At 55.5% G+C, this 55,546-nt stretch carries 62 protein-coding genes, 1 tRNA gene and 1 pseudogene (2 of these 64 only partly in view); 11 read left to right on the forward strand and 53 right to left on the reverse strand.

The features are described 5' to 3' along the window. Positions 1-537, forward strand: the 3' portion of a protein-coding gene (locus tag H7846_RS14645; RefSeq protein ID WP_186693081.1) for an HdeD family acid-resistance protein. It extends 24 nt beyond the left edge of the window; the window shows 537 of its 561 coding nt (coding positions 25-561); its start codon lies off the left edge, out of view; its stop codon occupies positions 535-537. On the opposite strand, the gene H7846_RS14650 is transcribed toward H7846_RS14645, so the two are convergent. The 11 genes from H7846_RS14650 to H7846_RS14700 form a co-directional block, all read right to left on the reverse strand. Then, positions 534-1,199: a DUF2959 family protein gene (locus H7846_RS14650; RefSeq protein WP_186693083.1), complete on the reverse strand. Its 666-nt coding sequence runs from the start codon at positions 1,197-1,199 to the stop codon at positions 534-536. The genes H7846_RS14645 and H7846_RS14650 overlap by 4 nt on opposite strands. A gap of 52 nt (positions 1,200-1,251) precedes the next feature. After that, positions 1,252-2,454 (reverse strand): type II secretion system F family protein, encoded by a 1,203-nt coding sequence (locus tag H7846_RS14655; protein ID WP_186693085.1) that lies wholly within the window; start codon positions 2,452-2,454, stop codon positions 1,252-1,254. Between the two features lie 101 nt (positions 2,455-2,555). Further along, positions 2,556-2,942 (reverse strand): HesB/IscA family protein, encoded by a 387-nt coding sequence (locus H7846_RS14660; protein ID WP_186693087.1) that lies wholly within the window; start codon positions 2,940-2,942, stop codon positions 2,556-2,558. Between the two features lie 369 nt (positions 2,943-3,311). After that, entirely contained in the window at positions 3,312-4,301 is a 990-nt protein-coding gene (locus tag H7846_RS14665; RefSeq protein ID WP_255460660.1) for a GNAT family N-acetyltransferase, read from the reverse strand. A gap of 80 nt (positions 4,302-4,381) precedes the next feature. Then, positions 4,382-6,217: an ArnT family glycosyltransferase gene (locus H7846_RS14670; RefSeq protein WP_370561287.1), complete on the reverse strand. Its 1,836-nt coding sequence runs from the start codon at positions 6,215-6,217 to the stop codon at positions 4,382-4,384. 2 nt (positions 6,218-6,219) lie between these two features. After that, the gene (locus tag H7846_RS14675; protein ID WP_255460661.1) at positions 6,220-7,185 is read right to left on the reverse strand and encodes a DHH family phosphoesterase; all 966 of its coding nucleotides are present in this window, start codon (positions 7,183-7,185) and stop codon (positions 6,220-6,222) included. 2 nt (positions 7,186-7,187) lie between these two features. Then, the gene (gene rbfA / locus H7846_RS14680) at positions 7,188-7,598 is read right to left on the reverse strand and encodes a 30S ribosome-binding factor RbfA (RefSeq protein ID WP_186693090.1); all 411 of its coding nucleotides are present in this window, start codon (positions 7,596-7,598) and stop codon (positions 7,188-7,190) included. Positions 7,599-7,698: 100 nt separating this feature from the next. Then, on the reverse strand, positions 7,699-7,995 hold the full coding sequence (locus tag H7846_RS14685; protein WP_186693092.1) for a DUF503 domain-containing protein: 297 nt from the start codon (positions 7,993-7,995) through the stop codon (positions 7,699-7,701). 30 nt (positions 7,996-8,025) lie between these two features. Continuing rightward, on the reverse strand, positions 8,026-8,703 hold the full coding sequence (locus H7846_RS14690; protein ID WP_186693094.1) for an outer membrane beta-barrel protein: 678 nt from the start codon (positions 8,701-8,703) through the stop codon (positions 8,026-8,028). A 79-nt stretch (positions 8,704-8,782) separates the two neighbouring features. Further along, positions 8,783-10,111 carry an NfeD family protein gene (locus H7846_RS14695; RefSeq protein ID WP_186693096.1) on the reverse strand — a complete coding sequence of 443 codons (1,329 nt, stop codon included), beginning with the start codon at positions 10,109-10,111 and terminating at the stop codon, positions 8,783-8,785. A 10-nt stretch (positions 10,112-10,121) separates the two neighbouring features. Next, positions 10,122-11,636, reverse strand: coding sequence for a tetratricopeptide repeat protein (locus H7846_RS14700; RefSeq protein ID WP_255460662.1), 1,515 nt, complete (start codon positions 11,634-11,636; stop codon positions 10,122-10,124). Between the two features lie 242 nt (positions 11,637-11,878). Here H7846_RS14700 and H7846_RS14705 point away from each other — a divergent pair, with 242 nt between their 5' ends. Continuing rightward, complete coding sequence (locus H7846_RS14705; RefSeq protein ID WP_186693098.1) at positions 11,879-13,219, forward strand: alkaline phosphatase family protein; 1,341 nt, start codon at positions 11,879-11,881, stop codon at positions 13,217-13,219. A gap of 10 nt (positions 13,220-13,229) precedes the next feature. On the opposite strand, the gene H7846_RS14710 is transcribed toward H7846_RS14705, so the two are convergent. The 3 genes from H7846_RS14710 to H7846_RS14720 all read right to left on the reverse strand — a co-directional run bounded on the left by H7846_RS14710 (position 13,230) and on the right by H7846_RS14720 (position 15,244). Next, the gene (locus tag H7846_RS14710; protein WP_255460663.1) at positions 13,230-14,822 is read right to left on the reverse strand and encodes an ArnT family glycosyltransferase; all 1,593 of its coding nucleotides are present in this window, start codon (positions 14,820-14,822) and stop codon (positions 13,230-13,232) included. Positions 14,823-14,829: 7 nt separating this feature from the next. Continuing rightward, positions 14,830-15,138 carry a DUF3467 domain-containing protein gene (locus H7846_RS14715; protein ID WP_186693102.1) on the reverse strand — a complete coding sequence of 103 codons (309 nt, stop codon included), beginning with the start codon at positions 15,136-15,138 and terminating at the stop codon, positions 14,830-14,832. 21 nt (positions 15,139-15,159) lie between these two features. Beyond that, positions 15,160-15,244, reverse strand: a tRNA-Leu gene (locus H7846_RS14720). Between the two features lie 636 nt (positions 15,245-15,880). Here H7846_RS14720 and H7846_RS14725 point away from each other — a divergent pair. Beyond that, complete coding sequence (locus tag H7846_RS14725) at positions 15,881-17,467, forward strand: flavin monoamine oxidase family protein (RefSeq protein WP_186693104.1); 1,587 nt, start codon at positions 15,881-15,883, stop codon at positions 17,465-17,467. 6 nt (positions 17,468-17,473) lie between these two features. Here H7846_RS14725 and H7846_RS14730 read toward each other — a convergent pair whose 3' ends face one another. Beyond that, a complete protein-coding gene (locus H7846_RS14730; RefSeq protein WP_255460664.1) occupies positions 17,474-18,712 on the reverse strand; it encodes a dipeptidase in 1,239 nt (412 codons plus the stop codon). Positions 18,713-19,016: 304 nt separating this feature from the next. On the opposite strand from H7846_RS14730, the gene gnd reads away from it, so the two are divergent. Further along, positions 19,017-20,477 (forward strand): decarboxylating NADP(+)-dependent phosphogluconate dehydrogenase, encoded by a 1,461-nt coding sequence (gene gnd / locus H7846_RS14735; RefSeq protein ID WP_186693108.1) that lies wholly within the window; start codon positions 19,017-19,019, stop codon positions 20,475-20,477. Positions 20,478-20,568: 91 nt separating this feature from the next. On the opposite strand, the gene H7846_RS14740 is transcribed toward gnd, so the two are convergent. The 3 genes from H7846_RS14740 to H7846_RS14750 form a co-directional block, all read right to left on the reverse strand. Further along, complete coding sequence (locus H7846_RS14740; protein ID WP_186693110.1) at positions 20,569-20,841, reverse strand: hypothetical protein; 273 nt, start codon at positions 20,839-20,841, stop codon at positions 20,569-20,571. Positions 20,842-21,321: 480 nt separating this feature from the next. Beyond that, positions 21,322-22,845 (reverse strand): IMP dehydrogenase, encoded by a 1,524-nt coding sequence (guaB, locus tag H7846_RS14745; protein WP_186693112.1) that lies wholly within the window; start codon positions 22,843-22,845, stop codon positions 21,322-21,324. Between the two features lie 176 nt (positions 22,846-23,021). Next, entirely contained in the window at positions 23,022-23,324 is a 303-nt protein-coding gene (locus H7846_RS14750) for a hypothetical protein (RefSeq protein ID WP_186693114.1), read from the reverse strand. Between the two features lie 267 nt (positions 23,325-23,591). On the opposite strand from H7846_RS14750, the gene H7846_RS14755 reads away from it, so the two are divergent. From H7846_RS14755 to infB, 3 genes are all read left to right on the forward strand, one after another. Then, complete coding sequence (locus tag H7846_RS14755) at positions 23,592-24,182, forward strand: ribosome maturation factor RimP (protein WP_186693115.1); 591 nt, start codon at positions 23,592-23,594, stop codon at positions 24,180-24,182. Positions 24,183-24,262: 80 nt separating this feature from the next. Further along, positions 24,263-25,852, forward strand: a complete 1,590-nt coding sequence (nusA, locus tag H7846_RS14760; protein WP_186693117.1) for a transcription termination factor NusA — start codon at positions 24,263-24,265, stop codon at positions 25,850-25,852. A gap of 127 nt (positions 25,853-25,979) precedes the next feature. Continuing rightward, positions 25,980-29,096, forward strand: a complete 3,117-nt coding sequence (infB, locus tag H7846_RS14765) for a translation initiation factor IF-2 (protein ID WP_186693119.1) — start codon at positions 25,980-25,982, stop codon at positions 29,094-29,096. Between the two features lie 71 nt (positions 29,097-29,167). Here the strand turns inward: infB and H7846_RS14770 are convergent, their stop codons facing one another. Continuing rightward, the gene (locus H7846_RS14770; protein WP_255460665.1) at positions 29,168-32,359 is read right to left on the reverse strand and encodes a TonB-dependent receptor; all 3,192 of its coding nucleotides are present in this window, start codon (positions 32,357-32,359) and stop codon (positions 29,168-29,170) included. Positions 32,360-32,698: 339 nt separating this feature from the next. Between H7846_RS14770 and H7846_RS14775 the strand changes: the two genes are divergently transcribed. From H7846_RS14775 to H7846_RS14790, 4 genes are all read left to right on the forward strand, one after another. After that, positions 32,699-33,616 carry a bifunctional helix-turn-helix transcriptional regulator/GNAT family N-acetyltransferase gene (locus tag H7846_RS14775; RefSeq protein WP_186693123.1) on the forward strand — a complete coding sequence of 306 codons (918 nt, stop codon included), beginning with the start codon at positions 32,699-32,701 and terminating at the stop codon, positions 33,614-33,616. A 233-nt stretch (positions 33,617-33,849) separates the two neighbouring features. Beyond that, on the forward strand, positions 33,850-35,067 hold the full coding sequence (locus tag H7846_RS14780; protein ID WP_255460666.1) for a M24 family metallopeptidase: 1,218 nt from the start codon (positions 33,850-33,852) through the stop codon (positions 35,065-35,067). Positions 35,068-35,111: 44 nt separating this feature from the next. Then, positions 35,112-35,528 (forward strand): DUF6677 family protein, encoded by a 417-nt coding sequence (locus H7846_RS14785; RefSeq protein WP_186693124.1) that lies wholly within the window; start codon positions 35,112-35,114, stop codon positions 35,526-35,528. Beyond that, entirely contained in the window at positions 35,525-35,701 is a 177-nt protein-coding gene (locus tag H7846_RS14790) for a hypothetical protein (RefSeq protein WP_186693126.1), read from the forward strand. The genes H7846_RS14785 and H7846_RS14790 overlap by 4 nt, the downstream gene beginning before the upstream one ends. On the opposite strand, the gene H7846_RS14795 is transcribed toward H7846_RS14790, so the two are convergent. The 34 genes and pseudogenes from H7846_RS14795 to fusA form a co-directional block, all read right to left on the reverse strand. After that, positions 35,698-35,991: an ArsR/SmtB family transcription factor gene (locus tag H7846_RS14795; protein ID WP_186693127.1), complete on the reverse strand. Its 294-nt coding sequence runs from the start codon at positions 35,989-35,991 to the stop codon at positions 35,698-35,700. The two genes, H7846_RS14790 and H7846_RS14795, sit on opposite strands and share 4 nt — an antisense overlap. 86 nt (positions 35,992-36,077) lie before the next feature. Continuing rightward, complete coding sequence (rplQ, locus tag H7846_RS14800; protein ID WP_186693129.1) at positions 36,078-36,554, reverse strand: 50S ribosomal protein L17; 477 nt, start codon at positions 36,552-36,554, stop codon at positions 36,078-36,080. 93 nt (positions 36,555-36,647) lie between these two features. Then, positions 36,648-37,739, reverse strand: a complete 1,092-nt coding sequence (locus H7846_RS14805) for a DNA-directed RNA polymerase subunit alpha (protein WP_186693131.1) — start codon at positions 37,737-37,739, stop codon at positions 36,648-36,650. A 147-nt stretch (positions 37,740-37,886) separates the two neighbouring features. Further along, entirely contained in the window at positions 37,887-38,519 is a 633-nt protein-coding gene (gene rpsD, locus H7846_RS14810; protein WP_186693133.1) for a 30S ribosomal protein S4, read from the reverse strand. 123 nt (positions 38,520-38,642) lie between these two features. Further along, the gene (gene rpsK, locus H7846_RS14815) at positions 38,643-39,065 is read right to left on the reverse strand and encodes a 30S ribosomal protein S11 (RefSeq protein WP_186693135.1); all 423 of its coding nucleotides are present in this window, start codon (positions 39,063-39,065) and stop codon (positions 38,643-38,645) included. Positions 39,066-39,068: 3 nt separating this feature from the next. Further along, positions 39,069-39,449, reverse strand: coding sequence for a 30S ribosomal protein S13 (rpsM, locus tag H7846_RS14820; RefSeq protein WP_186693137.1), 381 nt, complete (start codon positions 39,447-39,449; stop codon positions 39,069-39,071). Between the two features lie 159 nt (positions 39,450-39,608). Beyond that, positions 39,609-39,722: a 50S ribosomal protein L36 gene (rpmJ, locus tag H7846_RS14825; RefSeq protein WP_013581269.1), complete on the reverse strand. Its 114-nt coding sequence runs from the start codon at positions 39,720-39,722 to the stop codon at positions 39,609-39,611. A 129-nt stretch (positions 39,723-39,851) separates the two neighbouring features. Beyond that, entirely contained in the window at positions 39,852-40,070 is a 219-nt protein-coding gene (gene infA, locus H7846_RS14830) for a translation initiation factor IF-1 (protein WP_022841827.1), read from the reverse strand. 191 nt (positions 40,071-40,261) lie between these two features. Continuing rightward, positions 40,262-41,011 (reverse strand): type I methionyl aminopeptidase, encoded by a 750-nt coding sequence (gene map / locus H7846_RS14835; RefSeq protein ID WP_186693139.1) that lies wholly within the window; start codon positions 41,009-41,011, stop codon positions 40,262-40,264. Between the two features lie 6 nt (positions 41,012-41,017). Further along, entirely contained in the window at positions 41,018-41,749 is a 732-nt protein-coding gene (locus tag H7846_RS14840; RefSeq protein WP_186693141.1) for an adenylate kinase, read from the reverse strand. Positions 41,750-41,762: 13 nt separating this feature from the next. Further along, positions 41,763-43,175, reverse strand: a complete 1,413-nt coding sequence (gene secY / locus H7846_RS14845; protein WP_186693143.1) for a preprotein translocase subunit SecY — start codon at positions 43,173-43,175, stop codon at positions 41,763-41,765. Positions 43,176-43,279: 104 nt separating this feature from the next. After that, positions 43,280-43,741, reverse strand: a complete 462-nt coding sequence (rplO, locus tag H7846_RS14850) for a 50S ribosomal protein L15 (RefSeq protein ID WP_186693145.1) — start codon at positions 43,739-43,741, stop codon at positions 43,280-43,282. Positions 43,742-43,830: 89 nt separating this feature from the next. After that, entirely contained in the window at positions 43,831-44,019 is a 189-nt protein-coding gene (gene rpmD, locus H7846_RS14855; RefSeq protein WP_186693147.1) for a 50S ribosomal protein L30, read from the reverse strand. Between the two features lie 28 nt (positions 44,020-44,047). Continuing rightward, a complete protein-coding gene (gene rpsE / locus H7846_RS14860; RefSeq protein WP_186693149.1) occupies positions 44,048-44,554 on the reverse strand; it encodes a 30S ribosomal protein S5 in 507 nt (168 codons plus the stop codon). A 57-nt stretch (positions 44,555-44,611) separates the two neighbouring features. Further along, positions 44,612-44,977: a 50S ribosomal protein L18 gene (gene rplR, locus H7846_RS14865; protein ID WP_186693151.1), complete on the reverse strand. Its 366-nt coding sequence runs from the start codon at positions 44,975-44,977 to the stop codon at positions 44,612-44,614. Between the two features lie 198 nt (positions 44,978-45,175). Then, positions 45,176-45,715, reverse strand: coding sequence for a 50S ribosomal protein L6 (gene rplF / locus H7846_RS14870; RefSeq protein WP_186693153.1), 540 nt, complete (start codon positions 45,713-45,715; stop codon positions 45,176-45,178). A gap of 137 nt (positions 45,716-45,852) precedes the next feature. Beyond that, on the reverse strand, positions 45,853-46,251 hold the full coding sequence (gene rpsH / locus H7846_RS14875) for a 30S ribosomal protein S8 (RefSeq protein WP_186693155.1): 399 nt from the start codon (positions 46,249-46,251) through the stop codon (positions 45,853-45,855). 186 nt (positions 46,252-46,437) lie between these two features. After that, positions 46,438-46,623 carry a type Z 30S ribosomal protein S14 gene (locus tag H7846_RS14880; RefSeq protein WP_186693156.1) on the reverse strand — a complete coding sequence of 62 codons (186 nt, stop codon included), beginning with the start codon at positions 46,621-46,623 and terminating at the stop codon, positions 46,438-46,440. Between the two features lie 46 nt (positions 46,624-46,669). Further along, the gene (gene rplE / locus H7846_RS14885; protein WP_186693158.1) at positions 46,670-47,218 is read right to left on the reverse strand and encodes a 50S ribosomal protein L5; all 549 of its coding nucleotides are present in this window, start codon (positions 47,216-47,218) and stop codon (positions 46,670-46,672) included. Positions 47,219-47,328: 110 nt separating this feature from the next. After that, positions 47,329-47,658: a 50S ribosomal protein L24 gene (gene rplX, locus H7846_RS14890; protein ID WP_370561289.1), complete on the reverse strand. Its 330-nt coding sequence runs from the start codon at positions 47,656-47,658 to the stop codon at positions 47,329-47,331. Between the two features lie 73 nt (positions 47,659-47,731). After that, the gene (gene rplN, locus H7846_RS14895; protein WP_186693160.1) at positions 47,732-48,103 is read right to left on the reverse strand and encodes a 50S ribosomal protein L14; all 372 of its coding nucleotides are present in this window, start codon (positions 48,101-48,103) and stop codon (positions 47,732-47,734) included. 83 nt (positions 48,104-48,186) lie between these two features. Then, the gene (gene rpsQ / locus H7846_RS14900; protein WP_186693162.1) at positions 48,187-48,525 is read right to left on the reverse strand and encodes a 30S ribosomal protein S17; all 339 of its coding nucleotides are present in this window, start codon (positions 48,523-48,525) and stop codon (positions 48,187-48,189) included. A 3-nt stretch (positions 48,526-48,528) separates the two neighbouring features. Beyond that, positions 48,529-48,789: a 50S ribosomal protein L29 gene (gene rpmC, locus H7846_RS14905; protein ID WP_186693164.1), complete on the reverse strand. Its 261-nt coding sequence runs from the start codon at positions 48,787-48,789 to the stop codon at positions 48,529-48,531. A 20-nt stretch (positions 48,790-48,809) separates the two neighbouring features. Next, positions 48,810-49,244, reverse strand: coding sequence for a 50S ribosomal protein L16 (rplP, locus tag H7846_RS14910; protein ID WP_186693165.1), 435 nt, complete (start codon positions 49,242-49,244; stop codon positions 48,810-48,812). A 115-nt stretch (positions 49,245-49,359) separates the two neighbouring features. After that, positions 49,360-50,034 carry a 30S ribosomal protein S3 gene (gene rpsC, locus H7846_RS14915; RefSeq protein WP_186693167.1) on the reverse strand — a complete coding sequence of 225 codons (675 nt, stop codon included), beginning with the start codon at positions 50,032-50,034 and terminating at the stop codon, positions 49,360-49,362. 91 nt (positions 50,035-50,125) lie between these two features. Beyond that, the gene (rplV, locus tag H7846_RS14920) at positions 50,126-50,644 is read right to left on the reverse strand and encodes a 50S ribosomal protein L22 (RefSeq protein ID WP_186693169.1); all 519 of its coding nucleotides are present in this window, start codon (positions 50,642-50,644) and stop codon (positions 50,126-50,128) included. A gap of 42 nt (positions 50,645-50,686) precedes the next feature. Next, complete coding sequence (rpsS, locus tag H7846_RS14925) at positions 50,687-50,971, reverse strand: 30S ribosomal protein S19 (RefSeq protein ID WP_186693171.1); 285 nt, start codon at positions 50,969-50,971, stop codon at positions 50,687-50,689. Positions 50,972-50,990: 19 nt separating this feature from the next. Continuing rightward, a complete protein-coding gene (rplB, locus tag H7846_RS14930; RefSeq protein WP_186693173.1) occupies positions 50,991-51,815 on the reverse strand; it encodes a 50S ribosomal protein L2 in 825 nt (274 codons plus the stop codon). 100 nt (positions 51,816-51,915) lie between these two features. After that, a complete protein-coding gene (locus tag H7846_RS14935) occupies positions 51,916-52,209 on the reverse strand; it encodes a 50S ribosomal protein L23 (protein ID WP_186693174.1) in 294 nt (97 codons plus the stop codon). Beyond that, positions 52,209-52,883, reverse strand: a complete 675-nt coding sequence (rplD, locus tag H7846_RS14940) for a 50S ribosomal protein L4 (protein WP_186693176.1) — start codon at positions 52,881-52,883, stop codon at positions 52,209-52,211. Before rplD ends, H7846_RS14935 begins: the two co-directional genes overlap by 1 nt. Before the next feature lie 163 nt (positions 52,884-53,046). Beyond that, the gene (rplC, locus tag H7846_RS14945; protein WP_186693178.1) at positions 53,047-53,787 is read right to left on the reverse strand and encodes a 50S ribosomal protein L3; all 741 of its coding nucleotides are present in this window, start codon (positions 53,785-53,787) and stop codon (positions 53,047-53,049) included. An 87-nt stretch (positions 53,788-53,874) separates the two neighbouring features. After that, entirely contained in the window at positions 53,875-54,192 is a 318-nt protein-coding gene (gene rpsJ / locus H7846_RS14950) for a 30S ribosomal protein S10 (protein WP_186693180.1), read from the reverse strand. A gap of 70 nt (positions 54,193-54,262) precedes the next feature. After that, positions 54,263-55,449 (reverse strand): annotated as a pseudogene (gene tuf / locus H7846_RS14955) (elongation factor Tu). A 49-nt stretch (positions 55,450-55,498) separates the two neighbouring features. Beyond that, positions 55,499-55,546, reverse strand: the end of a protein-coding gene (fusA, locus tag H7846_RS14960) for an elongation factor G (RefSeq protein WP_186693182.1). The gene runs 2,049 nt beyond the window's last position; only the last 48 of its 2,097 coding nucleotides appear in the window; its start codon lies beyond the right edge, outside the window — the gene reads right to left on this strand; it ends in the stop codon at positions 55,499-55,501.

Genomic DNA, 55,546 nt, shown 5'->3' on the forward strand with positions numbered 1-55,546 from the left:
ACCGATTTCGCGCACCGCACGGTCAATTGGTCAATCTTTCTCAGTATCCTGCTCATTCTGGCAGGTTTCTTCACACTCCTGCTCCCATTCATTGGGGGAATCGGCCTGACGATCTTCGTTGGGTGGGCCCTGATTATCAGTGGCGTAGCGCACCTTGTCTTCGCCTGGAAAAGCCATACCACCGGCGGCAAGGTCTGGGAGTTCTTGGTTGGTCTGGCCTACCTCTTCGCCGGGATCTACCTCATCCTGCATCCAGTTGCCGGCCTGGCTTCCCTGACTCTACTGCTAGCCTTTTATCTCTTCTTTGAAGGGATCTTCGAGGTGATCGGCTATTTCCAGGTACGTCCCCGTCATGGGGCTGGATGGCTACTCGTGGATGGACTCATTACCCTTCTGCTCGCCTGGATGATCTGGCGTCACTGGCCCTCAAGCTCTGTCTGGGCCATTGGCACCCTGGTCGGCATCAGTATGCTCTTCAGTGGCTTCTCGCGCCTCATGCTCTCGATGAGCGCAAAGCGCGTCCTGAAAGCATTTTAGGAGCCAGAGGAGTTCAACGACTGAATCAGGGCATCCGCCTGCGCCATGGAACCATCGAGGCTGGTCAGAAGAACTTCCACATCAGTGGAGATCTTGGCGGATGTCCCCTTCAGTGATCCGATCGCACGCGCATTCAGGTTGTGCTTTAGAAAGACCACCTGATCATGGAAAGCGGTAAGCACGGGTGTCATACGCGCCTCGGTCTGGCGCATCGACTTGATGTAGTTCGCCTCCTGTAACCGCGACTGACGTAGCATCTGCGCTGACTGCTGCTTCAGCTTGCGGTTTTCCATACCGTCAATCTCTTTTTGCCACTCTCTGAAAAGATCGTTGGAAACCTGATCGATCGAGTCAATCCGGTCGTGCAGCTTCTTCGCTGAATCGGCAGCTTTCTCGTATTCTCCGTTTAATTTTTTATAGTTCTTTTCCAGCTGTCCTCCCTGGAAACCCGTAAGAACCTGGAACGACTCCATCGTGGTCTTGATCTGTTCTTTGACCTGCTGCTGATCCTTTTTAGAGTCCTTTACACGAGAAACCAAGATGTCGCGCTTTTCTTTGCCAAACGTCGCCATCGCCTTGTAGTACGTTCTGGTGCAGCCTGTGCCGAACAGAAGAGACAACGAGAGGCAGCCCGTCAGACAGACTTTTGCAACAGAGTTCATAAGAAACGCCCTCACAGAAGTTAAGACAAATTATGTGTTCGGGGCCTAGCTGCTAGTGACCGCTCATCCCGCTTGCGCCGAGGCTGAAGATCGGAAGATAAAGCGCGATAAGAATAGTAACAACGACAACGCCCATCACCACCAGGATGAGAGGCTCAATCAGGCTCATCGCTGCAGTCAGGTTGGTCTGCACGTCTTCCTCAAAGAACTCTGCGACGGAGTTCAGCATCTGCGGAAGCGCTCCGGTAGATTCACCAACTTCGATCATCTCCACCGCAAGCTCCGGAAATGATTTCGTTTGTTCAAGGCTACGAGCCAGCCCCTTTCCTTCCCGAACGGTTTCGACGGATTTGAGGATTGCGCTCGCAACCTGACGCGAATCGATGGAACGCGCCGCCGTCTCAAGCGAGGGAACTAGGGGGAGCCCACCCGTCAGCAGAGTCGATAATGTTCTCGAAAATAGACCGACCTGGTACTTGAGCCATACATCACCAAAGACAGGGGTGCCAATACGGATGCGGTCGATCAGCATCGCGCCGGAGTCCGTTTTGGTCCAGCGATAAAGCAGATAGATCAAGACCGCGAACACCGACGCGAAGTAGATGCCATAATGTTGCGCGTTCTGACCAAGATTCATCAGAAAGACGGTCAGCGCAGGCAGCTGAGTATCCAGTTGTTCGTAGAGTTGCGCAAACCGCGGGACCACAAAGGTAATCAGAAAGATGAATAAGCCAATCACCATCGCGACGAGCAGTGCCGGATAAATCAGACTAGCCTTGAGCTTCTTGCGAAAGGTCAGCGAGACGCGTTGGAAATCGAGGTAACGTTGCAAGACCTCTTCAAGGTTTCCAGAACGTTCCCCGGCCAGCAGCGTTGTCGTATAGACCAGAGGAAATCCGCCCTGCGCTTCAAATGCCTGCGAGATCGATTCTCCCGTCTTGACCCGGGCCGCGACATCCTCAAGCTGCGCCCGGAAGTGCGGCAGCTTTTGACGCCGCCCCAGAAGCTCCAGCGAGCCAAGGATCGGCAGTCCAGCACGAATTAATGTAAGAAACTGCTGGTTGAAGATCAGAAAGTTCTCGAGCTTGACCTTCTTGCGGCTGCTACCGACAAGCGCTCCTCGCGTCTTGACCGAATAGACATAGTAGCCAGCCTGGGTAAAGCGGGCGCGCAACTCCTCCGCCGAAGCTGCCATATGGGTCTGCTCCAGTACCCGGCCCCGTTCATCCGCCAGTCTGACTACAAATTCGTTCATACCGATTCAATGTTAGACGTTTTCTACGGATGTTCACTCGCTTCGACCAGCAAAAAGCCCGGCTCTAAGCCGGGCTTTCGAGAGAAACTTCAAACTTTTCGTTACACGCTAAAGCTGGAACCGCAACCGCAGGTTGATTTCACAGCGGCGTTCTCGAACTTGAAACCAGCAGCCTCAAGGGTCTCCACATAGTCCACAGTGCAATTGACCAGGTACATCGCTGAGGTGGCGTCCACAAAAACCTTCAGGTCATCAAATTTGTAGACCTTGTCCATCATGCCAGCCTGATTCTCAAACGACATCGAGTACTGGAACCCCGAACAGCCGCCACCCACCACACCAATTCGCAGACCAGCCGGAACCGGGTTCTGGCTTCCCATAATCTCCTTAACCTTCGCGATTGCGTTCGGGGTCAGGTTTACAGGCTGCGTAGAAGCGGGAGCACCAGTAACAACCTCAGCGGTAGGGGTGACAGTGGCAGTGGACATTGAATCTCCTTGTCTCCTTCAGGACTGATTAGGTCCTGATTAAGTGTATGCTTCCTGAAGTTCAGCGGCAAGCCTCATTCGCCATCCGACTTTCAGTATCATTCTGTTAGATGATTTCTCCTCTAACCGGGATTCAGCTTCAAAAAAATGTGGCATTTCAAATAAGCTGAATAGTGATGAAACCTCTTCTTTATCTCGCGAATCTTTTTTTTAACACCTTTGGAATCACGCATCCCTCAGAGAAGGAAGCTAATCGCGCAGCCCAGTTTCTTGGCGTGTTGATCGGATTCGTTTTACTGATCTTTTTAACCGTGGCAGCCGTAGGAATTTACTTTATTCGCTCGCATTAATCCACTCTAAATCTGCAACTTACAGCCATGTCGAAGCTCGTGCCAGAACCATGGCATTAAATCGATGACGGATATAAAAACCAGTCTTTTCGTAGAGTTTTACTGCTTGCTGGTTGGCTTCGGTGACCGTCAGTGTGATGGCGGCTGTCCCCGATTTCCGTAGAGATTGCACGGCATGATTCAGCAAGACGCGCCCCAGGCCGCGTCCTCTCCATGCTGGATGAATGCAAAGCTGTGTGATATGAGCGACATCCGGCGCCACTCGCGAGCAAAGCAACATCCCTGCTAATCTTCCATTCTCATGTTCCCGTAGGAACCAGGACTGTTGTTCCTCAAAGACGCCGCATCCCGGAAACCGGACGATATTATGCAGAAAACGTAAGGACCCGTGCAAAGAACAGTACTGATCGTTGATCTTTGCATCGATGTGTCCGAGGTATGCGGCATGAATCAATTCTGCAGCCGCTTGATAGTAGATCGAGGACCATGGAAGCAGCTCCAACTCCGCTATCCGTTCTGGCTGTGGTGTGGGATCGATGAGCCCGGTTAGGTCCAACTCCATAAAGAGCCGGGGATACCTTGAAAACCCCGCTTCCCGAAAACAGCCTTCGATCTGACCTGCTTCATACAGAAGCAACTGAGACTCAATTCTGCCGATATTTGGGGACTGGAGAAGTAACTCCAGCAGGCGGCGTAAAAGAGCCTCTACTATCGTAAGGTCTCCGGAAAGCGTCGCGAAGGCATCTCCTACAACCGCCTTATGCCCCTCATACACGCAGAAGGTATATCCGCTGATCTTTCCCCGATCGAGAGCGACAAAGCCAGGAAGAATGCGCGAGTCAAGATATTGCAACAGGAGCTCGGTTGAGCTCCGGTAGTCCCAGCGCAGCCTCTCCTGCCACACCTGAGCCTCTGCCTCCAACAGTGGACGGAGCTGGCGCGCCGAAAATTCTCTCAGGTCCAGCAACTCGAGTTGGGTTGCGACAGGCATCTCCTCATAACTACCCATCCTGACAGGGAAAGTCTCCGTAGAGCTTACCTAATTTACTGCTTTTCAGGTGCAAGATTCTTCCGGGAGACTCATCTCTGTCAGGGCTGCGCTGCAACCCTATAGACCTCAAGCCCCTGCGAATCGTAAAGGAAGAGCGGCGTGTAAACACGACCCGCAAGATAGTGTTCCAGTGCCGCGGTATCGCTGGTCCGTATGACCAGCAGATGCTCCTCTTTCGGAACACCTCCCTGAGAGTAGTGGATCGTTGGCTCATTGCGATAAAACGCGATTCCGTAATCGATATCGCGTCGCACCGATTCCACAGCAACGAGCTTTACATCTGGCGCTCGTTGCGCCATCTCGCGGGCCAGAGGGCGCGCAGAGTAATTGATGTCCAGATCTTTCCCATGGAACCCAAGCAGGAAGACCAGGGTTGCGACAGCAGGCAGCAGAGTGGCGTTCGATACCTGGGAGACTCCCCCTCGCCGGATCAAGAAGAAGACGAGCAGAGCAAACCCGAGAGCTGCTGCTCCTGCTGCGAACAGCCAGCTCGACGAGGGGACCAGCGTCTCATACTTCATATGCTGCGGCGCAAGGACCAGGACAAAGACCAGTACCGCACAGGTTGCCGCATGGGCCCAGAGAAGCCAGCGCGGAAGGCCATTTGGGCGGATCCTGTTCAAGTAATCCGCCGTCAGGATGGTGAGCGGAGGAATGGAAGGCAAAATATAGCCCGGCAGCTTCGACCCCGAAAAGGAGAAGAAGACGATGGGGAACAGCGCCCACAGAACCAGAAATTCGGGAAAGGCGTCTCCAGCACGCGTGTGTCCCAGGTAGCGCTTCGGATTGTGCCGTACTTTCCACTCTGCGATCGAAACCTCAATGGAATCCATCAGCGCACGAAACGCGATCACGGTCCAGGGCATCAGCCCAATAATCAAAACAGCAATGTAGTACCAGAAGGGCTGATGGTGCTGGTAGCGGTTGGTCGTAAACCGCTCCAGGTTGTGCTCTGTAATAAAAACGCGGAAGAAGGTCGGGTTATGGTGCTGCACCGCAATAAACCAGGGAAGCACCATCGCAAAATAGAGAGCCAGGCCGGGAATCCAGATGGTGCGGCGCAGCAAAGACCATTCGCGACGAAGCCCGGCAAAGAGCACGATGATGGCCAGGGCGAGAAACGGCGCCACAGGGCCCTTGGCCAGCGTGGCAGCGGCCCCGAAGAAGTACAGGTCGAAGAGCCAAAACTTTTTCCCGGTCTCATACCAGGCGTACCAACCCAACATTCCGATGCAGAAGGGCGCAGCCAGCTGCATATCGGTCGAGGCGCCCCTGGCAAAGCTGACAATGGCGACGCAGGAGGTCGTGATGAGCGCTGCATCGAGGTGCCCACCGGGGCGGAACCGACGCATATGCAGAAAGATCAGCAGGATCAGCGCAAAGGCTCCAGTCGCGGAAGGCAATCGGGCTGCCCAGTCCGAGACTCCGAATTCCTTGAAGAATCCCATGGCCCGCCAATAATAGAGCGCTGGTTTTTCGAGCCAGGGCTGACCGTAAAGAATAGGGGTAATCGTTCCGCCTGCGAGGCAATGGTAAGAGGCTTCAAGGTCAGCTGGCCGCAGGCTGCGAGGAAAGATCTTGGCATGAACTGCGTGACAGGCCTCCGAGTGGGCCTCCAGCATCTCCCGCGCGACCTGAGCGTAACGCGGCTCATCAGCGCCGACCAGGCCAAGCTGGTCTCCACCAAGGGCTGGGACCAGGCCATAGAGCATAAAAAAGCCACTGACCAGAATCAGCAGAATCAGCTCACGCGGAGCGATCGCTTCAGGATGATTCCAGAGACGCGAGTACCAACGTTGGCGCGTACGCTCCGTCCCTGCGCTCTCCCCGGCGGGCTGTTGAAGATCAGTCATTGCAGAAGTGAAACGAGACAAGGCTAACAAAGCCCCATTCTAAGTTGATTCAAGATCCGTTCGGTAGCTACCGTCAGAGGCCCATCCAGAGTACATCCGCTGGCGCTTCGATGCCCTCCCCCTCCAAAGCTCTCGGCAATCTGGGCAACGTCGACCTTTCCCTTGCTGCGAATGCTCAGACGGTATCGGTCCACCAATGGCAACTCGCGAAGGAATACGGCCGACTCCACCCCCGCGATGCTGATCAGGTAGTTCACTACTCCTTCACAATCCTCTGCCTGAGCTCCAGCGCGGTCCATATCGCTGGTTGTGACCCAGCTCCATGCCAAGGGGCCATCGGTCTGAAGATTCGACAGAGCAGCTCCTAGCAAGCGAATTTTGCTTTCTGGATTAGAAAAGTAAAGATCTTGGGCAATTTGACTGGGATTTGCACCGTGCGCGGCAAGGTTGTGCGCCAGAGACAAGGTTTCGGTATTCGTGCTGGGATAAGTAAAAGAGCCTGTATCGGAAAGAATCGCCGCATAGAGACAGGTCGCCATTGACGGCGTGATTTTGATCCCGGCCTCCAACGCGAGCCTATAAACCATGGCGGCAACGGCACATGCATGTTCATCAATCCAGTTCATCGCCCCGAACAGGCGTCCGCTGGCATGATGGTCAATATTGATCAGCCTTCTTCCATCCAGGCCAGCCAACCCAGTCCTGGGAATCCCATCGCACTCCAGCACGATTGCAGGAACGTTGAGATCGGGTTCGACGGTGCGTGCGTCCTTAGTTACATGAATCCGCTCTATATCAGGAATGGTTCGATAGGTATGCGGAACGTCATCCGCAAAAACGAGGATGGGCTCACGACCGAGCTGATGGAGTATTTCTGCCATCGCCAGCGTTGATCCGATGGCATCGCCATCAGGCCGCGCATGAGAGGTCACGATAAAACGAGGATGCGAACGAAACTCATTCAGTAAAGCAGAAATGGAGGCTTCCATCTTCATTGAGCCGATGCCTGCCCAGACTCTACTTCTCCAGAGGCCTGCTTTCTTTCCCGCTTGCGAATCCGGCCCAACAGTTCCTCCATGCGGCCTGTCATCTTCTCCGACCGGTCAATCGCAAAGGTGAGATCCGGAACATGCCGGACTCCCATGCGTTCCCGAAGCTGCGATCGTATATAGGACCGAGCTGTCATCAGGCCAACGAGCGTGGATTCCTCCTCCTGCTCATTTCCATGGACCGCGATATAAATCCGCGCAGACTTTCCGCCTGGAGCAAGGACAACATCGGTCACATAGCTCGGGGCAATCCGCGGATCGGAAAGCTCTCCTTCAAGCATGGCGCCAATCTCCTCCGAAAAGGTGTTGGCAACGCGACTACGGTGATGAGCTCGGGCTCGTTGTTCTGGCATATTCCTGCCTCAGTAAACTCGTTAGGGTATCAAAAATACGACATTCCGCCTAATCTTTTTCCGCGCGGATTTCAGGACATAAGGGCGAACCCCTGAAAAGCTATTCAGAGAGGAATTCGGCATAAGAATCAATAACTTGCCCTCCCAAAGATTGTGTAATGCGGTGGATTGCCTGATCGATCTCCTGCAGCTGCCCGGTCAGGTAGCTTCTTGACCCAGAGATGACAGCGATTCCGAGCGTTGCGCGATTCCATATCTCTCCGGAATCCAGCTCGGCGATCGTAAGGTTGAAAGCATGACGAAGCCTGTCTTTAAGTGCGCGAACCAGCTGCCTGCGGTCTTTGAGTGAGTGCGCATGCGGGATTTCAATCTCGACGGTGAGTTTGGCAACAGGCACTTTTCTTGGGATCTCGAAGACCGCCGGTGACTAGAAATGGATCACAAAGCCAAATCCCGGCTCAACGGTCCAGGTCTGCTTTTGGAGAGTTATAAGATTCACTCCAAAGTCAGGAGCTTTATAGAAGGTCTGCCGGATCTGTGCACGAAGCCCAAAGTGAGGCGTCAGCTCTTTCTCGAGACCAGCAGAGTAGTAGTAAGTCATCCGGGCGCGGGAAAAAAGTCCCTGACCACCATAGGTTGTTGGACGGAACGCAGTGGTACCAAGGCCAGCTGAAACAAACGGCTTCGCTGATAGAAGAAGGTGCGGGGGATGGACGACGTAACCGAACGAATATTCGCTGGCGTTTGCCTGCACACCGCCTGGGAAATAAATATCATTCCCGTTTTGTGTAAATCGCTGCGTAAAGCGAGCGTAGGTGTAATTGAACTCTGCGCCAAGATAAGGAGATTTTGTGTATCGAGCCGTAACCAACACCCCCACGGTCGAACCGGCTTTCTGATTGATGTTCTCGCCTCGATCATTTGTTCCTGAAACGCTCTTTGTAAAAGAACCAAAGCCATTCACCGCAACATCAAGTCGGGAAAGCTGTTTATCCAGAGCGGGGTTTCCGCTGGTGGCCTGAGCTCGGGCCGTGTGGGTTGCAACAGTTGCAAAGAGGCAAAAAACAAGGCTTGCCACACGCAGGGGACGAGACACGATCGACATCAACGAAAAACTCCCTTGAAACGGAAAAGTGCTGTTTTTCAGTCTACTATCCTGACCCGCCCAATGGCCGATCCGGTGGTTAAAGAACTTCGGGCTCTACCAGGAGAATCAACCCCTCAACCGACCGAATCCGAACCGGTGATCCAGGGGCTGGAAATTCTGTCTTTGTGGTAAAAAGCCGGGCCTCCCACAGTTCTCCGCGAACTTCCACCTGGAACTTCCCTGCGACATCAGGAGAGGTACGTACAAGCGCAATTCCCCCAATCATCGCTTCCGGGCCGGTCATGACTTTACTACGACGGGCGCGAAGGGCAATCCAGGCAAGCCCAAACGTGATAATGGCAAATGCAAGACCAACGGCGATTGCTGTCGACAGATGCACCCTCTGTTCGGGGATAGGACCATCTACCAGGGTGGCAAGACCAACAATAAGGCACAAAGTTCCCAACAAAGCGAGCACTCCATGACTGGGAAACTTTGCCTCGAGAACAAAGAGGCACACCGCCGCAATCAGTAGAAAAACTGCCGTGTGGTGAATGGGAAGTAGATTCAGCCCGAAGAGCGCCAGCAGCACCATCAGGCTACCTAAGGCACCAGGAACAACCGTTCCGGGGACATTGAACTCCAGGTAGATCAGCAAAGCTCCCAGAACCAGCACAAGAATCGCAAGATCAGGATTCGCCAGACGACTGAGAATGCGTTCCCGGAGAGATGGTTCCAGAATGACGATCGGAGCGCCAGCAAGATGCAGCGTCTGCAACGTGCCATCGAAACGACGAACCTGGCGCCCATCGAGCATCCGTAGCAGAGCAGTATCATCCGGAGCCGTCAGGTCGATCAGGTTTAGCTTCAGAGCCTCCTCATCGCTATAAGACTTCGAGCTCCGGACCGCATCTTCCGCAGCCTGGACATTCCGGTTCCTGCGCAGGACATAGGACCGTAAAAAAGCCGAAGTATCGTTCTCAATCTTCTCTTTGAGAATGGGATCGAGTTTCCCACCTTCAAGGACAGGATGAGCAGCTCCAGCATTGGTTCCTGGAGCCATCGCGGCAACATCCGCCGCTTCGAGAAGAAAGAATCCCGCGGAACCTGCCCGGCTGCCCGAAGGAGAGATATAGACGATGACCGGCACTGGCGATCTCTCGATGGCCTGCACCATGACACGCGTTGAACTGAGCAGGCCTCCTGGCGTACCTAAGGAGATGAGGACCGCCGGGGCATGACGACGTTCTGCCTCGGCAAGTCCGCGCTCCAGGTAACCGGCGGATACTGGCTGGATCGTATCGTGAAGCGTGAGCTTCAGAACGGGAGCCGTCTGGGCATATGCAGCAGTAAGACATAGGACGAGGAGAGCAAGCCAGCGGGTTCGCCTGATCGTCTTCCGAACGCATTGGCGGCAACGCTTCATAGAAGAATCATCATGGCAGAGTTTGGCCCCGTGCGGCGAGTGCCTGTTTCATTCCAAGAGCGGCGGTGTTTTTGGGCTCAAGCTTAAGGGCTCGAGCGACATCTGCAGCCGAAGCACCCATTTGATTGCTATTGAGTTCGAGACGCGCCAGCACAAGGTATGCCGCAGCATTAGGGCTGAGCTTGAGTGAAGCCTGTGCTTCTTCTCTAGCGGCAGCGGCATCACCGCTCTGTTCACGCACCTGGGCTAAGCCAGCATGTGCCTGTGCGCTGGAAGGGCTGGCCGTCAACGCGGACTGAAACTCGCGTTCCGCTTCAGGGATGAGCCCCTGGGCCAGATAGTCGCTGCCCATTTGGACATACTGCGCCGCTTGTTCAGCCGGTGGAAGCATGGCTACGCGAGCCGCTCGCATCTGATCAATCTGAAATGCTGCCTGTCGGAACGACACCTCGGAGTAGGTGCGGCGAATCCGCTCGAGGGGTTCAAAACCAGATGCTGAAGAAGATGTCCCGGGCTTCCCTGCCCCCGATTGCGGAGAAGATGGCTGACGACCGCCAGCGATGAGAGCTTTTAATTGCGGGGCCTCCGGATCGTTGGGCCGAAGTTTTAGCACAGTATCAACCTCTCGTCCTGCGCCGGAGAAATCGCCGGAATGGAACAACGACACAGCAAGATTGTAATGATAGTCAACGTCTTTAGGATCCGCTGCAACGACCCTCTGGAAGAGGGCGCTGGCATTGTGTCCCTGGCGACTTGAAGCAACGGCCTGGTTATTGATGACTTCGGGAAGAGGAAGGCGACTGGCCACAAAAGCAAAGGCCTTTTCTGCGTCTGCGTAACGAGCACTGTTAAACCGTGCCAGGCCCAGGTAAAAATTCGCCTCCAGCGCCCGTCGATCCGTCTGGGAGATCCGGGCCAGCGTAGCCGCTGCACGATCATAATCGCGTTCACTATATTGCGTTTTGCCCAATGCCAGCAAAGCAGCTGTATAACCTGGAGATTCCTGCACTGCCAGTTGCAGACGCTTAATACGCTCCTGAGGAGTTGCCGCGCTTATTCCTCGGATATAGTTTTCAAACGCGCTCAGCTTCACCTGTCCCGAGGCAGCAAGAAATGTCTGTTGGGCAACGTTGAAGCGCGGATCGATCTTTTTGGCGATCTTCCAGGCAAGCGCATTCTGAACATCGAACAGTCGTTGAAGTTCATTCGATTCTTCGATGGGTGGGGACATCCGCAGATTGTTGATCTCCAACACCTGGGCCTGAGCGGAGATGCGGCCATTGGCAACGTTGTAGCTGCCGATGATCACGTAATTGGCATCAAGGGTCTGTGCAATCCGAATGGTAGTCGCTCGGGTCGGCCGAAAATCAGCAGGAAAACCGAGATGATCGAGCGCATACTGGCGGTCATCTCGTGAGATCGTGAGGAACCCCGCAGAGCTCAATCTCAGATTGAGAGTGTCAGGAAAGGACTCCCCGATCCAGCCAAGATCTGATTGACCGGAGCGATTCTCAAACGGAAGCACGAGAACGATTTTTCCAATCGGTGCTGAATCTTCGGGATTCTGCGCAAATAACACCGCAGCAGAGAAAGCGAAAAGAAGAGCAGAAACGATACAGCAGACCCGAAATGCCGAACGAAATGACAAAATCCTGAGCACAGGTTGAGTATAGAGCGTTCTCTGAAGTTCGCCTTACGCTTTATCGGCTGATACTCTTTCGTGCGAAGACTCAATGAACACCTTTGCGTATTGAACAAGGAGAGAAGATGTTTCGTCAGATCTGCGCGGCCAGCCTCGTTTTCATTTTGGCCAATAGCTGTACCGGACGATCAGCGGCTCAGACGCCGAATCACAGACAAAAAGTCGTCGTTATCAGCCTCGATGCATTTGGAGCCGAGAGCCTGCACGATCCCCACCTGCCCACACCGACACTGCACAAATTAATGCAGAAGGGCACATACGCTGTTGCGATGCATCCAATCAACCCGACCGTCACCTGGCCCAATCACACCTCCATGGTGACCGGCGTCAATGCCAGTAAACATCATGTCATCGCAAATGGTCTGATCGTCGATCAGAGGTCGGACAAACAGCCGCGAATCGATCCGGATGCGCCAAAATCAAGGCTCGTCGCTGTCCCTACGGTCTACGATGCAGCCCATAAAGCTGGCCTGACAACTGCCGAAGTAGATTGGGTCGCCATCAATGACGCCGATGGCATTACCTGGAAGTTCCCTGAACGTCCCAACCCTGACGGTCCCATCGAAAAAGATCTGGTTACGCAAGGTGTGGTGAGTCGTGACGATCTCATGCACTTCGGAAAGCCTTCGCAAGCGTGGAGAGACCGCATATATACCGACGCAGCCATCGACATCATCAAAAAGCATCATCCCGATCTTCTCCTTTTCCATCTTCTTGCTCTCGATGGAATTGAACATCAGACGGGGTTCGGAAACGATGCGGGAAGAGATGCCATCGCCTTTCTCGATGATCGCGTCAAGGACATCATTGAAGGAGTAAAAGAGGCTGGCGATCTAGACAACACAGCCTTCCTTATCGTCTCCGATCATGGACAGCAGAGCGTCTTCAAGCACATTGATGGCAACGTCATGTTGCGACAGGCTGGGCTGCAAGGACCTTCGATCAGCAATCCGGCCTACTGCATTCCAGAAGGAGGCTTTGCACTCATCTACCAGAAGCGCGCCACACCGCAATCAACACAACGGTTGAAGGCTGCCTTCTCAGGCAAGCCGGGAATCCGGGCAGCTCTCACTCCAGAGGAAGCCGCAAAGGAGGGCTGGCCCATTCCCTCCACAACCGATCAGGGGCCGGACCTCCTGGTCTATGCCGCCAACGGATTCGCCTTTGCGAATGGCAAATCTGAAGAAGCGGTCACCAACACAAAAGAGGTGGGTGCGCATGGCTACCCCAACACAGAGCCACTCATGCAGGCAATTTTCATCGCCTCCGGCGCAGGCATTGCCAAACGAGGAGAGATTCCGGCCTTCGATAATGTTGATATCGCGCCAACGATCGCGCGTCTGCTGAATCTTAAGTTGGAGAACATCGATGGCAAGGAGTTGAAAGACGTACTTCTCCATCCGTAGATGGCGTTGATTACTGAGCAAAGGTCGGTGGAGTCAACAAGGCGTTTACAGCACGCGGAAAACGCAGAACCGCTGCCCACTCTCCCTTACGTCGCCCCTGCCATACGATCTCTCCATGCAGGAGCGCCGCAGCCTCGACAGGAGACAGGTCGTGGTGGAAGTCAAAATATTTCGCATCAGCGCCCCGATTGATCTTCCCAATGTTGAGTTGATTTACTGATGGCTCCCACTTCGTCGAAAAGAGCAGCGCCGTATCGTATGCTCCTGGATCCTGGGCAGCCTTTTCCATCTGCGCCATGGAAAAGTTCTGGAGTGAGACAACCTTCACCGGGCGGCGAATATAACCGAGTTCCGGACGGGTAAGCTCCGCGCTTGCAGGCCATGCGGTCAAGACCGTAGCTTGCGGATATTGATGCGCAATGATCGAGATCGCTTGCTGGTGCAGCACGATCATATCGCGATAGGTAAGATTGTCCTCTGGAGCAAACGCATACGGCGGATTGATCCAGAGACCAGCGAGAAATGCCGCAGCACTCAACAACCCAAGCGCCCACCATCTTTGCAGGTGTCTCTGCCATGTAGTGACGCACAGCAAAAGGATCAGTGGGTACATCGGCAGAAGATAACGAGTGAGCAGCGCTCCGCCAAGAACCGAAAAAGCGATCCAGTTTGCCAACAAAACAACACCAATCCCTGCCAGTATGCGCCGCGGAATCTGCGATGGCGCAGAGGCTCGTAACGGGATAAAAAACGCCGCGATCGTGCATACCACTGGGACGTACATATTCATGTGCGTCGTCAGATGTAGCAACCGGTGCCATAAAGAGAGCACAACGCGAGCAAGATCAAAATTCGCCGTGGCGTTATAGCGCAGGAACTCCGGATTACCGAAGATGAAGCCGGTCTGATGCTTGTGGTAGGCGTACCAGGCAATCAGAGGAATCAACGGAGAGAAGAGAGATACGATCCAGAGAGCATGTGATCGCCGCTCTGCGGCGATACGCGATCGGATAAGCAGGAACGCCTCAAACAAGCCAAGAGCCAACGGTGTGATAATCGCCGTCTCTTTCGAGAGCGCAGCAAAAGAGAAAAGCCCCGAGGCAAGAATCTGGTTTTCGTTGGAGGGTACGAAATAAAGAGCCAGGGCCCATAATGTAAATGCCGCAGCGAAGATATCCGCATGCGCCAGCGTGCTCTGAGCGAACCAGATGGGATAAATCGCGGTCAGCACCACTGTGGTAATGGCCACCTGAGTATTTCGCAGCGACTTTGCCAGATAAAAGACCGCAACCAGTGCAGTCGCAGCTACCATAACCACCAGGGTGCGAGTTCCGCTGATCACGAATCCGGAGATATGCCACCACGCTGCAAGCAAAATGGAGGGCAGTGGAGGATGCGCGTTCGTGAGGGTAGTCTGCGGAATCAGCGAGCCGGTACGGAAGAAGTCCCACGCTGCAGGAATGTAGTAACCTGCCTCATCCCAGAAGTAAGGCAGACGCAAAAGTGTGATGTGAGACAGATAGACTGCCGCAAAAAATAAGGGAAAGAGCAGCCACGTGGGAACCTCAGCGGGAACGCGGCGGTCTTTGGGTGAGGGTCGCACGAGCCTCTTAGTGGACAGGACCACCCGCCGTAGGAAGTTGCTGATCGAGCGCGATCGTCCCAAAGGTCTGCTCATACTGTGACAGATTGTGACTCAACACATTGAGCAGAGCCTTGGCCTGTTGAGGACTGAGATAAACCCCTTGAAAGTTCTTGATCGTGAGCTCATCCGGGGCTTCCTGGTTCATCGTTCCGAAGACCAGCATGAAATCCCACACAGACATACGAACCTGAACGCTGTTCGCATATCCCTCTCGATAATCCGGAGTGGAAGAAAGGTTCAGCTTCGGCTCAGCGTTCGTTTTCTGCTGACTCATAACCATTGACTTTCTAGAGATTGGTGCGAAAGGGGGGACTTGAACCCCCACGGGTTACCCCGCCAGATCCTAAGTCTGGTGCGTCTGCCAATTTCGCCACTTTCGCAATTCTTACGGCGACTTCGATTACAGGGTGAAGACTCCATAACTCCAGCAGACAATCTCTTCCCTGCCGATGGAACCAGTTTGAATTGTACCGTGTTCCCAGACTAACCCAACGGTTCAAGCAAAAACGAGCCGGGCAGTCGAGAAACTCGAATATCCCGTATTCCTCACATGATTACGGGATATTCCTTACAAACGCATCTGGAAACGCGAGCCGTTTCCAGACCGCGGGTTTACCACGTCGGATTAAACGACGTAATCCAGAGGACGAAAAGCACTCCAAAAAGTATCACCAGCAGCGGCCACCACCGATCGATCCATGCTGATTCATGCGACGCACTCATTGCCAACCCTCTCTTTCCATTCAAATCCTACCTGAGAACAAAAGGACCTCTCAACTCTGGCATCCAATGAGTCAATCCAATCTCCCTGGTCTGTTTTGTGATTAATCGCCAGGGGATATGGAATAGCCCGGGACTTTTGCGTTAAAGTGAAATCACATTTGATCTCTATCTACCTTCGCGATGAGCCACGATGCTCTTGAGGCGAAGCTCTACCTCTCACAGATCAGGACTTCAATCTTCTCTGACGGCAAGAGAAGTCGATCTTTAATTTTCCAGAGCGAGGTGACTTTTTCATGGGAATTACCAGGCGCGATTTTTTAATGCGGGTAGGACAGGCAGGCGGATACAGCGCTGCGTTTACCACCATGCAGTCCCTGGGTTTGCTGCCGATGAAGGCTCTCGCAGCTGAACCCATCACAGCTGCTGCCGGCATCGGAAAGGGTGTGAAGATCGTCGTCCTCGGAGGTGGTGTCTCAGGATTGGTTACCGCCTATGAGGCCAAAAAGCTGGGATATGAGGTCAAACTGCTGGAAGCCCGCCACCGCCCCGGTGGACGGGCTTGGAGCGCGCGCAAAGGCGACGTGGTTGAGTTTATCGACGGCACAGAACAGCACATCACCTGGAGTGACGGCCTCTATCAGAACATGGGGCCAGCGCGTCTTCCCTCCGTTCACGGAACCATGCTCGGTTATTGTAGGGAGCTCAAGGTCCCACTCGAAGTCGAGGTCAACACCTCTCGCTCTGCCCTCCTCCAAAACGATAAGGTTCGCGATGGCAAAGCGATCCAACAACGTAAGGCAATCAACGATACCCGAGGACAGGTCAGCGAACTCCTCTCTAAAGCGCTCGCCGGAGGAGCGCTCGATCAGGAACTGAGTACAGAAGATCGCCAGCGGATGTTGGAAGCTTTGAAGATCTATGGCCCTCTCAATACGGATGGAAAATATATCGGTTCAGACCGCTCAGAGATCAAACAGTATCCCGGTGCTGGGCCTCAGAAGCTGATCTTCGATGATCATCCGCTCAAAATGCAGGAGCTGCTCGACGCGAACTTCTGGAACGCCGAACTGTACGAAGAAGCCTGGGACTGGCAGGCGACGATGTTCCAACCGATCAATGGAATGCAGCAGATCTCCAACGCCTTCGCGAAGGCTCTTGGCTCCACCGTGGTCTATAACGCGCCCGTCACTGAGATCGCAAAGACCGCAAAGGGCGTGCGTGTAGGTTACGGCAACAGCTCGACGAAGTACATCGAAGCCGACTATGCCGTATGCGCCATGCCGCTGAGCATCCTGATGAAGATCAAGGCCGATCTCGATCCGGCACATCGTGGCGCGGTCGATCGTGGCGGAGCATCCTATCGTGGCGCATTCAAGATTCCCTGGGAATCTCGCCGCTTTTGGGAACAGGACTACAACATCTACGGCGGACTCTCTTTTCTGGCAGAAGGACCGAGTCCAGTCTGGTACCCCAGCTGCAAACTCTTCTCTGATCGGGGCATCGTCGTCTCGGGATATATGGACGAAACGATGATGAACGGCTTTGACAAGCTCTCCCTCGAACAGAAGTTCGAGGCCTCCCGCACCTCGATCGAAAAACTCCATCCCGGCCACGGCAAGGAGCTGGAGAAACCCATCTTCTGCGGCTGGAAACACATCAAGTGGAACGAAGGATCATGGATTGGCAGGATCGACGATGCCGATTATGACACCATCACCCAACCGGATGGCCCCATCTACTTTACCGGCGACCACACCAGCCACATCGTAGGCTGGCAGGAAGGCGCCGCGCTCAGCGGCAAGCGTGCTGTTCAGATGATCAGCGATCGAGTCAAAGCAGCGCGGCTTGAAGGCAAACACAGCGAAACATACTCAGCATAGAAACTTCTACTGCTTCGCAATCTCCGAATGAATCGCAGGCATCGACCGCAGCTCGCGTGCGCGCTGTTCTACAGCGCGCATCACGCGCAGAAGGTTTCCGCCATAAATCTTCTTGATGCCTTCTGCCGTATACCCCTTCTCCAGCAGAGCGCGGGTCAGCGCAGGAAACTTGTTATACGAGCTCAACTCCGGCGGAACACAGCCAACGCCATCAAAGTCCGTACCGATGCCAACATGATCAATGCCTCCCACCTTCACTGCATGGTCAATCTGAGCCACAACATCGGCAAGCGTTGCAGGAGGAACCTTGTTCGTGAATTCTTCGCGGAGCTTCTCGATGGCTGCCTGTCTTGCCGTCGGATCTTCGATCTTCATCGCAGCTCTGTACTGCTCGCGCAACGCGGCCTGCAGCGGCTTGGAATCCGTAAAGTAGCGTTGCGAGAGGAACTCACAACCAAAATTAATCTGCACGACTCCGCCCTTCGCGGCCAGAGCCTTGATCATCTCGTCGGTCATATTGCGGGTGTAGCTTGAGACCGCGCGGCACCCGGAGTGCGAAGCAATAATTGGAGCTGAAGACGTCTCCAACGCATCCCAGAAGGTCTTATCGGCGGTGTGAGAGATATCAACCATCATCCCCAGACGATTCATCTCCCGCACAACATCTTTTCCAAAGGGAGTGAGGCCGTTGTGATGTGTCACCTTGGGATTGTCTACATCTCCCTGCGAATCGGCCCAGTTGTTCGTGTTGAAGTGAGTGAGCGTCATGTAGCGAACGCCAAGCGTGTAGTAATCCCGCAATAATCGCAGCGAGTCTTCAATCGCATGTCCGCCCTCGATGCCCATCAACGCTGCGATCTTGTGCTCGTTGTGAGCGCGGACGATATCCTCGGCGGTCGTTGCCAGAACAAAATCATTGGGATGTGCAGCCACAATATCAGTGCGGACGGTATCGATCATCTGTAGCGCCCGATTCGCAGAGCGATTGCCATTGACATACTCCGCGCCAACATAGACCGCGAAAAACTCGGCTCCGAGAAAGCCCTTCATTCGAGCAAGGTCTGTCTGTCCCCGCTTGTTCGGCGTGGCGATGTCGTATCCCTCCACCGTGAGCGAGGTCACATCGTTATGCGTATCGATCAGAATGGCATCGCGAGTAATGCGATCCACCTCCGCCTGAGTCACCTTATGTTGCTGGGCAGTTAGCGGAAGAGCGATCAAGGCGAGAGCAGCGATTTGGGACACACGAGCTGAAAACAATGGGTTGACCTTTCCACAAACAGATTTCGGAATAGGGCTTGCTGAACACCATAAAGCCATGCCTACTCGCAAATCCAGCGCAAAGACTGCCTTGCGGGAGCCAGTCGAGCAGCACAACTTAAGCGATTACCTTAATTTTTGTGGAAGAACCTCTGTGTCAGCTCTGCTCTTCTACCCCTATGATAGAAAGACCCCGTGGACGGACCACTGAATTCGAGGTCTCAGACGTTTGCGGCATTTTGCTTTATTTCGCGAGATCCCACAGGGATGACGCCTTAGGAGAATGAGCATGGCTGATGGAAGTTGCGATATCGGGTTAATTGGCCTGGCAGTAATGGGCCAGAACCTTGTACTGAACATGAACGATCACGGCTATAAGGTCGCCGTGTTTAACCGCACGACCTCGAAGGTCGATGAGTTCATCAACAACGAAGCAAAGGGAACCCAGGTCGTCGGAGCTCACTCTGCCGAAGAGCTTTGCAAACTGCTCAAGCGCCCGCGCCGCGTCATGCTGATGGTGAAAGCCGGTGATGTCGTCGACCAGACCATCGAACATGTGCTTCCATACCTTGAAAAAGGCGACATCATCATCGATGGCGGCAACTCGCTGTTTACCGACTCCAACCGCCGCCGCAAGCAGCTTGCGGAAAAGGGCATCCTGTTTGTCGGCACCGGCGTCTCGGGTGGAGAAGAAGGTGCGCGTTTCGGTCCTTCGATCATGCCCGGTGGCGATCCCGCTGCGTGGCCGCATGTGAAAGAGATCTTCCAGGCCATCTCCGCCAAAGTCGAGGATGGCTCTCCCTGCTGCGACTGGGTAGGACCCGATGGCGCCGGTCATTACGTCAAGATGGTCCACAACGGCATCGAGTATGGCGATATCCAGCTGATCTGCGAAGCCTATCAACTTCTGCAGGATGCGCTCGGACTCACTCCAGATGAACTGAGCGAGATCTTCGCCGAATGGAACAAGGGCGAGCTCGATAGCTACCTCATCGAGATTACGACCAAGATTTTTGCCAAGAAAGACGACGACGGCAAGCCGATGATCGACAAGATTCTCGACACCGCCGGACAGAAGGGCACCGGCAAGTGGACGGCAATCTCGGCGCTCGATCTTGGCCAGCCTGTCACTCTGATCGGTGAGAGCGTCTTCGCACGTTGCCTGTCTGCCCTGAAGAACGAGCGTGTTGCTGCTTCGAAGATCCTTCAGGGACCGAAGAAGGTCCTGACCATCTCGGAGAAGAAGGCCTTCATCGAAGATGTTCGCCGTGCGCTGTACTGCTCAAAAATGGTCAGCTACGCGCAGGGCTACATGCTGCTCCGCGCCATTGAGGCCGACCAGAAATGGGAGCTGAACATGGGCGGCATCGCGCTGATGTGGCGAGGCGGCTGCATCATTCGCAGCGTCTTCCTGGGCAACATCAAGGCCGCATTCGATAAGAACCCCAAGCTGCAGAACCTGCTGCTCGACGAGTTCTTCTCCAGCGCGCTGAATAAATATGGCCCATCGTGGCGCAAAGCGATTATTCACGCGATCGAGATCGGCGTTCCGACTCCGGCGTTTTCGACTGCTCTGGCGTTCTACGATGGCTACCGCACCGAGCGGTTGCCGGCGAATCTGTTGCAGGCGCAACGCGACTTCTTCGGCGCTCACACCTACGAACGTACCGACAAGCCTCGCGGCGAGTACTTCCACACCAACTGGACCGGCCAGGGCGGACGCGTCTCTTCGACCACCTACAACGCCTGATCACGACCAAGCGCAAACAAAAAGGGCAAGCTCAATGCTTGCCTTTTTTGTTTGCCTGGGGAGTTAATCCTTCTTTAGAAAGTCATGCAGCTTACCGCAGACGCTGCCACGCATCGTAGGTAAAGATGCCAACAATTCCAATTGTCATCGCAGCCGTAGCAAAGCCAAGGACGCGAATTGCCGGACCGATCTTATTCACTTTGCGAATGATTTCGCTCTGTTCTTGCTGTTCGTGGGTCTCTCGTTCGTTGAGGAAGAGCTGGTCTTCTTCGTAGCGGGTCAATTGCCCGCGATAGGCAAGCAGCGCCAGAAAACAGGCTGCCACCACTCCCCACATGATGAGCATGACAGGTATCGCACTCATAACAGGTTCCCTCCTCCCTTTGCAGGGCCAGCAGATTGGGCGTCCGGGCTGTACAGGCGGGCCGGCAGCAGGCTCGGATGGCAGCGGGGGCCGTCCGACGGCATCATACGCCTGTCTTGCAGAGAAGATATAGCGCGAACCGACTTTGATACGGCGAAACGACTCGCGGGAGTTGCAGGACGCACAAAGTTTCGGCCCCCTCCCCCCAGAGATCTTTCTATGAAGTCCAATGTTTTGTATAGCTTGCGCAATTCTTACTTCGCAAAATATTCTAAACAAAAGGCTTAGACATCAAAATATAGAAAATAAACGATTTAGAGGGCACAAAATGATGAGGGAGCAAACCGAATGGATCGCTCCCTCATCATTTTTGCTCTTACAGAACCAGTATAGCGAATGCATCCAGGCAATTCCGCAATCCGGATCTTTATTATTTTCTGTCACTTACGCCTAATCAGCTCTTGACAAGCTTTTTCACGCCTACTCGACGTGATAGTTCGGCGCCTCACGGGTAATGATGACATCGTGAACGTGGCTTTCGCGCAAGCCTGAACCGGAGATACGCACGAAACGAGCGTTCTGTTGAAGCTCTTCGATCGAGGAACATCCGAGATATCCCATGCCGGAACGCAAACCGCCTACAAGCTGATAGACCATTCCTTCCAGTGGACCGCGGTGTGGGACACGGCCTTCGATTCCTTCAGGAACGAATTTGGCCAGCCGATTGGAGCTTGAAGACTCACGCGCCGTAAGGTCGGTGCGCTCAGTGCTGGCGTCAGAGATATCGTCGCGTCCCTGGAAGTAACGCTCGCCGGAGCCTTGCGCCATGGCCGAAAGAGAACCCATGCCGCGATAGGCCTTGAAGCTGCGGCCCTGATAGAGAATCGTCTCACCCGGGGACTCGTCGACACCGGCAAAGAGCGACCCCATCATCACGACCGACGCACCTGCGGCGATGGCCTTGGTGACATCCCCCGAATACTTGATACCGCCATCGGCAATGATCGAAATGCCTGTCTCGCGGCCTGCGCGATATGCCTCGGAGATCGCCGTGATCTGCGGCATTCCAGCGCCGGTGACCATGCGGGTGGTGCAGATGGAACCCGGTCCGATACCGACCTTGACCGCATCCGCTCCTGCCTTGATCAGAGCGAGAGCGCCCTCATAAGTCGCGACATTGCCCGCCAGGACATCGATCTCCGGAAATTTGCGCTTGGTCTCACGAACTGCATCGAGTACGCGAGACGAGTGCCCATGTGCGGAGTCGATGGCGAGCGCGTCCACACGTGCTCGAACCAGCTCCGCGGCACGCTCCAGGAAGTCTCCTGTGGCACCGATCGCTCCAGCTACACGTAGACGACCTTGATCGTCCTTCGATGCATTGGGATACTTGAGCTTCTTCTGAATGTCCTTAACGGTGATCAGCCCTTTGAGCTCGTATTCGTCGTTGACGACGAGCAGTTTTTCTACGCGGTGCTGATGCAGGATCTGCTCGGCCTGTTCAAGAGTCGTTCCTACCGCAACGGTGATGAGGTTGTTCTTGGTCATCACATCGGCGATGGGAATGTCCGTGCGCGAGACGAACCGAAGATCGCGATTGGTCAGGATTCCGACCAGCTTCTTGTTCTTTGTCACGGGAACACCCGAGATCTTGTAGCGGCGCATAACTTCAAGCGCGGCTGCAATCGGCTGCTCCGGCTCAATCGTGACCGGATCGACGATCATACCGGACTCGGAACGCTTGACCTTGTCGATCTCTCCAGCCTGCTGCTCAACCGTGAGGTTGCGATGAACCACGCCCATCCCCCCCTGCTGGGCCATAGCGATGGCCAAGCGGGATTCGGTCACAGTGTCCATCGCCGCAGAGAGTAGTGGCGTATTAAGCGTAATGCGTTGTGTCAGGCGGGTCTGGGTCGAAACCTGGGTGGGAATTACTTCGCTGTATGCGGGTACGAGAAGGACGTCGTCGAAGGTCAGAGCTTCGGGGATCGGGAGATTGATCATGTTGTATTGGGTCCGCCGGCGGGCTTCCCATAGAAGCGCTTAGGGCCATTGGATTTAATGTTTGATTGTACGGTGTGGGCCGAGGATGCAGCAAGGCGAACCAAGTCTTCCCGGAGGAATTCTCTACATATTGATGGAAGTCAAGACAACAAACGTCTTCCACCTTAGAGAGAACATCAAGAGCGACTACAAAGCGGCAGAGGATCATCCTGTCTCCGCTGACGAGCGATACGCTCTAACGCGAAGAAATAAGCCCAGAGATACGGCAGCATGACGAGGATGCCTTTGATGAGTTCGCTCAGCAATTGATGAAGATCGAGCCGCTGATTGGAAAGCGCCATGAGCTGTGCGGCAAAGTATGCGGTAAGAGGGCCAACAAGAACCATCATCAGCAGGGCCGAAACCACGGATTGCCAGGTCGCCCGCCACCATGCCGTATCGCGCCAGGTTCGCTTCCGCCGTACGAGAAGAATGTCCATGCTGCCCCCGGAATGGAAGTATTTTATCCCTCATCTGCGATTCTCTGAGGCATCGGGGTTCATTTGAAATAGCGCGGTAATCGATGTACTATAGAGACCGTTGCAGCGTTTTTTCCGTAGTCCCTTAAGAGCCGTGACATTCCGGCGAAAAGGGCGGAAGAGATGAGTGGGCTTGAGCCCACTTTTTATTTGCTTTAAAAGACGCCCTCCAGCCGTTTGTAATGGAGAGCGTAGTACAAGTGGCAAAAAGCGGCATGTGGAACTTGTATGGCATTGAATCTGGACACAATACGGGCAACAGCAGAGCGGGTCGCCGCCTCGCACCATCTAGACGTGGTGGACCTGGAGTTTCAGGGCGCGGGCAAGGCGCGGGCTCTCCGTGTGTTCATCGAAAAGAACGCCGAGGAACGGGCTGGACTGGCCACCAAGGCGACTGCTGAGGGTGCCGAAGAGGATGTCACGCTGCCGAAGGGAGTCCCGGTGGAGACGCTCTCGGGCGTAACCCACGAGGATTGCTCTGCCTTTGCACAGGACTTCGGAACCGTGCTGGATGTGGAGAACCTGATTCCAGGGGCAGAGTACACGCTGGAGGTCTCTTCGCCGGGACTGGAGAGAAAGCTGTACCGGCCTGAGGATTACACGCGCTTCACCGGCTGCCTGGTGAAGGTCCAAACCTTTGCTGCGATCAACAATAACCGGCACTGGCAGGGGCGGCTGACGAAGTTTGAAGGCAATGTGGTGACGCTGGATCTTACTGCGATCAAGCAGAAGGGCAAGGCGAAGAAAGCGGTAACCGCGGCCGAGATCGAGATTCCGCTGGCGAATGTAGAGAAGGCGCAGCTGGTCGCTGAGTTTTAGCCCCTCGACTGCATCAGAAGAAACAGAACAGATTTAACTCCGGGCGGAGCAATCCACCCGGATCTGAAGGACAGACAACGATGGCAAGTGCTTTGTATCAGTCGATTGAGATGTTGAGCCGCGACAAGGGCATCGACCCGAACGTAGTGGTCGGAGCCGTTGAGGACGCCATTGCGCTGGCGACGCGCAAGTACTACAAGACGCAGGAGAATATGCGCGCCGAGATGGACCGTGAGTCCGGCGAGATTCGCGCCTATATCTACAAGACCGTCGTCGACGGTCCAGAGCAGGTCGAGGATGAGATCAACCAGTTGACGCTGGAGCAGGCCCGCGCCCTGGCCCCCGAAGTCGAGATCGGCGGCGAGCTGCGTTTCTACAAAGACACCTCTCCACTGGGCCGCATTGCCGCCCAGATGGCTAAACAGGTGATCTTCCAGAAGGTTCGCGAAGCCGAGCGGGACACCGTCTACAACGAGTACAACCATCGCGCCGGCGAGGTCCTGCTGGCTACCGTTAAACGGCTGGAGCCTATGGATGTCATCTTCGATCTCGGCAAGGCCGAGGCCAGGATGCCGAAGCGCGAACAGAGCCGGCTGGAACAGTTTGCCGTCGGCGAACGGGTCCGCGTGGTTCTGCTGCGCGTAGATCGCGCCGCCAAAGGGCCGCAGGTGATCGTTTCCCGCGCCTCACCGACCCTGGTGCAGAACCTGTTCCAGAGCGAGGTTCCAGAGATCTACGATGGCACCGTTGGGATCAAAGCCATCGCTCGCGAGGCTGGCGAGAGGACCAAGATCGCCGTACAGAGCCGCGACAAGGACGTCGATCCGGTCGGCGCCTGCGTGGGCATGAAGGGGATGCGCGTGCAGTCGATCATCCGCGAGCTGCGCGGCGAAAAGATCGACATCATCGAGTTTTCCGAAGAGATCACGACCTTTGCCGAGAAGGCGTTGCAGCCTGCGAAGGTGAGCCGCGTCTCCATTACGGATCTGGGAGAGAAGCAGCTTGAGGTCATCGTGGACGATACGCAGCTCTCGCTCGCCATCGGCAAGAAGGGCCAGAATGTCCGGCTGGCCGCCAAGTTGTTGCAATGGAAGATCGACATCAAGAGCGAAGAGGAGAAGCGCCAGGAGGTCGAGCAGCAGATGCAGGCCATGAGCGGTGGCCCCTCGACCCCGATCGAGCAGGTCACCGAAATCGGTGAGTCTGTACTCGAGAAGCTGATCGCGGCCGGCATCACCACTGTGGAGGCTCTGGCCGACATGACTCCGGAAGAACTCGAGGAGTTGCCGGGGATCGGAGAAAAGACGGTCGAGAAGATCTCGGTTGCCGTTCGTCACTATTTCGGACAGTACGAAGAGGGCGAGGAGCGTCCGGCGGTAGCGGAGGTTGCATCCACCGAGACGATTGGGGAAGAAAGCTCTACGGAGAAGACTCCCGAAGAGATTCTGGCGAATGAGGCTGGAACGGGCTCCGCAAAAGAGGTCAATGGATTTTCGACCGAGGACATTGCCGCTGCCGAGGAGACGGCTTCGAGTTCCGATGCCCTCAGCGAGGCAGACGCTCGCGAAGAGCAAATTGAGTTGAATAACGATTCGGTGGACACGCTGGTCGATGAAGCCCAGGAGTTCTCCGACGAAGGCATTGATAACGATGGAAACGACCGTGGCTAATTACAAAGGTCGTCAGCTGCGTCGTTACGAGCGCAGCAACATCAGAGATAATAGATTTAATAACCATTCCTACCTCGAAGAGGCTGATATGAGCAGCTAGGGCGCTAGGGAAGTAAAAAAGGAACGGATGAGTAAAGTTCGAATCAACGATCTGGCACGCGAACTGGAAGTGAAGAGCAAGTCCATTCTGGACGCGCTGGTGGCGGTCGGCGTCACGGAGAAGAAGACCCATTCCAGCTCCATTGAAGCGGATGAGGCCGAGCGGGTTCGCAACTATTTGAGCGGTGGACGAAGCTCCACCGGCGCCGCGAAGCCTTCCGCCGACTCGAAGCCGAAATTCGACCTCTCGAAGGTCTCCAAACCGGGCGACGCGCTCAAGGCAATTCTCGAGCGCAAGCAGGCCGAGGCAGCAGCGAAGGCAGCGCCTCCGATTGTAGCCCGCCCTGCGGTCGTGGCACCTCCAGTCGCAGCGGCTCCGACAGCCCCCAAGCCTGGTGCCGCACCCGTCGTATCGGCTGCGGCCAGCGCGTCCGTTCCTGCGACATCTCCCGCAACGGCATCCGGCCCTCGGAAGATCGTTCCGCAGCCCCGTCCCCAGGCCAACATTATCGCTCCGCCTGCGGCAGCCCCGGCGATTGCCAGCAAGCCTCCCGCAGGCCCTGTCGTGGCTCGTCCGGCAGCCCCAGCCCCGCCTGTTGCAGTCCCGGCAGCCACCGCGTCTGGGATTCCCGGCACAACACACCAGGCTGCCACAGGAACTCCGGTCGCAGTGGCTCCGCCCCCCCCAACTCCAGTTGTTCCCGCAGCAGAAAAGCCTATCGTCGCAGCTCCGGCAGCCCCGCCTGCCCCAAGCGCACCCTCGGCTTCGGTTGCCGCAGCAGCGCCACCCGAAGCTCCCGCAGCTCCTGAGGCAGCAGCGGTGCCAGCCGCACCGGCAACCCCCGCAACTCCGGCGCGCCGCGTGATCATGCCGCAAACCGGACCGCGCCCGATCTACACGGCCCCCCCGAAAGCTCCTGGAGTTCCACCGCGCAACCGTCCCATCTTCGAGCGCCCTCGCCCGCAAACAGGCGGCGGACCAGGCGGTGGCCGTCCTCCTCTACCCCCAGGCGCACGCCGTCCCATGCATCCGACGCGCAACTTCCCCGGCGGTTCAGGTGGTCCAGGTGGTCCTCGGCCCGGCTTTGGTGGTCGTCCGGGATTCGGCGGTCCTCGTCCAGGAGCCCCAGGCTTGTTACCACCCGGCTCGGTAGAGGCCCCACCGAGCGGTCGTCCAGCTGGAAGACCGACGCAGCGTCGTGGTGGAAATCAGCGTTACGAAAAGAGCAAAGAAGGCCCAATGAAGGGCTTTGCTCCGCCGCCGCGTTTTGGCGGGGCCCAGATTCCGCAGGAACCTCTGCCAATCACTCGTACCATTACGGTTACGGAAGGAATCAGCGTTAAAGATCTTGCCGAGAAGCTCGACCTCCGGGGCAAAGACCTGATCGCAACCCTGCTGATGAAAGGCGTCTTCGTCACCGTCAACCAGTCGCTGGACAGCGAACTGGTCAAGGACGTGGCGCGTCAATTCGGCGCGGATGCCAATGTTATCTCCGTAGAAGAGCAGTTGGAGAACGAGGCAATCGAGGGCTTCCTGGAAGACACGACCGGCATGACCGAGATCGTGCGCTCTCCGGTCGTCACCGTCATGGGTCATGTCGACCATGGAAAGACCTCGTTGCTCGACGCGATTCGTCAGACCGACGTCGCTGCAGCCGAGGCCGGCGGAATCACGCAGCATATCGGCGCTTACAAGGTCCGTATCACCAAGCCGGACTCTCCGGCCTTCGGTCGCGAGATCGTCTTCCTCGATACCCCGGGGCACGAGGCCTTCACCCGTATGCGTGCACGCGGCGCCAAGGTAACGGACATCGTTGTCGTGGTCGTCGCAGCTGATGACGGCGTGATGCCGCAGACACTTGAGGCGATCGATCACGCTCGCGCCGCCAAGGTCCCCATCATTGTCGCGGTCAACAAGATCGACAAGCCCGAAGCCAATCCGCAACGTGTCATGCAGCAGCTTGCCGAGCGCGGTCTCCAGCCTGACTCCTGGGGCGGCGACACGCCTTTCGTCGAGGTCTCCGCGAAGAAGCGCATCAATCTCGACGGTCTCGAGGAGATGATCTGCCTCGTCGCCGACACCAACGAGCAGAAGGCCACCCCCGACCGTCCCGCTGTCGGAACCGTCATCGAAGCCAAGCTCGATCGCGGCCGCGGTGCCGTCGCTTCGATCCTCGTGCAGAACGGAACTCTCAAGACTGGGGACAGCTACATTGTCGGAAACACCTTCGGCAAGATTCGCGCCATGTTCGACGACCGTGGACGCGCTATCACCGAAGCGGGTCCCTCGACTCCGGTCGAGATCCTCGGTCTCGAGGCTATCCCCGACGCAGGCGATACCTTCCTCGTCATGGCCGATCGCGACCGCGTCAAGGAAATCGCGCGTTACCGCACACTGAAGGAGCGCGAGGCGCAGCTTGCCAAGAGCTCTCGTGTCTCCCTCGAAGGCCTCTCCGAGCAAATCAAGCAGGCCGGCATGAAGGACCTGAACCTCATCCTCAAGGGCGATGTGCAGGGCTCTGTCGAAGTGCTCGCCGATTCGCTCGAGAAGATGTCGACCGAAAAGGTCCGCGTCCGCGTTCTGCGCGCAGGCGTCGGCGCGATCACCGAGTCCGACGTGCTACTGGCCTCGGCCTCGAATGCCGTCATCATCGGCTTCAACGTGCGGCCCGACCGCAAAGCTGCTGAGATCGCCGAGCGCGAGAACGTCGAGATCCGTATCCACTCGATCATCTACGAACTGCAGGACGAGATCACCAAGGCGATGTATGGCCTGCTCGAACCCGTCTTCAAAGAGAACTACCTGGGACGCGCCGAGGTGCTCAATGTCTTCAAGATCACCAAGGTCGGCCAGATCGCGGGCTGCATCGTCCGCGACGGACTCATCCGCCGCGACGCGCAGGTCAAAGTCGAGCGCAACGGCGAGGAAGTCTGGAAGGGTAAGATCTCCTCACTCAAGCGCTTTAAGGACGACGTCTCCGAAGTTCGTCAGGGCGTCGAGTGCGGTATCGATCTGGGCAGCTTCAAGGATATCCAGGTCGGAGACTTCATCGAGGCCTTCACCACCGAACGCCTCGCGGCAGAGCTGGGACAAACCGCAGCCGAACGCAAAGCGGCAGCTTCTACTGAATCAGTCAACGCATAACAGCAGTTCGCAAAACAAGCAGAAGGGCCGGGACAATTCCCGGCCCTTCTTCTTTTCTGATTCCATCTTCATCAGAAGGTCAGCTTCAACCCTGCCTGCATGACGCGCGGCTTGATTGGCCCGGTCGAAGTGATACGACCATAGGTTCCGCTCGACGGATTCGTATCCGGCTGACCATAGGTGATGCGGTTGAAGACGTTAAACATCTCCCACCGAAACTGCACTTTGTAATGTTCGCGCGCTGTCCAGTTCTTCATGATCGCAGCATCGCTGTAGTTAGTACCAGGTCCCTTCAGGATATTGCGTCCGGAGTTGCCAAAGGTTCCGGGAGCATTCTGCTGAAATGCAGCCGTGGTGAAGTATTGATGGAGCCATTGTGGTTTGCTGCCCTGATGCGTCTGAACGATAGCCCCAGGAACAACATCAGCGCGATCACCGTTAATGAGCGATCCGGAGTTGTTGTTGCCATTGCCGCCCGAGATCGAGAACGGTCTCCCCGACTGCATGGTATAGATCGCGCTGATCTCCCACTCGCCCAGCACGCTGCGCACCAGTCCATTCTGTCCCTTGAGGCTTGGAGTGCTGTAAACGGCATTCGTGACCGAGACCAACGGAACGTTGACGTCGGAGATCCCTCGGTTGAAGCGGAGATCGTAGGGATTCGAAATGCCGTTTCCGGTAAACGAAGCATTGCCGGTAGCAGCGATATCGATGTTCTTGGACCAGGTAAAGCTCGTCTGGGCCTGGAAGTTGTGCGAGAAGCGCTTTTCAAACTGCGCCTGCAACGAGTGGTAGCTTGCTGTGCCGTTCGAGTTGATGGTGAGGATTTGGTTGAAGTTGGTCAGGGCACGGATACCACGAACCGCTGCCGCTGTCTGACCAGGATTGGCATCGATGATCAGCGTCTGGTGGTACGACTGGCTACCGACATACGCCAGGTGCATCACCAGGTCGTTTGAGAACTGCTGCTCAACAGAGACATTCCAGCTCTGCGTCATGCCGAGTTTGAAATTTGGACGGAACGCCGCAGGAACACTGGTAACAGCTGGAAAGACGTAGTTCGACGATGGTTTGATGCCTTCATAAACAAAAGGCGGAAAAGGGCTGGCGCCTCCTGTCGAAGCAAAGTTCGCCCAGGGATTCGAAAAATCGATAGGGTTCGAAGCGCTGCCGTTAAGAGTAAACGTCGGGCTAAAGGGCGCGACATCGGCTACGTGGTTATAGGCCGAATACGGCAGCGGTGCAGTAAACATACCGAAACCGGCGCGGAAGGCTGTCTTCGGGCCCGCCTGGTATGCAATCGCGACGCGCGGTTCCCAGTATCCATAGGTGTTCTGAACTAGTGAATCCGGAACGCCATGATCACCAGGAAAGGCCAGCCCGCGAGGTGCGTTGGGAAACATCGTGCTCTGCTGGCCGGGGATATACGCCGCACCGCGTCCATCCTTCGATGCCGGAGCAAGATTGGGATCCCAGCGAATACCGAGCGTAAGCGTCAGGTTCGGACGAGCGCGCCACTGATCCTGCGCGTACGCTCCCAGCAGATTGCCGCTAACATCAGCGATCTCGCCTGCGCCTTGCGTGAAGGAGTAGACACGCCCCAGCAGGAAATCCGCAAGACCAAAGCCCGTCGAATAACCATTGAAGTTGATGATGGCAGCAGCAGGGTAGTAAGTCTGCTCACGAGCGCGCTGGTGCCACAGGTCAGCTCCGAAGGAAAAGGTGTGATTGCCCCGAATCTTCGTCAGGTAATCGGAAAAGCCCCACGAACGCCGCATCTCTCCTGTGTACTCCGCATAAGGCGTGCTGAAACCAGCATTGGCGCTGAAGCCCTCGGAATAACAGACGCCCGCCGGTTCAGTGACATTGATGTACTTCGAGAGACAGAACGCATTGCCGCTGGAATCGCGCTGCGTTCCAGCGTTGAAGACGTGCATCTGATTCCAGAACAGCGAGAGCGCGTTGACCGTACTGGGATTAATCGTCCACGTGTGGTTCAACACCTCGTTGAAGAACTTGCCTTGCTTGCCTGTCGAAATCGCAAGAATATTTCCTGGCGTCGCGGACTCTTTCTTATTGTAGTACTGAATGAAGCTGCGCAACGTGAGACGGTGCCTGTCATTGGGGGCATAATCCAGACGGCCTGTTCCTTCGTCGTATCTCTCCACGGTAGGAGGAGCGGTGTAGTAAACAAGACCGCTCGCTGGGTCCTGACCAAGTGGCAATGCCGTCGTGGCAATCTTTACCGCAGCAGGATTGAAACGACTTGGATCGATGCGATTGTTCACAAAACCACCCGTCAGGGTCTTGGGATAAGCAGAGAAATCGCCGTTCAGCATCGCCGCCGTCGGCGTACTGGTGCTATTGCTCGTCGCCGTCGTTGACTGGCGTGTTCCCTGGTAATTGCCAAAGAAGAAGAGACGATCGCGCTTGATCGGTCCGCCTAAGAAACCGCCGAACTGGTTGCGCCGTAATGGATCGACTTTCTTGGAGAAGTAGTCTGCAGAGTTCAGTGCGCTGTTACGGAGAAACTCAAAGGCGCCGCCATGGAAAGCGTTGGAACCGCTTTTCGTATCGATACTCACGACTGCTCCCGGAGAGAACCCATAGTGCGCATCGAAGTTATTCGAGATTACGCGAAACTCTCCCGTAGCATCTGCATTCGGCGAAGGAGCAGAGAGCGCCATGTACGTGTCCATGTTCGGTACCCCGTCCAGCAGATAGAGAGTACTTCCCTGCCGTCCGCCTCCAGCCGAAGCGCCCGTCTCGTTCGGAAAGGTCGTTTCACCCTGTAGTGTTCCAGCTCCGGTATTCAGCACATTCACTGTGCCAGGCGAAAGAAACACAAGACTCGAAGGATCGCGACCGTTCAATGGCAGTTCGCGAATCGCATGTTCTCCGACTGTGTTGCTCACCTCCGCATTGGTCGTGTTGATCAGCGCGGCACCAGCCTCAACGGTTATGGTCTGGCTCTCGCTGCCGAGCTGGAGAGAAACATCGATTGACGCCTGCTGACTTACAGTTAGCACAATGCCGGACTGTTGAAACTTCTGGAATCCCTTCCCTTCAGCAGTAAGTGAGTAACGCCCCGGAGGCACTGTGGGAAAGCGATAAAGTCCGGAACTGTTGGCATCGGCATTAAAAGAGAGGTTGGTATCGGCGTTGGTCAGGGTTACATGTGCCGAAGGAATGGCCGCACCGGTTGAATCCGTAACAGTTCCGCTAAGAACCGCGCTTCCACCCTGTGCAAAAGCGGTAGACATGAAAACGGTTACAGCAAGGAGACATAAAAAAAGCGGGATCAGCTTTTTCATGATTTATTTCTGGCCTCGAAATCTGAATTTGTGTTGTTGATACGTGAGCTCGTGCTCATCTCTAAACAACAATTTGCTTACAGGCAGCATCAGATCCCGGGTACTTTCAAGTACAAAGCGATCGCTCTGTACCTCGGGCAAGCAGCACCCAGAATAACAGGTACTCAGATATTGTCCAGCCGTACTGATGGCATAGTTGGTTCAACTTCATATCCCATTTATTTGCTCTTCTCAGAGCAATCAATCAATTAGTTGCTTAAAGCAACTAATTAACGATAAATTTATTTCATGTCAGATAGAAACCCTGGACAAGCTCCTGCAGAACAGATCGCACTCGTGCGAGAGTTCAACCGTTTCTACACTGCGCGCCTGGGGCTCCTCCACAAACGGCATCTCGATGGCGAGTTTTCGCTCACAGAAGCTCGCATCCTGTACGAGATTGGAACCACCCCTCGCATGACAGCATCTACGCTGCAAAGCATCCTTGAGCTGGATGCCGGATATATCAGCCGTCTCTTAGCAGCCCTGAGCAAGAACCGGCTGATCAAGAGAAAAACTTCTCAGGTGGATGGCCGCGAGAAACAGCTCACACTCACTGCAATCGGAGAAAAAGCAGTCGCCCGTCTCAATACACTTTCTACGCAGCAGCTACAAGGGATGCTTGCGAAGGTGAGCGCTACAGACCGTCAGGCTCTTGTCGCGTCACTGCAAAACGTTCGTCAGATTTTAAGTAAGAATCAGCCTGCGACGATTCAAATCGAACGGTTGACAAGCATCAACAAAGAGACGCTCGCTATTTTCGAAGAGTACTACGATGCAGTTCACGTCGTGCAACGCGATAAACCCGACAGCCTCAGGAAGATGATCCATGAGTCTGGCTCGGGGATTTGGCTGGCCTATCGAGGAAACGAAGTGGTGGGCTGTGTCGCCCTGCGCACACTTCCCTCCATCCCATACGCCAGCGAATGCAAACGGCTTTATGTGAAGCCATCTGCGCGCGGACATCACGTTGCAGATCAGCTTCTCGACGCGCAGGAAGAATTCGCGCGCAGCCAAGGTATAAAGTGGATTTATCTCGACAGCTATGACGATCTCAAAGCTGCCATTGCGATCTACGAACGACGTGGATATCAACGCTGCAAGCGCTATAACAACAATCCACAGGCGACCTTATTCATGCGGAAGAAGATCGCCTGTGGATCTTAGCCACGCCACGAAGACAGGCGAATAACTTCACAAAAATTACCTCGAACAAATGTGAGATCTTTGTCCGCAAGCACATCAGCCTTTTCGTTTCCAAAGGCTTGACACACCTGATAACCTTAAACCAGTGAAAGAGGTCCGGCATGCGCCGGACCTTCTTGCTTTAAAAGGACTTCGCGGTCCCGGCTCATGTCTTCTGTTTTGAAGACTTTGCATACTTTAGTATGGGAGGGGGGATGACCATGACTCAGACCGCCACTACGACCTTAGGAAGTACAAAATTCGATCTCTCGGCTATTCAGGCTGCACTTCGCGAACATAAATTTGACGGTTGGCTCTTTTACGACCACCACTACCGCGATCCACTGGCCTACCGAATCCTTGGCCTAGGTGAAGATCTGCATGTTACCCGCCGGTGGTTCTACTTCATCCCCGCCCAAGGTGAGCCGAAGAAACTGGTCCATCGAATCGAATCCGGACGGCTCGATACGCTCCCCGGAACGAAAGCTGTCTACTCCTCTTGGCAGGAGCTGGAAGCCGAGGTCACTGCCCTGACTTCGGGAGCGACCAAGATCGCCATGCAGTACTCCCCTCGCAACGCCATCATGTACGTCTCCATGGTCGATGCCGGTACGGTTGAGATGGTGCGCGGGCTTGGCAAGGAGATCGTTAGCTCCGCCGACCTGGTAAGTCTCTTTGAAGCTGTTCTGAACGATGACCAGATCGCGACCCACTACGCTGCCCAGAAGAAAATTGACGCGGTTCTTGCGGCGGGCTGGCAGGAGATCGGACAACAGGTACGTTCGCATGGCGGAACTCACGAGTTCGCTATGGTTGAATGGCTCTCCAAGGCCATGCGTCGCGAGGGAATCGTTTGGGAGCATGGCCCCAACGTCAGCTCCGGAGCCAACGCTGCGGATTCGCACTATGAGCCTACAGCAGAAAACTCAAAACCTATCCGCAAAGATGATTTCGTCCTGATCGATATCTGGGGCAAGCTCGACCGTCCTGATTCCTGCTACTACGACATCACCTGGACTGGCGTCGTCGACCGCGAGCCAACCCCGCGAGAGCAGATGGTCTTTGAGACAGTCAGGAATGCGCGCGATGCAGCGGCAAATGCTGTCCAGCATGCCTTCGCGACAAAAACGCCCATCGCCGGGTGGCAAGCCGACGATGCTGCACGCGGCGTGATCAGGCAGGCAGGTCTTGCGGACTGGTTCACCCATCGCACCGGGCACAACATCGGTCCCGTGCTCCATGGAAACGGAGCCAACCTCGACAATCTCGAAACCCATGACGAACGACTGATCCTGCCCAGAACATGCTTCTCAGTCGAGCCCGGGCTATATTTCCCCGGTGAGTTCGGAATCCGCAGTGAGATCAATATGATTACCCAGCCTGGAAAGGCCGAGGTCACCGGACGCATCCAAACCGAGCTGGTTCGGATATGAAGAACCTTCGAATCACCTGTTTCGTACTGATATGATGAGGTGAGATGACGACGAACGTTCAGGCGCAGACCAGGCCCGCGCAGAAGACTACGACTTTACCACCAGCGCTGATCCTGATTGCAGGCTGGCTGATTCCCGGCGCAGGACATTTTCTGCTCAAGAAGTGGATTCGTGGATTGTTGCTCTTCGTTTCTATCCTGACAATGTTCGGGATTGGCATTGCGCTAAAGGGCAAGGTCTATGGCCCCAACACCGCAGAATTGCTGGACATGCTGAACTTCGCTGGTGACCTCGGAACCGGTCTTCTTTATGTAATTGCCCGAGTCTTTGACCTGGGGCAGGCTTCGGTACAAATCGCCATCGCCGACTACGGCACGAAGTTCATCGTCGTTGCGGGCTTGCTGAATATCATCGCGGCTGTGGATGCACACTCGCTGGCAACAGGGAGGAAGGCTTCGTGACCATCTCGCACTTTGGGGCCGTGCTGCTCTTCTCTCTGTTTACTTCGATTGTCTTCGGAATTACGCAACGGTCAGAACCAAAAATGATGATCCGGTTCGGGGCCTTCTGCTTCGTGCTGTTTGTCGGCGGCACGATCGTAGCCAGCTGGCTGATGTGGCTGATCAAACACTAAATCTTTGAGAGCCGCGCCATGTAGGCTTCCAACGCCTCTCGACGCAACGTGTAATTGACGAACTTTCCGTCACGCGATGATTCCACCAAACCAGCATTCTCCAACTCTTTCATGTGGTGAGAGAGCGTAGCAGCTGTCACTGGAATACAGTCACGGATATCTCCGCAAGCACAATGACCTCCGCCGCGCCCCATTCGCTCAAGGATCTCGAACCGGCGAGGATCGGCCAGAGCGCGAGTGATCAAATGAAACTGGCGATCGGTAAGCGAGATGGAGTTTTTGGTAGCCACATCAATACTTTAATGGAAGTCTCAAAAGCCTACAAAATAAAAGCGGCGCATCCAGCTGGATGCGCCGCTGATTTTATCGGCAGAAATTACGACTCCTGGCCTTCTTCGCCAGCCTGAGGATTCTGCTCTTCGAGCTGCTTCTGGAGCTCTTCACGCTTCTTCGCGCGAGCCTCAGCCCGCTTCTGCGCCTTCTCGTTGAGTTCCTGCTCTGCGCCGATCAGCTCGATGAATGCCATCTCGGCAGCATCGCCCTTACGAGCGCCCGTACGGGTGACGCGGGTGTAGCCACCATTTCGCGAACCATAGCGAGGAGCAACCACAGCAAAAAGGCGGTCAACCGACTCAGGAGTGAGCAGGTAAGCGGCAGCTTGACGGCGCGCATGCACATCGCCGCGCTTGCCCAACGTGATCATCTTCTCGACCAGGGGCTTCGAAGCCTTGGCCTTGGTAATCGTGGTCTCAATGCGATCCATCGTAATGATGGAGGTGACGAGGTTGCGCAGTGTAGCACGACGGTGGCTGGTGTTACGTCCTAATTTGAATCCTGCATTGCGATGGCGCATTTTGATCTCCTTCGGTTTGGGCTTCTGCCCTGAACCGGTTCTTATGGGGTTTGATATGGGGCAGATTCAGTTTCCTGCCCCATAATTTGTGGTTTAGAAGTTGTCCGTTTCGGAAGGAAGGTGAAGATCGTCGTCTTCATCGTCGTCTTCGTCATCGAAGTGACCGAAGCTGGCGGCAAGCGTTGCAGCCGGTAGAACCGAAGTCGGTCCAGGCTGAGGATTGCCGTTCTCGTCAATCTTCATGCCGAGCGACAAGCCCATCTGCGCGAGGATCTCTTTGATCTCGTTCAGCGACTTGCGGCCGAAATTCTTAGTCTTCAGCATCTCGGCTTCGGTCTTCTGGATCAGCTCGCCGATGGTGGCGATATTGGCGTTCTTCAAGCAGTTGTAACTGCGAACCGAAAGCTCCAGCTCTTCAACGGAACGATTCAGGTTCTCATTGCGAATCGCCGGACCATCATGCCCGCCATCGTGACCAACCTCCATCTCCTCCTCGAAGTTGATGAAGATCGTCATGTGATCCTTCAGCAACTTGGCCGAGAGGCCGAGTGCATCCGCCGGAGAAACCGTGCCGTTGGTCCAGATCTCGAGCGTCAGCTTGTCGTAGTCGGTAATCTGACCGAGACGAGCAGCCTCGACGAGGTAGTTGACCTTACGCACAGGCGAGTGGACGCTATCAACCGGGATGAAGCCAAGACCGAGATCGGCATCGAAGTTCTTATCAGCCGAAACATAACCACGACCGCGCTTGAGACGCATCTCCATGTCGATCTTGCCGCCTTCGGAGACGGTGCAGATGTAAATATCCTTATCGAGGATCTCAACATCTCCATCGGCTTCAATCGAGCCGGAGGTAACCACACCGGCAGCGTCGGAGCGCAGATAGAGAGCCTTAGGACCGTCGCCGTTGAGCTTGAATGGAATCTGCTTGAGGTTCAGGATGATGTCGGTTGCGTCTTCGACAACGCCTGCGATCGACTGGAACTCGTGCAGCACACCCTCGATGCGAACGGCGGTAACTGCTGCGCCTTCGATAGACGAGAGCAGAGTGCGACGAAGTGCATTGCCAACGGTGGTGCCGAATCCGCGCTCAAAGGGCTGGGCGCTAAACTTGCCGTACTTTTCGGTGAGAGTCTCGCTATCCACTGCGAGACGCTTGGGCTTCTGGAATCCTCTCCAAAGCATGTGTTTTTCTCCTTTGCCGTCCTAGCCGCGAAGCACTCTGCGGTCTGGCGGGTGATGCGTTTGCGTATTCAGTTGTAGGTTTCGTTGAGGCCCGTTGGCTCACAACGTTGCTGCCGGCCTTCATAAAAGGCCGGCAGCGAAGCTTGCTTACTTGCTGTAAAGTTCGACGATCAGCTGCTCGTTGACCGGGAGCTGGATCTCTTCGCGCTTCGGCAAAGAAAGAACTTTTCCGGAGAAGTTGTCGCGATTGATATCGAGCCACGTAACCGAACGCTGACCGCTGGCAAATTCCTTCGCACTCTCGAGGATCGGGAGTGACTTCGATCCCTCGCGAATCGCAATCTCATCGCCCACCTTGCACTGGAACGAAGGGATGTTGACCTTGCGACCATTGACCTGAACGTGTCCGTGACGAACAATCTGACGGGCCTGACGACGGCTCAGTGCAAAGCCAAGACGGAAGACTACGTTGTCCAAACGGGTCTCAAGCTGTTGCAACAGGAGTTCGCCGGTAACACCGGTCCGGTTCGATGCCTTCTCGTAGTACTCGCGGAACTGGCCTTCGAGCGTGAAATAGATACGCTTGGCCTTCTGCTTTTCACGCAGCTGCAGGCCGTATCCGACGACCTTCTTCTGCTTCTTGGATTGGCCATGCTGGCCTGGGGGGAAGTTGCGCTTCTCAACGGGGCACTTCTCGGTGAAGCACTTGGCTCCCTTGAGGAAAAGCTTGGTGCCGTCGCGGCGGCAAAGGCGGCAGACGGGTCCTGTATAACGTGCCATAACTTTCTTATCTCCTGACTTCGGGTGTCGATCGTTTTACGCGCTGGCTGCGCTTCATCACGATCCGGTTGAGTTCTTCTGCGGGAGCCATTTTCATCTGCTCCCGCAGAAAACGAATTGATGTTACACGCGGCGACGCTTGGGAGGACGGCAGCCGTTGTGCGGAATCGGCGTAACGTCACGGATCGAGCGAACCTCGATTCCAACCGAAGCGAGCGCCCGGATGGCCGACTCGCGGCCCGAACCAGGACCGGAGACGCGGACATCGACCGCACGCAAACCGTGCTCGCGTGCAGCATTGGCAGCGCCCACCGCAGCCTGCTGCGCAGCAAACGGAGTTCCCTTACGGGAGCCACGGAAGCCAAGCGAGCCCGAGCTCTTCCAGCTGAGAGTGTTTCCAGTCTGGTCGGTGATGGTGACGATGGTGTTGTTGAACGAAGCCTGGATAAAGACCAGACCATACGGAACGTTCTTCCGCTCGCGCTTCTTGAACTTCTTACCCTTACCGGCCTTGGCGCCGGCTGCCTTCTGCTGAGTCTTCGCCATGGCTTATTTCGTCGCTTTCTTCTTACCGGCGACAGTGCCCTTACGCGGGCCTTTGCGGGTACGAGCGTTGGTGTGGGTGCGCTGGCCGCGAACCGGAAGTGCACGGCGATGACGAAGGCCACGGTACGACTGAATTTCAATGAGGCGCTTGATATTGAGCGAAACGTCCTTGCGGAGGTCGCCTTCGATCTGGCCCTCCTGCTCAATGACGTGACGGATGCGGTTTAACTGGTCCTCGTCGAGCGAAGCGATCTTGGCGAAGGGATCAATATCTGCCTTTGCCAGAATCTTCGCGGCGCGCGAGTGGCCGATCCCGAAGATGTAAGTGAGTCCGATGCGTACCTGCTTATTGTTCGGTACGTCGACTCCAGAAATACGTGCCATTGGGGTCCTTGTCGTTGGGCTCCGGAAGCTTCGCCACGGAGCGGGTTGATGGTTTTGGCTGTGTCCCGCGGGGTTCAACGCACGCCTTGATTTCGGCGAACTAGCCCTGCGGGGCCGTAAGAGCAAAGATCTTAAAGACAGATCTCTGCTTATTTTTCTTTATCCCTGACGCTGCTTGTGCTTGGCATTCTCGCAGATGACGCGAACGACACCGCGACGGTGAATCACCTTGCACTTGTCACAGATCTTCTTTACTGATGCACGAACCTTCATTGCTTCTCCTAAACAACTTTTAGCTTAGCCCCTGGGTCTTAGACAGGAGCTAAAGCCGCAAGCATGATGCTTGTTTTCGATTGATTTCCAGCTAAAAGCTAATGCTAAAAGCTAGAAGCCGCGCTCGTTCTACTTGTAACGGTAGACGATGCGGCCACGATTGAGATCGTACGGGCTGAGCTCAATCGCAACACGGTCGCCGGGGAGGATACGGATGAAGTTCTTACGCATACGTCCGGAGACATGCGCCAGAGCCTGATGCTTATTCTCAAGCTCTACGCGAAACATTGCGTTCGGCAGGGTCTCAACAACCGTTGCCATTACCTCAATTGCATCTTCCTTCGACAAACGTTCTCCTTGGGAGAGTCCTATCTCTCCACCGAATCTATCCTGAGTGCCGGGGCCCACAGCATGGTTCTTCGAGTAAGAATCCATGGGTGTGCGACATATCGCACACAGCATCTTTTATGATACCCCAATTTCGACCATTTTTCCCAGGGTGAGCGGCTTTCGCCGCAAATTCCCGAGATTTAGCGCCGTTACCGGGTCAAAACCAAAGGACCATTCTCCGTCAGGGCCACAGTATGCTCAAAATGAGCGCTATAACTGCCGTCGACCGTTACCGCGGTCCAGCCATCGGGAAGCACCTTAACCTCTGGCTTACCAGCATTAATCATCGGCTCAATCGCGAGCACCATCCCGGCCTTCAGGCGCGGCCCCTTGCCTCGGGGGCCGAAGTTCGGGACCTGGGGATCTTCGTGCATATTGCGCCCGATCCCATGACCAACAAAATCGCGGACGACCCCAAATCCCTCCGCCTCGCACATCTCCTGGACCGCCGCGGAGATATCAAAGAGTCTTCCACCAACTTGGCACTGCTCGATCGCAGCCTCCAGGGAAGCCTGGGTAACCTCAAGGAGCCTTGCAACGCGCGGCTCAGGCTCACCGACCGCATAGGTTACAGCAGCGTCCGAGTAATAACCATCGAGGATGACGCCGCAATCAATGGAAAGAACGTCGCCATTCTTGAGGACCCGCTTTCGATTCGGCATTCCATGAACCACCTCTTCGTTGATCGAGGTGCAGAGGGCCCATGGAAATCCGTGATAGCCCTTGAAGGCTGCCTTACCGCCCAGTTCGGCAATCTTTGCGACAGCAATCTCTTCGAGGTCCATCGTGGAAGCTCCCGCCTTGACATGGGGGGCCATCGCGTCGTGGACCTTGCGAAGGGCCTTGCCGGAGATCCGCATCTTCTCGATCTCCTGCGGGGTTTTGATCATGATCGCCATAGGCGATTATTCTCCTGCCTGACGAAGCTCTCGAAGCGCGGATTCGATTGCAGCCGTTACCTGCTCCACAGTGTGCGCTCCATCGACCTCACGGAAACGCCCCTGATGGCTGTAGTGTTCGATCACGGGAGCCGTCAATGAGTTATACGCTTTCATTCGTTCCACAAAGGCCGCTTCAGTGTCGTCGGAACGATGTTGAAGCGAAGCACCTTCGTTATCGCAAACGCCTTCCTTCTTCGGAGGCTTCGAATAGATGTTATAGATGGTCTTACAGACCGGGCATATGCGCCGTCCGGTGATCCGGCGAAGTAACTCCTGCTCATCGACCCGGATGTTGACCGCAACTAGAGGCAGCGCGACTGCGCCGACACTCTTCTCGAGCGAAATCAGGTGGGAATCCAGCCACTCAGCCTGTCCGAGAGTCCGGGGATAGCCATCGAGGATATAACCGCGCTGAACATCGGCCTGCGTGAGACGGGCGCCAACCATGTCGTTCACCATCTGGTCCGGAACAAGCTGCCCCTGGTCCATCAGGCCCTTGGCAGACTTGCCGAGATCCGTACCCCGGGCAATGTTATCGCGAAGAATGTCTCCGGTTGAGATCTGTGGAATCCCAAAGTCCGCCATCAAGCGCTGCGCCTGAGTTCCCTTGCCTACGCCGGGAGCTCCCAGAAGAAGAACCGGCCCGGGCAGAAAACCTTCTGCCGGGGCCTGAGTGTGTGCAGAGTCAGAAGCCAAGGTTCCCAATCTCCTACCAGCTCTTGCGTCCGCGGATTCGGCCGCTCTTGGGAGTAAAGCCGTCGTAGTGACGCATGATAAGTTGCGATTCGATCTGCTGAACCGTGTCCATAGCAACACCAACCACAATCAGAAGACTGGTGCCACCAAAGTAAAAGGTCACACCAAGACCATTCGTTACCCAGGTTGGCAACTTGTCGAAGATCGGTCCGACCAGCCAAAGGTGATTGAAGTGGATTCCGCTGATGATCATTTGAGGAATCATGACGATGATGACCAGATAAATCGCGCCCACCAGAGTAATCCTGGTCAGCACGTCGTTGATGAAATCAGCAGTGCGCTTGCCGGGGCGAATTCCGGGGATAAAGCCGCCGTACTTCCGCATATTGTCTGCGATGTCATCGGGACGGAAGACAATGGAGATATAGAAGTAGGCGAAGAAGACGATCGCCACAATGAAGACAAGTTCGTAGAACGGCTCGCCCGGCGAGATGTACTGGAAGAGTGGTCCCAGAATCTTGGTGTCGCGCAACGGAGCGCTGCCAAAGAAACTCATTCCGGCAAAGAGGAGCGGCGCCGAAAGAATCGAGCTGGCGAAGATCACTGGCATAACGCCACCGGAGTTGACCCGGAGCGGAAGGTGTGTCGACTGCCCCCCCATCATACGGCGACCGACGATTCGCTTCGCATACTGCACCGGAATGCGACGTTCGGAACGCTCTACGAACACGATGAAGGCGACAACAGCGATCATGCCTGCGACGAGGATCACAAGGGCAATTGGAGTGAATGCTCCCCAGGCGCTGGTCTGGAACTTATCGTAAAGTTCAGCAACTCCTTTGGGGACACCGACCACGATGCCGGCGAAGATGAGCAACGACATTCCGTTGCCAATTCCGCGTTCGGTAATCTGCTCACCCAACCACATGATGAACGTTGTTCCGGCGGTTAGAGTCAGTACGCAAAGCGGGATAAACGCTGCGCGCGGGATCGTAACCATGGAAGACCCGGTCGTGGTATTCGTCAGAGTCAAGGCAATCGTAAAGGACTGCACTATTCCCAGAAGAACCGTAACGTAACGGGTCCACTGGGTGATCTTGCGACGACCAAGCTCGCCTTCTTTCTGCAGCTTCGCCAGCGGCTCATAGATTACCGTGAGCAGCTGAAAGATGATCGATGCCGTAATGTACGGCATGATGCCGAGAGCGAAGATGGTCAGCTTGCGCAGGTTGCCGCCGGAAAACAGGTCGACCAACCCAAGCGCCGAGCCAGAGTTCTGATTGAAGAACTCGGCCAGCATGGAGCCATTGATGCCGGGCGTGGGGATATGCGATCCAAGGCGATAGACCGCCAGCATGCCCAGCGTAAACAGGACGCGCTTACGCAGGTCTGGAATACGGAAGATGTTTGCGAACTTGTCGAACATCGGAGAGAGGAACCTCGAGGTGGTACAGACGATTCTTTGGAAAACGGCAACGCGAGGGAAGCCCTCGCCTGCCTCGATTTTACATGCTCGCAGACTTCGCCGGATTAGGCGATGAGAACAGCCTTGCCGCCAGCCTTCTCGATCGCCTCCTGGGCGGTCTTCGAAAACTTGTGAGCGTGAATCGTAACAGCCGCCTTGATCTCTCCATTATTGAGGACTTTGATCAGGCCGTTCTTCTTACGGAGCAGGCCGAGCGCGACGATCTTCTCCAGCGTGAACTCCGTTTCGTTCGAAGCTGCATGAATCTCGGCAATACGATCGAGGCCAAGCACGGTGTACTCCGTACGGAAGATGTTGGTAAAACCGCGCTTCGGAAGACGACGGTGCAGCGGCATCTGGCCGCCTTCGAAACCACGCATCAGGCGCGACCCGGAACGCGACCCCTGGCCCTTGTGTCCACGGGTCGAAGTCTTACCCATGCCGGAACCCATACCGCGTCCGACACGCTTCTTATTACGATTGGCCTTTGCAGGGGCCTTCAGATTAGAGAGATTACGAACTGACATGATTTCCTCGCTATAACGCCGGGAGATTTATCCCGACTCGCTTTTTGGGACTGGATTAAACCAGTCGATTAAGAGTCGAAAGCTCCGCCCTACTCGACGATACGAACGAGATGGGGGATCTTGGCGACCATGCCGCGGATCGACGGCGAATCCTCACGCTCGACAATCTGGTTCAACCGGGTAAAGCCCAGCCCTTTGACGACGAGCTTGTGCTTCTCCGGCGTAGCGATCTTCGAGCGGAAATACTGCAGCTTGATTTTGCCCTTGGTTTCAGCCATGGCTAAAAAACTCCTCTTTAACTTTTGCTTACAGCTCTTCTTCTGCCTTGCCACGCAGTGTGGCGACCTCAGCCTTGTTACGAAGCTGGGCGAGAGCATCGAAGGTAGCCTTGATAACGTTATGCGGATTCTTGGTTCCGATGGACTTCGTCAGCACATTCTGCACACCAGCCGAGGTCATGACCGCGCGAACCGTACCTCCAGCGATAACGCCGGTGCCTTCGGGGGCGGGCTTCAGCATCACATGACCTGCGCCGTAGTGGCCCAAAACCTGGTGCGGAATCGAAGTCTCAGTCAGGTTCACCTTGAAAAGATTCTTCTTGGCAGCTTCAATCCCCTTACGGATGGCCTGCGGAACCTCTTTGGCCTTCCCTGAACCGTAACCGACGACGCCCTCGGCAGGATCACCGATAACGACCAGCGCGGCGAAAGACATGTTCTTACCGCCCTTGACGACCTTGGTGACGCGGTTGATGCTGACAACCTGGTCCTTCAGGTTGAGCTTGTTCGCGTCGATCTTCTTCTTTGTTGCCATAGTGTCCTATCCAGCTTTCTGGCCGCCCATGATGAGCGCCGTTCAAAAACTTAACTCCTAGAACTCCAGTCCGGCTTCACGGGCTGCGTCAGCGAGAGCTTTGATGCGGCCGTGATAGAGATATCCGCCGCGATCGAAGACAACCTTCTTGATTCCCTTCTCCTGAGCACGTGTCGCAATCAACTTACCGACCTCGGTAGCAGCCGCGATGTTTCCGCCGGCCTTCTTTGCATCGCCCTTCTTTCCAAGCGTTGAGGCGGAGGCGATCGTAACACCAGCTGCATCATCAATCAGCTGCGTATAGATGTGATTCAGTGAACGGTAGACATTCAGACGCGGGCGTTCTGCCGTGCCGGAGAGCTTCTCACGGATGCGCGTATGAACTCGCTTACGGATAACGTCGCGCTTACGGGGTGTAATCATAGCTTGCTTCCTTCCTAACAGCGTCGCCAGAGTACCGACGACGTTCGGTTTCAACTTCTAATTGGAACAGGGACCAGAGGTGAATCTCAGAACTTCCTCAACCTTGCTGGGTCATTCCTTGATCCAGCCTCCGGTTCCTAACTTATGGCTTATAGCGCCAGTCTTGACACAAAGCGCGGGGATCAATCTACGCCCCGACTACTTAGCGCCCGTCTTGCCAACCTTCTTCTTCAGCTTCTCGCCGGTATAACGAACACCCTTGTTCTTGTACGGATCAGGCTTACGCAGGGCACGCATATCGGCAGCAACCTGGCCGACCTTCTGCCGGTCAATCCCGGAGATGGTCAGGTGGGTCTGCTTCGGATCGATCGCGACCTCAACTCCGGTCGGCAGCGGAAACTCGATTGGGTGCGAATAACCGAGAGTAAAGACAACGGTATTCTTTCCCTTCATCTCGACACGGTATCCAATACCAACGATATCGAGTTCCTTCGTCCATCCAGCGGTCACTCCCTGAACGGCATTGAAGACCAGGGCGCGAGCAAGTCCGTGAAAAGCGGCCTGTTTATCATTCTGACGCTCTGCAACAATTGCGCCATCCTTCTGGACCAGCGTAATACCGGTTGGCAGAAGAGCAGTGACCTTCCCCTTCGGACCTTCCACCAGAACAGTGTTGCCATTCACGGTGTACTTAACACCTGCGGGCAACGGAATCGGCTTCTTGCCAATACGAGACATAGTTCAAATCCTTTGTGGCTTGCGAGTCCCGAAGCAGGCTTGTGTCCTCTTCGTTCCACTGCAGCCCAGGCTCAAAAGCCTGTCTTACTCTATCCCTGCCAAAGAAGACGCGGAGCGCCCGCCTGAGGCAGATCAACTTACCAGACCTCGCAGAGAACCTCTCCGCCTACATTTTCACGACGAGCCTGACGCCCCGTCATCACACCTTTGGGAGTTGTCAGAATCGAGATCCCCAAGCCACCCTGGACCCGGCGAATCTCATCGCGTCCGACATACACGCGGCAGCCGGGACGAGAAACGCGCTGCAGGTCGCGGATCGCGGCCTCATTGTTCGTACCGTATTTCAAATACACACGAAGGACCTTCTGGCCGTTCTCTTCGGTCGCCTTGAAGTTGGCAATGTACCCCTCATCCTTGAGGATGCGGGCGATCTCCGCCTTCAACTTGGAAGCAGGAACATCCAGCTTCTGGTGACGTGCCCGGATGGAGTTGCGGATGCGGGTCAGAAAATCTGCTACTGGATCGGTGAGGTTCATTCATTCTCCTTCATCTCCCGTTCGCTCGGCGCACGAAGACTGGCGAGAACCAGCGGAGATGTCTTGTTGCCTGTTGTTTACACTTCAGACGTCTGCATCCTAAGCTTGTTGGCTTGAATGAGGTCTCTGAAGCGGGCATGTGGGAAAAAATCACCCACACTCAGAATCGAAATCTATTCTACCAGTTTACCAGCTCGACTTCACGACGCCTGGAATCTCTCCCTTGAGAGCAAGCGAACGGAAGCAGAGACGGCAGACGCCAAACTTGCGAAGATAGGCGCGAGGACGACCGCAGAGCTGGCAGCGGTTGTGCTGGCGGGACTTGAACTTCGGCTTCTTTGCGTCTTTGACGCGCTTTGCTGTAGTTGCCATAACTTATCTCTTTCCTCAAACTTGTTCGTCAACCGCGTTCCCGCGACTAAGCACCCTGACGGAAGGGCATACCGAACGCCCGGAGAAGTGCGCGGGCGCCATTATCATCCTGGGCCGTCGTCACGATGGTGACGTTCATACCCTTGATCTTATCCACCTTCGCGTAATCAATTTCAGCGAAGATGAGCTGGTCACGAAGACCCAGCGTATAGTTGCCGCGGCCATCGAAGCTCTTCGAAGAGACTCCGCGGAAGTCGCGGACACGTGGAAGAGCAATCGAAATCAGACGATCAAGAAATTCATACATGGCATCGCCACGCAACGTAACCATCGCTCCAATCGGCATTCCCTCACGCACCTTGAAGGCCGCGATGGACTTCTTCGCCTTGGTGGTCACAGGCTTCTGGCCCGTGATCGAAGCCAGGTCGGCAACCAGAGGATCCATGATCTTGACGTTCTGGGTTGCTTCACCCAGTCCCATATTAACGACGATCTTCTCCAGCTTCGGGATCGCCATCACGTTCTCAATGTTGAGTTCCTTGGCCAGGGACTGTTTGATCTCTTTTTCGTATTTCTCTTTAAATCGTGCCGCCATTGCTTTCTTCGCTTTCTCCACGGTTCCGGATTGGCTTTTGCCGTATACCGATTCGTGGGGTGAACCTTTTGAAATCCAAACAACTAAAACTAAAACTTTCTGCTTTTTCTTTACTTCTTCTTCTCAGGGATCGCGTTTCCGCTCACCTTCGAGACACGGACCTTCTTATCCCCTTCAACACGGGAGGCAACGCGGGTCTTATTGCCTTCACCATCAACCAGCATCACATTCGAGATGTGAATCGGGGCTTCCTGCTCAGCGATACCTCCCTGGATGTTCCGCTGGGGGTTCGGCTTCAGGTGCTTCTTGATCATTCCCACATGCTCTACCAGGACACGCTGCTTGTCGGCGATCACGCGAAGCACACGACCACGCTTGCCCTTGTCTTTTCCTGCAATCACTTCAACCGTGTCGTTGCGCTTGATCTTGATGCCTGCCATAAATTACCTCTCCTGCCTCGGCGATCTATCGGAGCCGGAATCCGTTTGATGTCGTCACCTACGGCGACGAAAACTAGATGACCTCAGGCGCGAGCGAGACAATCTTGAGAAACTTCTTCTCGCGAAGCTCGCGGGCCACGGGTCCGAAGACGCGGGTGCCAACAGGCTCCATCGCATCGTTGATCACAACAGCGGCGTTCTGATCAAAGCGGATATAGGTTCCGTCCTTGCGGCGGCTCTCCTTACGGGTGCGCACGATCACGGCCTTAACCACTTTGCCCTTCTTCACGGTTCCATCCGGCGAAGCCTCTTTGACAGCTGCCGTGACGACGTCGCCCAGTCCGGCGATCTTCCCGAGACCGCCACCGAGGGGCAGGATCACCTGCAGCTTGCGCGCGCCTGAGTTGTCGGCCACGTCAAGAATTGTTCTCATCTGTACTGACATCGTTCGTCTCCTGGTGGTACGGCCTGGGATCTATCGCCCGGGCTTTCAATCTGAACTTCTGCCGCGATCTTCCGCAGCCAAGACTACTTGCTTTCGCTTGCAGGAACCTTCTCTTCGTCGGACAACTGAGCCAGCGAGCTGCGACGGACGATCTCCTCAAGTGACCAGCGCTTCAGCTTCGACAGAGGACGAACCTCACGAATGCGAACCACATCGCCAACGCGCGCCGAGTTCTGCTCGTCGTGAGCGTAGAACTTCTTGTTCGACTTCATGACGCGCTTGTACTTGGGATGCGCCTTGCGCATCTCGATCTCGACGACGATCGTCTTCTGCATCTTGGTCGAGACAACCTGGCCAACCTTCTCATTACGACGGGAGGCGGTTTGCTCAGCAGCTTCGGTCTTGTTCTTGGTCTCTGCCATGGCTTAATCCTTCTTCACTTTCTTGCGAGTGCTCTTCTTGGGAGCTCCGGCGACAGCTACGGGTTGAGCACGCACGCCGAGCTCACGCTCACGAGCAACAGTTTTGATGCGGGCAATATCCAGCTTCAGGGTCCGCAGCTTCTTGAGGCCCTCGGTGTTTCCGAGGCTCTTCTGGAAGCGGATACGGAATAGCTGCTCGGCAGCTTTGACCTGCTCGCTCTTGAGCTCTTCATCACTAAGGTTACGAATCTTTTCGAGTTCCATGTGTCTCTTCCTTCAAACTCTTACTTGGCTGCAACAGCGCTCACAACATCGTGGCGCTGAACAAAACTTGTCTTGAGCGGAAGCTTGTGGGCAGCCAGACGCATCGCTTCCTTCGCCATCTCCGGATTAACACCTTCCATCTCGAACAGGATCTTTCCAGGGCGAACAACAGCAACCCAGTGATCCGGAGCTCCCTTACCCTTACCCATACGGGTTTCGGCCGGCTTCTTGGTGATCGGCTTGTCCGGGAATAGCCGCAGCCAAACCTTACCGCCACGCTTGATAAAGCGCGTCATTGCGATACGGCTCGCCTCAATCTGGCGGTCCGTAATGTAACCGCACTCCATGACCTTCAGACCATAATCGCCGAATGAGAGATCGGAGCCGCGCCACGCCTTGCCGGTCATACGGCCGCGCTGCTGCTTGCGATACTTCACCTTCTTAGGCATCAACATAACGAAACCCCTACCTGTTAGCTGCTGGCCTGAGTCGACAAACCAGATTCAGCTCGAATCAAACTTCTTCTTTACAGTCCAGATGAAAGCTTAACGCTGCCATCCAGAACCTGACTTACGATACGAAAACACCCGCAGTCGTTCCCTGATCGCGACGCTTTTTCTGCTCGTAGATATCGCCACGATAGATCCAGGTCTTGACACCGATCACACCATAGGTCGTCTTCGCTTCAGCAAAGCCGTAATCAATATCCGCACGCAGTGTGTGCAGCGGAAGACGGCCCTGGAGATACCACTCCGAACGGGCGATCTCGTTACCATTCAAACGACCAGAGACGCGAACCTTAATGCCCTTGCAGCCAAAACGCAGCGCGGAATCAACCGACTTTCGCATCGCACGGCGGAAGCTGACGCGCTTCTCAAGCTGCAGAGCGATATTCTCGGCCACCAGCTGCGCATCGAGCTCAGGCTTGTTCACTTCGAGGATGTCGACAAACACCTCGCGGTTGGTCCGCTTCTGGATGTCGGCCTTGAGCTTGTCGATCTCGGCTCCCTTACGGCCGATGATGATGCCGGGACGCGCCGTACGAATAATCAGGCGCAGCTTGTTGCCGGGGCGCTCCACCTCGACCGAGCTGACGCCAGCGGCCTTGAGCTTGTCGCGCAGCTCGGCCTTCAGCTTGACGTCCTCGACCAGCAGCTTGTCATAGCCGCGCTCAACGAACCAGCGCGACTTCCACGGCTTATTTACGCCGAGGCGAAACCCATACGGATGGACCTTCTGTCCCATAGCTTCCCTTTACTCTGCGCTCCTGACCGGTTGAGCCGGCGAGCGGTAATGCAAAACCTCTATTTTAGCCTAAACAGACCCTGAATTCCGCTTATTTCGCGGCCTTCTTGGTTGCTGTCTTCTTCGCAGCTTTCTTGGCCGGAGCCTTCTTCGCCGCAGTCTTACCGGCTGTCTTCTTCGTGGCCTTCTTAGCAGAAGTCACAACCGGTTCATTGACCGTCGTAACCACGCCTGGCTTATTCTTTTCCGCCACCGTCACGATAATGTGCGCGAGACGACGCTGGTACCGGAAGGCCCGTCCCATCGGAGCCGGACGAAGCCGCTTCATGCGAGGCCCTTCATTGGCAACGGCAGTCTTCACATAGAGGTTATCCAGATCGATGTCCAGACCCTGCTCCTGCGAAAGATAGTTGGCATTCTGCACCGCCGAACGAAGAACCTTCTCGACTACTGGAGCAATACGCTTGTTGTTGAAGTGGACCGTGTTGATCGCCTGCTCCACCCGGAGCCCCTTGATCAGATCCAGAACGAGCTTCGCCTTCTGCGGGCTGGTGCGCTGAAACTTCGCCTCCGCGCGGAACTCTCTTGTCTTTTCTGCTGCCTTAGCCATGACTTTCAGTCCTTAGAAACAAATACTTTTACCGAAGTACTCTTACTTCGCCTTCGTCGCCGTTTCGGTCTTGGCGGAGTGGCCCTTGAAGGTTCGGGTTGCCGCAAACTCGCCGAGCTTGTGACCCACCATGTTCTCCGTCACGTAAACCGGAATGAACTTGCGGCCATTGTGGACTGCAATCGTATGTCCCACAAAGTCCGGGTGGATCGTCGAACGGCGCGACCAGGTGCGAAGGACCTTCTTGTCGTTCGTCTGATTCATGACCGTGATCTTGGTCATGAGGTGGTCATCAATAAAAGGACCTTTTTTAGTAGAACGTGCCATCTCTTAGCTCCGAATCTCTTTACTTGGATCTGCGGTTGACGATGAACACATCGGTCCGCTTGTTATTGCGTGTCTTGTATCCACGAGTAGGCTGGCCCCATGGAGTCACCGGATGACGTCCACCTGAGGTCTTACCTTCACCACCGCCGTGCGGATGATCAACCGGATTCATCGAGACACCACGGTTGGTCGGCCGAATTCCCTTCCAACGATTGCGTCCAGCCTTACCGATGCTCACGTTCTCGTGATCGGTATTACCGACCTGGCCCACGGTCGCCATGCACTCGATGAGCACCTTGCGGGTCTCGCCGGAAGGCAGCTTCAGAAGAGCATAATCGCCTTCCTTTGCAACCAGGTTCACCTGAGCTCCAGCCGAACGCGCCATCTGCGCGCCCTTCCCGGGACGCAGTTCGATGTTGTGCACGATCGTACCAACCGGGATGTTCTTGAGCGGAAGAGCATTCCCAACGAGAATGTCCGCCTCGGGGCCGCTCATGATCGACTGGCCCACCTTCAACCCGACGGGCTGCAGGATATAGCGCTTCTCTCCGTCCGCGTAGCTTACCAGCGCGATGCGGGAGCTGCGGTTTGGATCGTACTCGATCGTCGTGACCGTGGCCGGAATCCCAAACTTCTCGCGCTTGAAATCAATCAGGCGCAGCTTCTTTTTGTGCCCGCCGCCATGGTGACGAATCGTCAACGCGCCCGACGAGTTACGACCGCCGGTACGCTGCTTTACAGCCAGCAACGGCTTGTGCGGCTTATCCGTCGTAATGTCGTCGTTCCGCAGCGTCGTCGTGAATCGCAGCGAGGGTGTAATCGGTCGAAATGATTTGATCGGCATCTTCTTTGCTCCTAGCCTTTACTTCCGAGCTAGTGTCGAAACTTCAAACTCTGTTCAGGCTGATCCATACTCTTGCGAATCAGCAGGTCATCAATAGCTCTTACAGGCTGTTGAGATACTCCGGCATCTTTTCGCCGGATTTGAGGCGTACATAAGCCTTCTTCCAGTCAGGGCGGTAGCCGGCATAACGTCCACGGCGGCGTTCCTTCCCTTCAACGTTGGCGGTACGAACGGCAGAAACCTTCACTTTGAAAAGGGTCTCAACCGCCTGCTTCACCTCGGTCTTCGTAGCATTTTCCGCAACTTCAAACACCAGGGTATTCTGGGTCTCTTTCACGCCCATTCCCTTTTCCGTGATCAGGGGACGGCGAATAACGGTATACAGGGTCGGCATTACGCGACCTCCTTCTGCGAAGCGGTCTTACGCTTCGAAACATATTTCTTCAGCGTCTCCTGCAGGGCCTCGATGGCGTCCTTCGAGAAGACCGCGTGCTCATAGCGGAGCAGATCATAAGGATGGACCTCGGAGCTCAGGACCAGCTCCACACCCGCCAGATTGCGAGAACCGAGATACAGCTTCTCGTCCAGCTTCTTGCTCGTCTCAACCAGAAGGGTCGTCTTTCCCGCCTCCAGCTTGTTGAGAGCCTGGCGATAGATCTTCGTCTTTGCCTCGGGAACCGAGAACGAATCGACGACCGTAATCTTTCCTTCGTTGATCTTCGCCGTGATAGCAGAGCGCAATGCTCCCATCAGCTTCTTCTGCGGGAAGGCATACTCATAGCTACGAGGCTGGGGTCCGTGAACCGTACCACCACCACGCCAAAGCGGGGTGCGGATCGAGCCCACGCGAGCACGGCCCGTTCCCTTCTGCTTCCACAGCTTCTTTCCTGCGCCGGAAACCAGTTTCTTGTTCTTGGTCGCCGCCGTACCCTGTCGCAGAGCGGCGCGGTAGTGCTTGACTGACTCCCACAGAAGCGCGTCGTTGACCTCACCGGCAAAGACGGCATCAGCAAGCTCAAACTCGCCAACCTTCGCCCCCCCGAGATTCACTACGTTGATGTTTGCCATCGTCCTTGAACTTCTCTTTCCGTGCGGCCATCAATGTGGCTCGCCCTAACCTTGTTTCTCTGCTTGATCGGTCTGTTCTCCGAGCAGAGCTTGCTGTATTTACTTTTCGCGAAAACCGTCTTCAACTTTTACGCCGAAGGCGTGTCTCGCCGTGCGCGTAGTACTATTTCTTCTTCGCAGAAGCCTTCTTCGAAGCCTTCAGGGGATCAATCGTTCCCGCACCACCGAAGCCACGGCGCTCGCGCGGAGGAGCCTTCGCCTTCGAGATCAGGACATAACCATCGCGAGGTCCCGGAACTGCTCCTTCCACCATCAGAAGGTTCTCGTCCAAGTCGATTCCGCGGATGCGAAGGTTGCGAACAGTAACTTGATCGTGGCCCATGTGTCCTGGCATACGTTGACCAGGGAAAACACGCGAGGGAAACGATGATGCGCCAATCGAGCCCTGTACCTGGAACATGTGGCCGTGCGACTTGGGACCGCCGCCGAAGTTGTGGCGACGAATAACGCCGGCAAAACCGCGCCCCTTCGAAGTTCCAATCACATCGACAAACTTGTCATCCGAAAAAATATCGACCAGGATGCGATCACCAGCCTTAACACCTTCAGACGGTTCACCATTTTCGACAGCCGCAGGAGTATCGATCGCAACTTCCTTGAGAACGCGAACCGGAGGCACATTCGACTTGGCAAAGTGACCGGTCATGGCCTTATTCACCTTGGAAGCCTTCACGAAATCGACGTAACCAATCTGGGCGGCGTCATAGCCGTCCTTCGCCAGAGTTTTGAGCTGCGTCACAACGCAAGGACCCGCCTTCAACACGGTGACCGGATGAACATCACCCTTCTCATCGAACATCTGGGTCATGCCGATCTTCTTACCGAGAATTCCTGTTACTGCCATTTTCTTCTTCCTTTCCTCATCATGCCCGACTCACCGGGCACTGTAGGGTTACGCAACAATCAAACAGTTCTTCTGCTGAATGCCTCTTTACTTTGCAACCGTCTTAATCTCAACGTCTACGCCAGCCGGAAGATCAAGCTTCATTAGGGCGTCCACCGTCTGCTGGGTGGGCTCGAGAATGTCGATCAGGCGCTTGTGCGTTCGAATCTCGAAGGCCTCGCGAGACTTCTTGTCGACGTGGGGCGAACGCAGAACGCAATACTTGTTCTTCATCGTTGGCAAAGGAATCGGCCCCGCCACCTGCGCACCCGTGCGCTTTGCCGTCTCTACAATCTCGCCCGTTGAGGTGTCGAGCACGCGGTAGTCATAAGCCTTTAAGCGAATCCTGATTCTCTGTCCTGCCATCGTCTTCTTCTCTTTTCTTTACGCAAAGAACTTGTTGAGTCGCCGCCTGCCGAAGCAGGCGGCGCTGAGACTACTTGATGATTTCGGAGATGGTACCGGCGCCGACGGTTCTTCCGCCTTCGCGGATCGCGAAGCGCAGGCCCTTCTCCATCGCCACCGGAGTCAGCAGTGTGATCTCCAGCTGGATGTTGTCGCCCGGCATCACCATCTCGGTGCCTTCCGGAAGCTTCGCCGTACCCGTCACGTCCGTCGTACGGAAGTAGAACTGGGGACGATAGCCATTGAAGAACGGGGTGTGACGTCCGCCTTCTTCCTTCGACAACACGTAAACCTCACCCTTGAACTGCGTGTGCGGAGTGATCGAACCCGGCTTGGCCAACACCATGCCGCGCTCCACATCTTCCTTCGCCGTTCCGCGCAGAAGGAGACCCGCGTTGTCGCCCGCCAGACCTTCGTCCAGCTGCTTCTTGAACATCTCAACACCGGTCACGGTCGTGTTCTGCGTGTCCCGGAAGCCCACGATCTGGACCGCCTCGCCCACCTTCACCTTGCCGCGCTCGATACGGCCCGTCACCACAGTACCGCGGCCCGAGATCGAGAAGATGTCTTCGATCGGCATCAGGAACGGCAGGTCCACCATGCGGTCCGGCTGGGAACGTTGTCGTCCACCGCCTGCATCAGTTCGTCGATCTTCTGCTCCCACTGTGCCTCGCCGTTCAACGCACCAAGCGCCGAACCGCGGATCACAGGAACATCGTCGCCCGGGAAGTCGTACTTCGACAGAAGCTCGCGGACTTCCATCTCCACCAGGTCTACCAGCTCCGCATCTTCCACCGCATCGCACTTGTTCAGGAACACCACGATGTACGGTACACCGACCTGACGGGCCAGCAGAACGTGCTCCTTGGTCTGCGGCATCGGACCGTCCGTCGCCGCCACCACCAGGATCGCGCCGTCCATCTGCGCCGCTCCCGTAATCATGTTCTTGATGTAGTCGGCGTGGCCAGGGCAGTCCACGTGAGCATAGTGACGGTTCGCCGTCTCATACTCCACGTGCGACGTCGCAATCGTGATACCTCGCTCACGCTCCTCAGGAGCGTTGTCAATCGTATCGAACGAACGGAACGCGTTCTTCGGGTTGTGCTTCGACAACACCTTCGTGATCGCCGCCGTCAACGTCGTCTTGCCGTGATCAATGTGTCCAATCGTCCCAATATTCACATGCGGTTTGGAACGATCAAATTTCTCCTTCGCCATTGCTCTCTCCGTATCTCTTGAACTTCTTCAAAACTGCGTTAGTAACGAACTAAACCTTGGCTTCCTTGCCCTGCACCTTGGCGATGATCTCTTCAGA

It is taken from the genome of Edaphobacter sp. 4G125, assembly GCF_014274685.1.
In the GTDB taxonomy this organism is placed as follows: Bacteria; Acidobacteriota; Terriglobia; order Terriglobales; family Acidobacteriaceae; genus Edaphobacter.

What these genes read in the sequence shown, in the direction of transcription:
- rpmJ (WP_013581269.1), bottom strand. Translation starts at nt 39,722, where the DNA reads ATGAAGGTTCGTGCATCAGTAAAGAAGATCTGTGACAAGTGCAAGGTG.
- infB (WP_186693119.1), top strand. Translation starts at nt 25,980, where the DNA reads ATGAGTAAAGTTCGAATCAACGATCTGGCACGCGAACTGGAAGTGAAG.
- H7846_RS14805 (WP_186693131.1), bottom strand. Translation starts at nt 37,739, where the DNA reads ATGCTTTGGAGAGGATTCCAGAAGCCCAAGCGTCTCGCAGTGGATAGC.
- rplX (WP_370561289.1), bottom strand. Translation starts at nt 47,658, where the DNA reads ATGGCAGGCATCAAGATCAAGCGCAACGACACGGTTGAAGTGATTGCA.
- H7846_RS14775 (WP_186693123.1), top strand. Translation starts at nt 32,699, where the DNA reads ATGTCAGATAGAAACCCTGGACAAGCTCCTGCAGAACAGATCGCACTC.
- rplC (WP_186693178.1), bottom strand. Translation starts at nt 53,787, where the DNA reads ATGGCAGTAACAGGAATTCTCGGTAAGAAGATCGGCATGACCCAGATG.
- rplQ (WP_186693129.1), bottom strand. Translation starts at nt 36,554, where the DNA reads ATGCGCCATCGCAATGCAGGATTCAAATTAGGACGTAACACCAGCCAC.
- map (WP_186693139.1), bottom strand. Translation starts at nt 41,011, where the DNA reads ATGGCGATCATGATCAAAACCCCGCAGGAGATCGAGAAGATGCGGATC.
- H7846_RS14725 (WP_186693104.1), top strand. Translation starts at nt 15,881, where the DNA reads ATGGGAATTACCAGGCGCGATTTTTTAATGCGGGTAGGACAGGCAGGC.
- rpsQ (WP_186693162.1), bottom strand. Translation starts at nt 48,525, where the DNA reads ATGGCAGAGACCAAGAACAAGACCGAAGCTGCTGAGCAAACCGCCTCC.
- H7846_RS14715 (WP_186693102.1), bottom strand. Translation starts at nt 15,138, where the DNA reads ATGAGTCAGCAGAAAACGAACGCTGAGCCGAAGCTGAACCTTTCTTCC.
- rplF (WP_186693153.1), bottom strand. Translation starts at nt 45,715, where the DNA reads ATGTCTCGTATTGGCAAGAAGCCGATTCCGTTGCCCGCAGGTGTTAAG.
- rplN (WP_186693160.1), bottom strand. Translation starts at nt 48,103, where the DNA reads ATGTCAGTACAGATGAGAACAATTCTTGACGTGGCCGACAACTCAGGC.
- H7846_RS14785 (WP_186693124.1), top strand. Translation starts at nt 35,112, where the DNA reads ATGACGACGAACGTTCAGGCGCAGACCAGGCCCGCGCAGAAGACTACG.
- rbfA (WP_186693090.1), bottom strand. Translation starts at nt 7,598, where the DNA reads ATGCCAGAACAACGAGCCCGAGCTCATCACCGTAGTCGCGTTGCCAAC.
- rplE (WP_186693158.1), bottom strand. Translation starts at nt 47,218, where the DNA reads ATGGCGGCACGATTTAAAGAGAAATACGAAAAAGAGATCAAACAGTCC.
- H7846_RS14780 (WP_255460666.1), top strand. Translation starts at nt 33,850, where the DNA reads ATGACCATGACTCAGACCGCCACTACGACCTTAGGAAGTACAAAATTC.
- rpsJ (WP_186693180.1), bottom strand. Translation starts at nt 54,192, where the DNA reads ATGGCAGGACAGAGAATCAGGATTCGCTTAAAGGCTTATGACTACCGC.
- H7846_RS14690 (WP_186693094.1), bottom strand. Translation starts at nt 8,703, where the DNA reads ATGTCGATCGTGTCTCGTCCCCTGCGTGTGGCAAGCCTTGTTTTTTGC.
- rplR (WP_186693151.1), bottom strand. Translation starts at nt 44,977, where the DNA reads ATGATTACACCCCGTAAGCGCGACGTTATCCGTAAGCGAGTTCATACG.
- secY (WP_186693143.1), bottom strand. Translation starts at nt 43,175, where the DNA reads ATGTTCGACAAGTTCGCAAACATCTTCCGTATTCCAGACCTGCGTAAG.
- rpsD (WP_186693133.1), bottom strand. Translation starts at nt 38,519, where the DNA reads ATGGCACGTTATACAGGACCCGTCTGCCGCCTTTGCCGCCGCGACGGC.
- H7846_RS14705 (WP_186693098.1), top strand. Translation starts at nt 11,879, where the DNA reads ATGTTTCGTCAGATCTGCGCGGCCAGCCTCGTTTTCATTTTGGCCAAT.
- H7846_RS14880 (WP_186693156.1), bottom strand. Translation starts at nt 46,623, where the DNA reads ATGGCAACTACAGCAAAGCGCGTCAAAGACGCAAAGAAGCCGAAGTTC.
- rpsE (WP_186693149.1), bottom strand. Translation starts at nt 44,554, where the DNA reads ATGGCAACAAAGAAGAAGATCGACGCGAACAAGCTCAACCTGAAGGAC.
- rpsH (WP_186693155.1), bottom strand. Translation starts at nt 46,251, where the DNA reads ATGAACCTCACCGATCCAGTAGCAGATTTTCTGACCCGCATCCGCAAC.
- H7846_RS14675 (WP_255460661.1), bottom strand. Translation starts at nt 7,185, where the DNA reads ATGGAAGCCTCCATTTCTGCTTTACTGAATGAGTTTCGTTCGCATCCT.
- rpsM (WP_186693137.1), bottom strand. Translation starts at nt 39,449, where the DNA reads ATGGCACGTATTTCTGGAGTCGACGTACCGAACAATAAGCAGGTACGC.
- H7846_RS14655 (WP_186693085.1), bottom strand. Translation starts at nt 2,454, where the DNA reads ATGAACGAATTTGTAGTCAGACTGGCGGATGAACGGGGCCGGGTACTG.
- H7846_RS14665 (WP_255460660.1), bottom strand. Translation starts at nt 4,301, where the DNA reads ATGGGTAGTTATGAGGAGATGCCTGTCGCAACCCAACTCGAGTTGCTG.
- rplD (WP_186693176.1), bottom strand. Translation starts at nt 52,883, where the DNA reads ATGGCAAACATCAACGTAGTGAATCTCGGGGGGGCGAAGGTTGGCGAG.
- rpsK (WP_186693135.1), bottom strand. Translation starts at nt 39,065, where the DNA reads ATGGCGAAGACTCAGCAGAAGGCAGCCGGCGCCAAGGCCGGTAAGGGT.
- rplV (WP_186693169.1), bottom strand. Translation starts at nt 50,644, where the DNA reads ATGGCTAAGGCAGCAGAAAAGACAAGAGAGTTCCGCGCGGAGGCGAAG.
- rpsS (WP_186693171.1), bottom strand. Translation starts at nt 50,971, where the DNA reads ATGGCACGTTCTACTAAAAAAGGTCCTTTTATTGATGACCACCTCATG.
- rpmC (WP_186693164.1), bottom strand. Translation starts at nt 48,789, where the DNA reads ATGGAACTCGAAAAGATTCGTAACCTTAGTGATGAAGAGCTCAAGAGC.
- rpmD (WP_186693147.1), bottom strand. Translation starts at nt 44,019, where the DNA reads ATGGCTGAAACCAAGGGCAAAATCAAGCTGCAGTATTTCCGCTCGAAG.
- H7846_RS14935 (WP_186693174.1), bottom strand. Translation starts at nt 52,209, where the DNA reads ATGCCGACCCTGTATACCGTTATTCGCCGTCCCCTGATCACGGAAAAG.
- H7846_RS14755 (WP_186693115.1), top strand. Translation starts at nt 23,592, where the DNA reads ATGGCATTGAATCTGGACACAATACGGGCAACAGCAGAGCGGGTCGCC.
- H7846_RS14770 (WP_255460665.1), bottom strand. Translation starts at nt 32,359, where the DNA reads ATGTCTACCGCTTTTGCACAGGGTGGAAGCGCGGTTCTTAGCGGAACT.
- H7846_RS14695 (WP_186693096.1), bottom strand. Translation starts at nt 10,111, where the DNA reads ATGAAGCGTTGCCGCCAATGCGTTCGGAAGACGATCAGGCGAACCCGC.
- nusA (WP_186693117.1), top strand. Translation starts at nt 24,263, where the DNA reads ATGGCAAGTGCTTTGTATCAGTCGATTGAGATGTTGAGCCGCGACAAG.
- H7846_RS14650 (WP_186693083.1), bottom strand. Translation starts at nt 1,199, where the DNA reads ATGAACTCTGTTGCAAAAGTCTGTCTGACGGGCTGCCTCTCGTTGTCT.
- H7846_RS14660 (WP_186693087.1), bottom strand. Translation starts at nt 2,942, where the DNA reads ATGTCCACTGCCACTGTCACCCCTACCGCTGAGGTTGTTACTGGTGCT.
- rplP (WP_186693165.1), bottom strand. Translation starts at nt 49,244, where the DNA reads ATGTTGATGCCTAAGAAGGTGAAGTATCGCAAGCAGCAGCGCGGCCGT.
- rplO (WP_186693145.1), bottom strand. Translation starts at nt 43,741, where the DNA reads ATGTCAGTTCGTAATCTCTCTAATCTGAAGGCCCCTGCAAAGGCCAAT.
- rplB (WP_186693173.1), bottom strand. Translation starts at nt 51,815, where the DNA reads ATGCCGATCAAATCATTTCGACCGATTACACCCTCGCTGCGATTCACG.
- H7846_RS14740 (WP_186693110.1), bottom strand. Translation starts at nt 20,841, where the DNA reads ATGAGTGCGATACCTGTCATGCTCATCATGTGGGGAGTGGTGGCAGCC.
- gnd (WP_186693108.1), top strand. Translation starts at nt 19,017, where the DNA reads ATGGCTGATGGAAGTTGCGATATCGGGTTAATTGGCCTGGCAGTAATG.
- H7846_RS14750 (WP_186693114.1), bottom strand. Translation starts at nt 23,324, where the DNA reads ATGGACATTCTTCTCGTACGGCGGAAGCGAACCTGGCGCGATACGGCA.
- guaB (WP_186693112.1), bottom strand. Translation starts at nt 22,845, where the DNA reads ATGATCAATCTCCCGATCCCCGAAGCTCTGACCTTCGACGACGTCCTT.
- rpsC (WP_186693167.1), bottom strand. Translation starts at nt 50,034, where the DNA reads ATGGGACAGAAGGTCCATCCGTATGGGTTTCGCCTCGGCGTAAATAAG.